We start from the raw sequence: 55,063 nt of genomic DNA on the forward strand, positions 1-55,063 counted from the left end.
ACAAAACCATGAGGCAAGTCTCGCCGCATGCCGCAGTCTTCGAGCCGTCCCGCTCTGCGGGCAAATCGATCCAGTGGATCGATTTGAGGAGAGAAGGCCATGAGAGCTACGCTCGAATGGCAAGGAACCCGCCCGGTCCACCCCCAGCGGCGCGTCCACTTGCCCATTTCTTGCCGGGATCGTCGTGCTAACCTGCGGTAAGCCCGCTCCGGGCGAGGGGCCCGTCGTCCATGCAACTCAAGAACAACGCCTATCGCCTCAACGAAACCCTCAAGGGCGTCGAGACGATGACGCGCTTTGCCCTGGCCGTGCTGGCCCTGGCGTCGGGCGTTTATACCTATCTGGGCGTGCGCGGCATCCTTGATGGCTCGGCCACCTTCGTGTTCTTCGCCGCCATCATCTATTCGGCCGCCGTCTCGGTCGCCATCTACGCGTTCTGGAGCTTCATGCTCCGCTTCGTGCCGCTGGTGACCTCTGGGGTGCAGCGCATCGGCCTCTTCGTCACCATGGCGATCGGCTGCATCATGATCATGGCCATGAGCTCCTGGCTCAACGCCGCGGCCCTGGCCGGCTCTGCCGCGCTTGAGCAACATATGGCGGTGACCCTGCAGGGCTATGCCGAAGACCTCGACGACGCCCATGCCAATGCGCTCGCTGCGCAGAGCCTGCTGCCAGACGTGCAGCGCGCCGCCGAGCGCTTCGAGACCCTGGCCGCCTCCGAGCGTGAATCGGGCGCGCTGACCGGCACCACCGGCTCAGGCAGCGTGGTGCAATTGCTGAGCCAGATGGGCTCGCAAATGACCCAGCTCGCCGCCACCATTACGGGTAGCCGCGAGGAGGTGGCCGGGCAGTTCGAACAGGGCTCGGCGCGCCTCGCCACCATGCGCGAACTGGTCTCCACCCCCGGCGCCATCGAGCCGCGAAGCGACCAGTTCCAGGCCGAAGCCGTCCAGCTCACCGCCGTCATCGCCGCCCTGCAACAGACCGGCGTCGCCGCCTCGGTCAAGCGGGCCTCCGCCGATCTCAGTGCCGGCTTCATCGCCCCGGTCGCCGATGGTGCTTCGGCCGATCTCGCCAGCCGGCAGGATCGGGTGATGGAAACCGTGCGCACCTCCGTCGCCGCCCAATCGGCGCAACTGACCGCCGCCGCCGACGAAATCCTCGCCACGCCCCTGATCGAGCAACGCCGCTTCGTGCCCCTGTCCAGCGCCGAGGCGGTGATCCGCTACTGGAGCGATTTCATCCCGAGCTGGGCTGGCGCCATCTCCATCGACATGCTGCCGGTTGTGCTGGTCCTGGTGCTGATGATCGTCAACGACGCCCTGCGCCGCGATGCCGACAGCCTGGAGGAGGCCGAAAATATCACGGCCGCTGAAATGCTGCGGGCCATGGCGCTGTATCGACGCATGCAGGAGACCGGTGTTCTCTCCGAACCAATCCCCATGCCCGTAACTCCCGAGGCCGAGCCGGTTCCGGACGAGCCGCTGGCCCCTGCAGCACAGGCACCACCCGACGATGCCACCGTCACCCCCATCGATACCGCCCAGCGCAAGCGCAATGAGGGCCCGGCCAGGCCATGAAAACCGACGCCAATGCGCGTGCCGACACAAAGGACGGCCCGTTCTACCGGCGGCTGATCGCCTTCCTCGCCGGCTTCGAGGACGGCGCCATCATGCGGGTGGCGTTTTTCGGCCTGCTCCTGGGCACTGTGTCGGTGCTGTATGTCGATTATCGCGAATTGAGCGCCGGCGAAGGCTCAGCTCTGGCCGTGCCCACACGGCCCATCCTGCCCCCCGCGACCGACCCGACCGGCCCGGCCCAGGGCCCCATGCCGCCCATTACCACCAGCCCCGACCTGCTCGACGATCCCGTGGTTATCGCGCTGGAGCCCGGAGGCGTGCTGACCCTGACCGGCACCATCGATATCGGCTCCGCCGAGCGGTTTGCCACCGAGATCGCGGCGCGCGGCGAATATGTCAAAACCATCGCACTCGATTCCCCGGGCGGTTCGGTCGAGGACGCGCTGACCATCGCTACATTGATCCACGACAAGGGGTTTGCCACCTCTGTGGCGGCCGGCGCGCTCTGTGCCTCGTCCTGCCCATTGGTGTTCGCCGCCGGCAAGGGGCGCCTCGCCACGCCGCAGTCGGCGATCGGCGTGCACCAGATCTATGCTGCCCAGCTTTCGGACGATCCGCAGGCAGCCTTGCGTGTTGCCGGCGCCGCCATGGCGGACGCACAAACCACAACTGCCCGAATCACCCGCTTTCTGGATATAGTGGGTGTTGATCCGTCCGTTTGGGTACATGCCCTCGAAACGCCACCGGATCGGCTCTACTACTTTACGCCTGAGGAACTGACGAAATACCGCCTGGTCACCGCGCTGGAAAATCAGCCAACGACCGGAACCTGAGGAGGGGTGCGGGCATTTTGTTCCAATGTGTCTATGGAGAGGAGGCCATGATGACTGACGTACATACCCTTACGCGCCACCGCGATATCCAGAACTGGGTCACGGACCGACGCGGTATTCCTGCCATCGCCCGGGTTCGCAACAGCTTCGGCGAAGTGCGGGCGCAACTGCGCCTGAGTTTCCAGCGGGCCAATGCTGCCAAGAACGATCCGGCCAGCCAGGATGACGGCATGAGCCCGTGCTCCTGGACCGCCTGGCTGGCCGAACTCGACCGCCAGCAACTGGCCCTCAAGGTTGATAGCACCAAGGCGGATAGTTTTGAGCTGGTCGAACGGCGCGGCGCCGTTAACTAGGCGATAAACTTGCCTGTAACGATGCGGCACGGGCGCAAACCCGTGCCGTTCTGCATTCGGACAATCCCTTACGCGGTGAACACGAGAGTTTTCATTAAAGTGGCATTCACCTTTCGGGCGACTATCCCGCACCTTCTTGAGTGGCTGCTTCATTGTGGCAAGACCATCTTAACGCCGTGCATGGCTCATGGGAGGTCACAATAAGGAAGCCCGCGTGCTCAATTCGGCCCGCAAATCAATGCCGACCCTCGACTACGTGTCGATAGTCCGCTCCGTCTATGGAGATAGGCGGGCGTTGTTGGCTGGCGCCTTCGCTTCCGCATCAGCGGCGGGCCTGACCGCCTACAAGGCCCATTCGATCCCCCTCGCGCTGGTCACCTGCGCGTTTTTGATCTTTGGCGCGGCGCGCTATTTCAACATGCAGGCCTTCTGGCGCGCCAATATCGATAGCGACGATGCCGATGCGGCCGAGCGCTGGGAATTGCGCGCTATGATCGGCGGCTCGGCAGTTGCGCTCACCTATGGGGTGTGGTGCCTCGTCACCATGGCATGGACCAGCGATCCCTATGCCGAACTGGTCAGCGCCTCGCTGTCCATTGCCGTCATGGTTGGGCTGATCGCCCGCAATTTCGGCCTCGATCGCTTGGTTGCCACCCAACTCCTGCTGGTCATCGTGCCGCTGGCGATCGGGCTGTTCCTGCATGGCGACGCCTATCACGCCATCCTCGCCGTGCTGCTGGTCGTCATGCTGTCCAGCTTCCGCCGGCTGGCCGGCGATATCCGCACCATCCTGCTGAGCGCCGTGCATGGACGGGTCGAGGCCTCGCGCCTGGCCGCCGAGCTCGATATGGCCATGTCCACCATGCAGCATGGCCTGTGCATGCTTGATGAAAGCGGCGTCGTCACCGTGGCCAACGAGCATGCGGTGCGCACCTTCTCGCTGATCAACATGACCAATTTGGTCGGGCAGTCATTTCAAAGCGTGCTTGAAAAGCTGGGCGAAAACGGCCGCCTGCCGCGCACCGCCGTCGACCGGTTGCTTGATATCGTGAGCCGGCGTGCCTCGGGCAAGGTGCTGCTCTGCCTGCCGCATGGCCGTTATTACGAAGTCACCGTCAGCTCGCGCCAGGAGCGCAGCGTGCTGCTGTTCGAGGATATCAGCGACCGCGTCGCCGCCGAGGAACGCATCAGCTTCATGGCCCGCCACGATGCGTTGACGAGCCTCCCCAACCGCACCTATTTCAGCGAGATCGTGACCGAAGACCTGGCCACCCGCGAGCGCAATGGCGAGCCGGCCCGCCCCGTGGCGCTGATGATCCTGGATATCGACGACTTCAAGCACGTCAACGACACGCTGGGCCATATCGTGGGCGACCGGTTGCTGACCGAAGTGGCGCAGCGCCTGCGCGGCTCGGTGGGCCCCGAGGCTGTGCTGGCGCGGCTGGGCGGCGACGAGTTCATCATCTATCGCGGCACGATCGGCGACCCCGCCGAGGCCGACGCCGAAGTCGCGGCCATTATCGCCGCCTTCGCCACGCCCTTCGCCATCGACGGCATGGCGCTATCGACCAATATCAGCGTCGGGCTGGTCACCAGCACCTCGCTCGACGACCACCTCGATGCGCTGATGACCAAGGCCGACCTGGCGCTCTATATGGCCAAGGGTGACGGCAAGGGCCGCAGCCAGATTTTCCATGCCCAGATGGATATCGACTATCATTACCGCCAGCGGCTTAAGACCGACCTGCGCACCGCCGTGCGCACCGGCGGCCTGATGCTGGCGTTCCAGCCGCAACTGGATATCGCCTCGCGCAAGGTGGTGGCCTGCGAGGCGCTGGCGCGTTGGGATCATCCCGAACTGGGCAGTATTCCGCCCTCCACCTTCATTCCCCTTGCCGAGGAAATGGGCCTGATCTCCGAAATCACCGCCTGGGTGCTGCAGGCGGCGACCCTGCAGTGCCAGAGCTGGCCGGGCGATATCGGCGTTGCCGTCAACATATCGGCGCACGATTTCCGCGGCGGCGATATCGGCGCCATGGTGGCGCGGGCGCTGGAGCTGTCCGGCCTGCCGCCCGCCCGGCTGGAGGTGGAAGTCACCGAAACCGTGCTCATCGAGGAGCGCGATATCGCGCTCAAAGTGCTCAATGCCCTGGCGGCGCAAGGCATTTCCATTGCGCTGGATGATTTCGGCACCGGCTATTCGTCGCTGAGCTATCTGAGCGCGCTGCCCTTCACCAAGCTCAAGATCGACCGCAGCTTCGTGGTCGATATCGCCACCGACCAGCGCTCGCTCAAGCTCCTGGCCAATGTGGCCCGGCTGGGCCGCGATCTGGGCTTGACGGTAACCGCCGAAGGGGTGGAAACCGAAGAGCAGCTCAATGCCATGCTGGCCAAGACCCGCATTGAGCAGGTGCAGGGCTATTTCTTCAGCCGGCCGCTGCCGCCCCGCGATATTGCCGAGCTGATCAGTCGTCTGAACGCCAACCCCGCCCAGGCCGCGCTAATCCGCAAGCATGGTTAACCCCCGTTAAGCATTTGTACGAACTGGCGAAATGGAGGTCGCTTGGGCTTTCGGTCGAACGCAGCCATTATTTCTCGTGTTTGCTATGGCTAACAAAAGATTAACATAACCCCAGTCGTTTGGGGATTGGGCATGAGTGCGGCAACCGATTCAACCGGCAGCGCAGCGTCGCGCTTTGCCGTTACACTGATTGATCTGCTCGATCGCGTGCAATACCGGCGGGTCTCGGTCGACGAACAGTTCGACCCTGTCTATGCCTTGCGCTACGCCGCTTATCGGCGCGAAGACTTCGTGCCCGTCAATTCCCAGGAGATGACCCGGGACGATTATGACGACGCGGCCAACTGCTACAGCTTCGGCGTCTATATCGACGACGTCCTGGTCAGCTCGATCCGTTTTCACGTGGTGACGCCCGACAATCCGACCTCGCCCAGCCGCACCATCTGGCCCGAAATCCTCGAGCCCGTGCTGGAGCGCGGCGACAGCTATATCGACCCCAGCCGCTTCACCGCCGACCACGATGCCTCGCTGGACATTCCCGCCCTGCCCTACCTGACGCTGCGCATCGTCGCCATGGCCTGTGAGCATTTCGCCGTGCGCTACTGCATTTCCTCAGTACGCTCGGAGCATTCGGCATTTTACCGCCGCGTCTTCGGCTCCCAGCAACTGGGCGACGAGCGCAATTGGGGCGAACTGAGATTCCCGGTCTGCCTCTATGCCGCAGATGTGCCGGTGATCCGCGATCGCGTCGCCGACCGCTTCCCGTTCTTCATGTCGACCCCCGAAGAGCGCGCCAAGCTGTTCGATGGCCTGGGCAAACCGGTGCAGGCGATCGCCCCCACCGCCCGCATGGCCCATCGCCTGCGGATGATCGAGATGGGCGCCGCCTAGTTCAGCGGCATGACGAAAGTGAAGCGTGTTTCCGCGTCCGACGAGGTGACTTCGAGCGTGCCCCCGTGGGCCGCGGCGATCTGCGAGGCGATGTAGAGGCCCAGCCCCAATCCCTGCTGGCTGGCCTGGACATGGCCGCGATAAAACGGCTGGAACAATCGGCCCAGCGTCGCGGGATCGATCGGTTCGCCCGCATTGGCGACCCATAGCTCGAACGCTCCATTGCGCGTGCTGGCGCCGACCCGCACCGCCTGGTCGGGCGCCCCATGGGTCAGTGCATTGCCCAAAAGGTTGGAGAACAATTGGGCGATCCGCACCCGGTCGCAGACCACCTGGCGGTCCAGCGCAAATTCGGTCTGGATGGCGCGGTCGGGCCAACTGGCGCGCAGTTCGGCAATCACCTGGCTCAGCAAAGGCTCGATCTCGGCTGACTCGTCGCGCAGCGCCAGCCCATTGCCCAGGCGGCCACGGGCGAAATCCAGCACATTCTCGATCAGTTCGCCCATGCGCGACACGCTGCTCTGCATCAGCTTGACTATAGTGATCGCCTTGTCGTCGAGCGGCCGCTTCAGCAAAAGATTGGTGCCGGCCTGGATCGAGGCCAGCGGATTGCGCAGGTCATGCCCCAAAACGGCGATGAACTGCTCGCGCAATTCGGACGTCTGCCGCTCGGTCAGCAAATGGGCCTCGCTGGAATTGAGCTTTTCGGCCGCCTCCAGATGATAGCCGATCAGCTCGGCGAACAGCTTGAACATGCCGATCACCTCAGGCGTCTGCAGCCGCGCCGGGCGCGGATCGATGGCGCAGAGCGTGCCGAAGAAGCGCCCACCGGGCAGCGTGATCGGCATCGAGATATAGCTCTGAAAGCCATATTGCAGCGGCGTATGGTGGTTGCGGAAGGCGGGGTCGTTGTCGACATGGTCGATGACCACCGCGTCCCCGGTCTGGCGGATTTCGTGGCAGATCGTCGTCTCGACCCGCAATTCGCCGCCAGACTTGAGGCCAAAATCGATATTGTCGAGCACCTGGCAGGCGATCCAGCGATCCTCGGTCACGCGCGCGACCGCAGCAAAGCCCATGCCGGTCGTACGGCACACGACTTCGAGGATGGTGGGAACGGCTTCAATGCCTTTAACGGCATCGATATCGTGCTGAAAGTCTGCGCTCACGCTTGGTCGCTCTTGGCCTGTCGCTGAAATGGGGTTTTGGCGCGACGCATTCGCCTCAACACGCCAATCAGTGCACTCGATCTTGCCGGGCGGCAAGCAGATCGGAGCACAATCGTTCCAGACGATCGAATGAACGCCGATTTGTACGTCTCGTACCAACCGGCTGACGCTCAGTCCAGATCGGGCACATCACCTTCTTGATAGAGCACCACCGGCGGCCCGAACTCGCCGAGCAGCAGATCGGCCGAGCGCGACCAGGCGATCACCCCGACATGACGCCGCGCCATTTCCCTGGCGGTGCGGATCGCCGTGCCCTCGTCGCGCATCTCGCGCGGCTCGAACGCCGGCAACAGTTCGCCATCCTCCGAGCGATCGAAGGCCAGCAGAACGATCAGCTTGGTGGGTTTGGGCTCGGCATCGCTCATCGGCGGTCACTATCGGGATTGTGGAGGCAATCGCCCAACCGGGAGAAGTGGTGCCGCTTAGGTGACTCGAACACCTGACCCCATCATTACGAATGATGTGCTCTACCAACTGAGCTAAAGCGGCTTGATCGGTGGGCCGATCGATGGGCGTCTTTTACTGAGGGTTTCCGGCCTGTGCAAGAGGCAACACCGCAGGATGCTGTTGCACCATCGGCAAAGCCGCCTCAGCGGTGGCCGGACGCACGCTCGCAACCACCGGCACCTTCCACTCGAACGCATCGAGCCGCCCGGTAATCGGGGAGATCGGCTCCCATTCGTCGCTGGTCAGGCCATCGGCGGTCCAGGCCGGATCGCGCGGCGCCCGCACGGCGCGGGCCAGCCATTCGCGCGCCTTGCCCTGGTCGCCCGATTGGCCTTCCTCGATTTCGGCCATCAGGCTGGCAATGCCCTGCGTGGCGTCCGTGCCGACAAACGGCGCCAGCGCGTCTCGCGCCCTGCTCCAGTCATAGGCATCGATGGCGGAGCGGGCCAGCACCAGCGCGGCAGCCCGATGCGGCGGCGGCATTTCGACCAACTCGCCCATGCGCTTGAGCCGATCCACCGCCGAAGCGCCCGGCTGGGCATGGGCATAAAGCAGCGCCACGTCAGGATGCCCAGTGGCGCGCCAGATTCGCCGCAAGAGGCTCATGGCCTTGCGGGTCTCGCCGCGATTGATGTGGATGCGCGCCGCAATCAATGCCGCGGGTACGAAATCGGGCAGCAGCTTCAGCGCCGTCAGCGCATGGTCGAGGGCCGGCAGCGGTGCGCTGGTCTCGGTCTCTCGAGCACGTGCCGTCTCGATCACCGCCTGACGGCGGCGCTTGTGGGCCCGCTGCTCACGCGAATTAGTAGCTTCGACATTGACCATGGCGACCGCCTCGGCCCATTGACCGCGCCGCACCAAATCCTCGAAAACTGCGGTTGCCGCCCAGCCGGCCTGTGGGGCCAACGCTTGCGCCTTGCGGGCAAAGGTCAACGCAGCTTCGGGGCGGGCCTGGGTGCGCGCCTGCTCGTAAAGTCCGGCCAGAGCCGCCAGCGCCGTGCGCTCGTCAGCGATCAGGGCGCGATAATGCTCGCGCGCCGCTGCCATATCGCCCACTGCCAGATCGGCGCGAGCCTCCAGTAGCCGCGCCGCCTGATTGGTCGGCAGCCGCGCCTGCGCTTCGCGCGCCAAGAGGCGTGCCCGCACTGGATCGCCGGCTTGCAGCGCAATGATCGCATCGCTCAGGGCCTCGACGCCCTGCTCCTTGCGCCGCTCACGATTGCGCCGTGCCATGGAGCGCGGTGCCGAAATGATGCGCCGCAGCACGGCCCAGACAACGATGACCACGATAGCCACCAGCAGGAACAGGAAAATCGCCACGCCCAGCCGCGGCTGCATGCGATAGCCCGCCGCTTCCAGCGCCAGCGTGCCATCGAGCGAGATCAGCCAAGCCGCCAGCGCGGTGATGAACAGGCTGCCGACAATCCAAGAGGCCAGCCGGATCATGAAGCGCTCCCGTTCAGCGCCTGCGTCCGCAAGGCTTCTAGGAATTTGCCGGCCTCGGCCTGCGCATGGATCAAGGCAGGGACGTCACCCGCCGCGGCCCGCATTGGCTCGGGCAAGCTACCCATCAGTGTTTCCGCCGCCTGGTAATCCCGCCGCGCAATCGCCGCTTCCAGTCGCGAGACCACAGCCTCGGGATCATCGCCGGGCAATTCCCCGGTCGGCCGCAGCGCAATGGCCGAGCGCAGCCAATCGAGCGCGCCATCCTGCCAGCCGGCCTCGGGATTGGCCGGACGACCCGCCAGCATGGCTGGCAGCACGGTAGCAAACTTGCTGGCGATGACGTCGGGCCGTGTCAGGCCGGTGGTGGCGCCATTGGCGATATCGGTGGGAATGCTGGCAGTAGGTACTGCCGCGCGCAAGGCCGCCAACTCGGTTTGATAGGGCCTTCCGGTGGCGAACGCCGATTCGAACCCGGACAGCACCAGCGGCAATTGCAGTACCGCGCCGACATCGGCCGGCTGCTCGGCCAAGGCGGCCGTGGTGGCGGTGACGCTGGTCTCCAGCGTCCGCACACCGGCTTCTGTGGTGCCCATACGCGCCCCAAGCTCGTCCAGTCGCGTGCCGAAACCGGTCAGGCTGGTCTTGAGCGCCTCGATATCCGCCGGCGCGACCGCGTTAGCTGGCGCCGCCCCAAGTGCCTCGACCCGTGCCGTGAGCGCCGCGATATCGGCCTGGATGCCGCCCAGATCGACCGCCGGGGCGCTGGCCGCAGTAGCACCACCAGCCTTTTCGAGGCCAGCCACGCGAGCATTGAGGGCCGAAAGTTCAGACTGCGTGGTTTGCGTCACGGTCTGCAATTCGGGAATGGCGCTGCCAAGCTGGGCCAGTCGCGGATCGGCCTGCACCACCGGCGCTGGTGCGCTCGGCCAATAACCCAGCAGAGCCAGCCCGTAGGCCGCCGCCAGTCCCAGCACGGCGCCGGCAATTGCCGCGCCAAAGGCGAACTCGCGCTCAGGCTCGACCGGCATCGGCGTTTTGGGCGGCGTCGGCTTTGGGGCCGCATCCTTTGGCTCGGCCGGCTTGGCGGCTTCGGCCTTCGCTGATTCGTTCTCCGGCTTGGTTTCCCGCGCCTTCAAATCCAGCACGGGCGGCTTGACCGGGCCGCTCTTGGTCTCGGTGGGCTTGGGATCGTCTCGTTTAGGATCAACCATGGGACGGCTCCATCTTGCTGGCCCGCATCATGGCCGGTTTTGTTCGCGCGTAACAGCCAAAGCCAGTGCCATCATGGCCTCGTCGCTGGGATAGTCGGCTAGGCTGATGCGATTGAAATGCGCCGCCATTAAGGGCTCCGCCACCGCTTCGGACAGGCATAACATGGCAATGCGCGAACGCTGCGTCCGATCCAATTGCCCGTCCAACGCCTTGACCAAAAGTTCGGCCGTGCGCCGCGAATAAAGCAGCACCCCGCCGATATCGCCACTCGCCAGTCCCGACACGATGACATCGGGCAGGGCCTCGACCGGCACCATGTCGTAGACGCGCGCCGTTACGACCATCACCCCAAACGGCGCCAGCGCCTTGGCCAGATCACCCGACAAATGCTTGCCCGCCGGATAAAAGACCGGCCCCGTCAGACGCGCCCGCGCCATCAGGTTGACTAGGTCCGCCAGCGTTCCTGCCGCCGCAAAAGCTTCGGCAAAGCCCATACTGCGGGCCTCAAGCGCCGTGCGTTCGCCCACAGCGAACACTGGCAATTGCGCGAATTGCGCCACCACGCCGCGATCGGCCAAGGCGCGCAATCCGTTGGTGCTGGTCAGCGCCAGTGCGGCAAACCCCGCCGCCCGCGGCAGGCTGGTGTCCAGCGTCCACCGGCTCATCAGGGGAGCTGCCACGGCCTCGATAGCCAGGGCCGCCAGCTTTTGTACCGTGGCCTGCGCATCGGGCTCCGGCCGCGTCACCAGCATGCGCATCAACTCTGCGCCCATTGCGCGAGGAAGTCGGTACCCGCCAAATCGAGCAGTTTTTGTCCCAGCGCCGCCCCCAGCGCTTCGGCCTGCGCGGCGGGACCGGTCACACTATCGGCAAAGGTGGCTTGCCCATCGAGGCTGATGATCTCGCCCTTCAGCACCAGCGTTTCGCCATCCAGGGTCGATAACACCCCCACCGGCGTGCGGCAGGAGCCATCCAGCACGCGCAATATGGCGCGTTCGGCAGTAATACCGCGATGAGTCTGGTGATGATCAAGCGGCGCCACGATACCGGCAAAGCGCTCATCGCCACTGCGCACCGCAATGCCGATGGCACCCTGCGCCGGCGCTGGCATGAACTGCTCTGGATCGAGAAAAGCGGTGATACGGTCGCCCTTGCCCAGCCGGTTCAACCCAGCCACGGCCAGCATGGTGGCATCCGCCACACCATCGGCCAGCTTTTGCAGCCGCGTATCCACATTGCCGCGGAACGGGACGATCATCAGATCCGGCCGCAACCGCCGCACCTGCGCTGACCGCCGGATCGAGGACGTGCCGAATTTGGCACCCTGCGGCAAGTCTTCGATGCTCTTGGCCGTCACCGACATGAAGGCATCGCGCACATCCTCGCGTTCGAGGAACGCCGCCAGCATGATCCCCGCTGGCAGAACGGTCGCCACGTCCTTTGAGGAATGCACGCCGATATCGACCACACCATTGAGCAGCGCCTGGTCGATTTCCTTGGTGAACAGGCCCTTGCCGCCAATTTCGGTCAGGCTGGCATTGCTCTGTTGCGAACGATCGCCGCCGGTGGAAATCACCTGGATCTCAATACGCTCGGGATCGACCTGATGCGCCGCTGCCAACAGGCTCCGCACCAGCCGCGCCTGCACCAGGGCGAGCGGCGAGCCGCGAGTTCCGATCCGGGCGAAGGGCGGTTGCGATTGCAATGTCTTGGTGTCCTATAGTAGGCAACAGGCTCATGTCAGGGAGTAGACCAGTTCGTCATGACCGGGCAAGCTTCGACCATTGTTTTGGGCATCGAGACCAGTTGCGACGAGACCGCGGCCTCCATTGTCATGCGCGACGCAGCGGGCAACGGTACCATCGTCTCCAATGTGGTGCGATCCCAGCTGGATGAACATGCGGCATTCGGCGGCGTTGTCCCCGAACTGGCCGCCCGTGCCCACGTGACTTATCTCGATCATATAATCGCCCAGGCCTGCCGCGAGGCGGGGATTGCACTGGAGGAGGTCGACGCCATCGCCGCCACCGCGGGCCCCGGCCTGATCGGCGGCGTGCTGGTCGGGCTGACCACCGCCAAGGCGCTGGCCGCCGCGCTGGACAAGCCGCTGCTCGCCATCAACCATCTCGAAGCCCACGCCCTGACCGCGCGGCTGACCAATGGCGTGCAGTTTCCCTATCTGATGCTGCTCGTGTCGGGCGGGCACACCCAGTTCGTGCTGGTGCGCGGCGTGGGCGATTACGAGCGCTGGGGCACTACGATCGACGACGCGCTGGGCGAGGCCTTCGACAAGGTGGCCAAGCTCCTCAGCCTCGGTCATCCCGGTGGTCCGGCCGTCGAAGCCATTGCCAAAACCGGCGATGCCACCCGCTTCAAGTTCCCCCGCCCGCTGCTGCGCGAGGAGCGGCTGGACTTTTCGTTCTCCGGCCTCAAGACCGCGGTGCGGCTCAAGGCCGAATCCCTGGCGCCGTTGAGCAATCAGGACCTCGCCGATATTGCCGCCAGCTTCCAGGCCACGGTAGCCGATATTGTCGCCTTCCGCGCCAGCCAGGCACTGGCGCGGTTCAGCACCGAGTGTGCGGGCCAAGAACTCAATCTCGTCGTCGCCGGAGGCGTTGCCGCCAACCTCGCGATCGCCGCCGCATTACAGACAGTCTGCACGAAACATGGTGCCACCCTGACCGTGCCGCCCATCGCCCTCTGTACCGACAATGGCGCCATGGTGGCCTGGGCCGGAGCCGAGCGCTTCGCGCTGGGTGCCACCAACGCTCTCGACACTGTCGCCCGACCCCGCTGGCCGCTCGACCTGCCGGACATGAAGGTGGTGCCCCATGCCGCTTGAAACTGTCAGCGTCATTGGCGGAGGTGCCTGGGGCACGGCTTTGGCACAGGCTGCCGCGATGGCGGGCCGCTCGGTAACCCTCGTTGTCCGTCACGGCTCACAGGCCGACGAAATCAACGAGCACCACACCAATACGCGCTTCCTGGACGCGCAGGCCTTGCACGCCTCGATCAGCGCAACAATCGACATACAGCCTGCAGATATCGTCGTATTGGCCGTGCCGGCACAATCAACCCGCATGATGCTCAGCGAAATCGATCCGAATTACCTGGCCGGCCGGCCTGTCATCGTATCAGCCAAGGGGCTGGAAACCGGCACACTAGAACGCCAGAGCCAGATCGTGCTGGACATGGCGCCCGATGCCATTCCCTACGTCCTGTCCGGCCCCAGCTTCGCCGCCGATGTCGCCGCTGGCCGGCCCACCGCCGTGACCCTGGCCGGTGACGATGCAAGCGCTACCTCGTCGCTGGCTGCGGCCCTGGCCGGTCCCAGCTTCCGCCCCTATGCGGCCGACGACCGCATCGGCGTCGAGATCGCTGGTGCGTTGAAAAACATCTACGCGCTGGCCTGCGGCGCCGTCGAAGGCGCCAATCTGGGCGCGTCGGCCCGAGCGGCGCTGCTGGCTCGGGGCTATTCCGAAATGGCCCGCATGGTGGTCGCCATGGGCGGCTCCGCCAGCACGCTGACGGGCCTCGCGGGCCTCGGCGATCTCACCTTAACCTGCACCTCCACCCAATCGCGGAATTACCAGTTCGGCATCGCTCTGGGCCAGGGTCGGACGGTCGAGGCCATCATCGCCGCCGGCGCTAAGCTCGCCGAAGGCGTCAGCACTACACCAGTGGCCGCCGAACTGGCGCGCAGCCTCGATGTCGACGTCCCCCTGATCGATGCCGTCAACGCGGTGCTCACTGGCCGCGGCACCATTCAAACCATCGTGGCTGGGCTGATGTCCCGCCCGCTCAAACGCGAGGACTGACCAATGCTGTTTGTCATGATCGTCAAGGACAAGCCCGGAATGGCCGAGAAGCGCCTGGCTGTCCGGCCAGTGCATCTGGAACACCTCAAGGCGCTCGGCGAAAAACTGGTCATGGGCGGCGCGCTGATGGGTGCCGATGGCAACGCCGAAGGCTCCTTGCTGGTGCTCGAAGCCGACACCCTTGAGGCGGCCACGACGAGCTTCATGCAGGACCCGTTCTTTGCCGAAGGCATTTTCGGCGCGCCCGACATCAAGCCCTGGCGCGTGGCATTCAATCACACCGGCCGCGAGGTCTGACCATGGCCTATTGGCTGATGAAATCGGAGCCGGACGTGTTCTCGTTTGCGGACATGACGGCCAAGACGGCGCGCGGCGAACCCGAATCCTGGCATGGCGTGCGCAACTACGCCGCCCGCAACAACATGAAGGCCATGAAGCTTGGCGACGAGGCCTTCTTCTACCATTCCAATATCGGCAAAGAGATCGTCGGCATCATCCGCGTCATTGCCCTGGCCCACCCCGATGACACCGCCGAACTCGGCAAGGACGGCAAGGTGATGTGGGAATGCGTTGACGTGGAAGCCGTCAAACCGCTGCCCAAGCCAGTGACGCTGGCCACCATCAAGGCAACCCCGGCACTCGCCGAAATCGCTTTGGTCAAGCTGTCGCGCCTGTCCGTCTCGCCGGTGCGCGACGATGAATGGAAACTGATCTGCCAGATGGGCGGGCTTTAGCAGCCTAGCTCTCGACCACAATCGGGGGCACATGCGGCGGCTCGGCCGGCGGCGCGTATTTGGTCAGCGTCGGGAGTTGCAGCACTGAGAACAGCACGGTCAGCGGCATCACGCCCCAGACCTTGAACGATACCCAGACATCGCCCGCCGCCTTGGTGTCATTGGGGAAATACGCATTGGCGCCGCGCCACACCACTTCATTGGCAATCGCCAGCACCAGGAAGAACAGACCCCAGCGCAGGGTCAGCAGAAACCAGCCGCGCGGCAGCAGCTTGTAGACATCGCCAAACACGTATTTGAGCAGCGATTGCTTGAACAACAAGCCACCCAGCAACGTGCCGCTAAACAGCAGGTTGGTGATGGTCGGCTTGATCTTGATAAAAGTATCGTCCTGCAGCCACAGCGTCAGGCCGCCAAACACCATCACCACGATACCGGTCACCAGCGGCATGACCGCGACCTTTTTCAGCACCAACCAGGCCACCAGCAGCGAAATCGCCATCGCCGCCATAAACACCGCCGTGGCGAAGATGATAGCATGACCGGCGAACCAACCGCTCAGTGTCGGATTGGCCGCCAAAATGTCCTCGCCCTTGGCATTGGCTAGAAAAAACACCACCAGCGGCCCTAGCTCGAGCACCAGCTTGATGATCTGCGGACGCATCTCGTCCCAGTTCAATTGGGGTTCGGCGGCTTCGGCCTTGTTATCGCTCATGGCTCAGATGCTTTCAGGTTTCGTCTAATGTGGTCCGCTATGCGGCGAGACGCAAGCAGCCGATACTGCTCAAGCATGGTGCAAATGCGGCTAAGCGATTGGGGCGCCGGCGATCGCCTGGGCGAAATCAGCGGCCTGGAACGGCTCCAGATCATCGACGCCTTCGCCAACGCCGATGAAATGCACCGGCATGCCGAACTTGCGCGCGATCGCCACGAGGATGCCGCCCCGCGCAGTGCCATCGAGCTTGGTCATCACCAGCCCCGTCACTCCGGCCCGCTGGCCGAAGATTTCCACCTGCCGCAGCGCGTTCTGCCCCGTCGTCGCATCCAGTGTCAGCAAGGTGGCATGCGGCGCGGTCGGATCGACCTTCTTGATCACGCGGATGATCTTTTCCAGCTCGCTCATCAATTCGTCGCGGTTCTGCAACCGGCCGGCCGTGTCGATGATCAACACATCGCGACCTTCGTCCTTGGCGCGCGTCATCGCATCGAACGCGAGACCCGACGCGTCGGCCCCGGCCGGACCGCTGACCACCGGCGTATTGGTGCGCTGACCCCAAATCTGCAGCTGCTCGATCGCCGCGGCGCGAAACGTATCGCCCGCTGCCAGCAGTACCGATTTGCCTTCGGCGGCAAATTTCTGGCTCAACTTGCCAATCGTCGTGGTCTTGCCCGAGCCATTGACCCCGATCATCAGGATGACGAACGGTTTTTTGGAACTGTCGATTACTAGCGGCTGCGCCACTGGTCCCAGCACCTTCTCGACCTCGGCCGCCAAGACCGCCCGCACATCCTCGCCGCTGACATCGCGGTCAAAGCGGTCGCGCCGCAGGGTCTCGGTGATCGCGGTCGCTGTTTCCATGCCCAGATCGGCCTGGATCAGCACCTCTTCCAGCTCTTCCAGCGTCGCCGCGTCGAGCTTCTTCTTGGTGAACACATTAGCGATCGAGCCGGTGAGCTGATCCGATGATCGCTTGAGCCCGGTGCTTAGCCGAGCGAACCAGCCCAGGCGCGGCGCTTCGGGCACCGGCGAAACCTCTGCCACCGTCGGCACCGCGCTGAACGCTTCCGGCTGGGTTTCGGGCGGCCCCGGCGAGGGCACTTCTTCGGGTTCTGACTGTGGAACTTCCGGCTCGGGTGCCGGCGGCGTCGGCTCGACCGGCTGCGGCGGCGCAGGCGGCTCCGGATTGATCGGCAATGGCACATTCGGCACTGGCTCTGGCGCAGGCGTCTCGCCGCCGAACAGCCGCTTGAAGAATCCGGGCTTCTTTTCAGTCATCGCCATACTTTCAAACGCCCATCAGGCCGCGTCACGAACCGACTCGCCGACAAGGCCATCGGCACCGGCCCCGATCACGCGCACGGCCAGCAGCTCGCCCGGCTGTGTACCAGCAACGGCCACCGGCAGGAATTGTTCAGTGCGGCCCAACCCGTCGCGCTCGATCAGCACGTTTTCGACCATGCCGATGCGGCTGGCCTGCAACTTGGCGACCTGCCGCTCGCCCGCTGCGCGCAGCATCGCGGCCCGGCGCTTGGCCACGCCCTTATCCACCTGCGGCATCCGCGCCGCCGGGGTGCCTTCGCGCGGAGAATAGGGGAAGACGTGCAGATAGGTCAGCTCGGCCTCTTCCACGATCCGCAAGGTATTGTCGAACATCGCATCATCCTCGGTGGGAAAGCCGGCGATGATATCGGCGCCGAACACCATGTCCGGCCGCAAGGAGCGCAGCTTGGCGACAATCGCCAGCGCATCGTCCCGAGAATGCCGGCGCTTCATGCGCTTGAGGATCATGTCGTCGCCCGATTGCAGCGACAGATGCAGATGCGGCATCAGCCGGCGATCGCTGGCCACCGCGTCATACAACGCCTCATCGGCCTCGATGGAATCGATCGAGGAAATCCGCAGGCGCGGCAGGCCGGGCACATGGCGTAGGATGGATTGGGTCAGCTTGCCCAGGCTCGGCAGCCCCGGCAGATCGCCCCCATATGAGGTGATATCCACTCCGGTCAGCACCACTTCGCCATAGCCGTTGTCCACCAGCCGCTTGATCTGATCGACGACAACACCCATCGGCACCGAGCGCGACGGGCCACGACCAAACGGGATGATGCAGAAAGTGCAGCGGTGATCGCAGCCGTTCTGGACCTGCACGAAGGCGCGAGCCCGGCCGTCCATGCCCTCGATCAGATGGCCGGCGGTCTCCCGCACGCTCATGATGTCGTTGACCTGGACCTTGTCGTTGAGCGGCGTGCCGAACACCATCGGCGCATAGGCGGCGGCGCTCATTTTGTCATTGTTGCCAATGACCAGGTCGACTTCCGCCATATCGCCGAACGAACGCGCCTCAGTCTGCGCCGCGCAGCCGGTGACGATGATCTTGGCGTCCGGATTGTCGCGGCGCGCCTTGCGCACGGCCTGCTTGGCCTGCCGCACGGCCTCGGCCGTCACCGCGCAGGTATTGATGATGATGGCATTGTCCAGCCCGGCCTTGAGGGCTTCGGCCTTCATCACTTCGGATTCATAGGCGTTGAGGCGGCAGCCGAATGTGAGGGTTTCGATCCCCATCAGGCGGCTTCCTCGTTCCGCGACCAGACGCCGGTGACCGGATCCACCACGCCGGCAAATTCCAGCTCGGCCGGACCGGTCAGGATCACATGATCATTCTCGCGCCACTCAATCAGCAAGTCGCCACCCGGCAGCGTCACCGTGGCCTTGCGGCCGGTGCGCTTGGTACGCACGGCGTTGACCAGCGCCGCACAGGCGGCAGTACCGCAGGCCTTGGTCAGGCCGGCGCCACGTTCCCAGGTGCGCAGGATGATGTGATCATCGCTTAAAACCTGTGCGATGGAGATATTGGCCCGCTCCGGAAAGATCGGGTGGTTTTCCAGCAGCGGCCCGAAGCGGTCGAGCGCATAGTTCCACACATCGTCCTTGACCCAGAACGTGGCGTGCGGATTGCCCATCGAAACCACCGACGGCGTATGCAGGATCGGCGCATCGATCGGCCCGATCTGCAGCTCGATCCCAGTGGTATCGATGAATTCTTCGGCCAGTGGGATGTCCTGCCAGCCGAAATGCGGCTTGCCCATATCCACCGCGATCAGCCCATCATCATGCTCGTCGCCGGTCAGGATGCCCGCTAGCGTCTCGAACACGAAGCTCTTCTGGCCGGTCTCGGCTGCCAGCGCCTGCACCACGCAGCGCATGCCATTGCCGCAGGCCTGCGCCCGCGTGCCATCGGAGTTGATGATCTCGATATAGCCGAAGGTGCCCGAGGTGCGCGGATCGTGGATCGCCATGATCTGGTCGAACTTGGTGTCGGACGCACCATTGATGGCGATCGCCGCCGCCGCCGTTACCCGGTCGGTGCGTCCGCGCATATCGGCCACGATGATCTCGTTGCCCAAACCGTTCATCTTGAGAAACGGCACGCCGCTCACGTCAGGCCTCATGGGAGGGGGAAATGGTTGTTGGCGTCTATATGGCGCAAAGGCTGCCCGATTGCCAGTGTTTGGGGAAATGCGGGCCCTGTGCTTGACGCATTATTGAGGCTTAGGGCGGCCAATAGCGCTTCATTCCCGCTTAACCAGGCAACGAGGTGAGACGGGCGTCTCCGCGAAATCCCGCGTATTGTAATAAGCATCAAAGTCGCAATCAAAACTCGGCCGCCAACCGCGCCGCAGCCGATCTGGGGCCAATCAAGTGCAATCACGCTGGTATCGGTTCACGGCACAGCCGGCTGACATCTGGTCAGGGTCAGTTTTGAACTGCACCTTCCGCGTTTCTGTTGGTAAATTTTGTGTTGCTGCGGCTACGAATTCTATCGCGGAGCGCAATAATGCCCGATAGCGCCACGCTCACCATGGCCGCGCCTCGCAACCGGCCGGCCAGCGCCACGACATTTATGCCCGCCCAAAAACTCGACATTGCCGCCGTCCCGCGTGGTGCCTGGGAGGCGCTGTGCGCGGCCGCCATCGAACCCAACGTGTTCTTCGATCCCGGCTTCGCCACGCCGGCCGCGACCCTCGCCGCAGGCGGCAAGGGGGCTGACGCACTGGTCGCCTACGACACCGCCAATCGCGGGAAAATGCTCGGCCTGCTGCCGGTTATCAGCGCCTGGCAGGCCTATAAGCTGCCCATTCCGGCACTGGTGGCCCTACAGCCCTATTCGCCGCTCTCCACCCCCCTGCTCAATGCCGACCACGCCATCGAGGCCGCTGGCGCCCTAATCGATGGCGCGGCTTCCGCCGGCGCACATCTGATAGTGCTGCCCGATATGGTTCTGGACGGCCCCGCCGCCTTGGCGTTTTCTGCGGCATTGGCCGAGCGCGGCCTTGTCGCTTTGACCGACAACGCCCATCAGCGCGCTGCCTTCGACGCCACCACCATGGATGTGGACGACTATTTCCGCGCCGGCATGGGCGCCAAGCGCCTCAAGGAACTGCGGCGGCTGCGCAATCGGCTGGCCGATGATGGCGAGATTGCCCTGACTGTCGCGGCCACGCCGCTCGCCATCGCCCCGGCGCTGCAGCGCTTCCTCGCCCTCGAGGCACGCGGGTGGAAGGGTGAACGCGGCACCGGCCTTGGCCAGACCGAATGCGACACCGCCTTCATCACCGCAGCTGCCAGGGATCTAGGCGCGCGTGGCGCTTTCCAAGTGGCCGAACTGACCCTGAACGGCGCCACCATCGCCGCCGGGCTGGTGCTGCGCCAGGGTGAGCGCGCCTTCTTCTTCAAGATTGCCTATGACGAGGAACTCGCCCGCTTTTCGCCCGGCGTGCAATTGACCCTCGAACTGACCAAGCGTTTAGCCGCCAACACCGCCATAGCGCTGGTCGATTCCACTGCAGCCGCCGGCCATCCCATGATCGACCATGTCTGGCGCGAGCGCCTGTCGGTTGGCGACCTGCTGATCCCCACGCGCCCACACGATCCCGCCGGCCCCGCTTTGGGCAAACTCATCATGGCTCGCCGCCACGCGCGCGAAGAAGCCAAGCGCCTCGTCCGCTTTGTCAAATCCATCCGGGAGAAAAAATCGTGAGCACACTGCTGACCGCCGATGCCTCCGCCTTCGAAGCCAAGTTTCCGCTGCTGCCGTTCCGCATCAACCATGGACTCGTCGGCGATCCGCGCCTGACGCTCCCTGCGATTCTGGAGCTGGTCAAGGAGATGCCGCGCGACCGCATCGAATACAATTCCGGCAAGGCCGCCGTCAGCCAGGACCCTACCACGACCCCGCTGGTCGATCTCGACCCGGAAGACGTGATCCAGAAAATCGAGACCGCCGGCGCCTGGATGGTGCTCAAGCGCGTCGAAATCCACCCCACCTACAAGGCGTTGCTCGACGAGGCACTGATGTCGGTTGCCACCGCCCAAGGCTTCAAAAGCCTCGATGAAGCCGGCTTCTCGGACGTGCAGGGCTTCATGTTCGTCTCGTCCCCCGGCTCGACCACCCCGTTCCATCTCGACAGCGAGGACAATTTCTTCGTCCAGGTGCACGGCGACAAGATTTTCAACGTCTATGACAATCAGGACAAATCGATCGCCACCGACGACCAGATCGAGCACTGCATCACCAAACACCGCAACCTGAAGTTCGACGAAAAGTACGTCGCCAAGGAAATGCACAACGATCTCAAGCCCGGCGAAGGCGTGTTCGTGCCCTATCTGTGGCCGCACTGGGTGCGCACCAAGGACACCTATTCGATCTCGGTCGCCATCACCTGGAAGACCAAGGCCGTGAGCCGCCGCAACGACCTCTACGTCGCCAACTCCATGCTGCGCGACCGCGGTTTTCCGCAAAAGGGTCCGGGGATCAACCCGGCCTGGGACGGTCTGAAGGTTGCCGCCATGCAGATCGGCAAGGGCCTTGCCGCCCCGCTACGCCAGAGCGAGGGCCTGCGCCGCCTGATCCGCTCGGTGGTGTTGGGCAAGGACGCGAATTACTACTACAAGGCGCAGAAGGCCAAGGAAGCGCAGGCTAAGGTCGGGATGTAAGGGTTAGATACAGGATGAATGTGGAGCGGGCGGCCGGCGGGTCGCCCGTTTTCTTTTTGGCGTGGGCAGGTTCCTCCTCACCCGGCCGCCGCTTCGCTCGGCCACCCTCTCCCCGATGGGGAGAGGAATCCTGAGGGCTCGATGTTTCTTATTCTTCTCCCCATTGGGGAGAAGGTGGCCCGAAGGGCCGGATGAGGGGGATTCGGGCCGAACGCTCAGCGCTTAAGCCTACCCAAAAAATCATACCGCAGTTTCTGCGCCCTCCGCGCCAGCGCCCAAAGCCGTGGATTCTGCTTGATTGCCCGCTTGGTGCCCACCATCAAATCCAGCACCGGCAGCGCCGCACGGCCCAGCGCGCTCACCGCCACCGCACTATCGAACACCGTCTCCGGCTTGCTCCAGTCGGCTTTGTACGCGAAATCGCCGGTGCCCATGTCGAAGCCGGTGATGCCCGAGGCGATCAGGTCGTCCAGCATGTCGACCATCAGGATGCCCATCAGGCTGTATTTGCTGGCCGGGCCGGCGCTGGTCGAGTTGATATACTGGCTATAGTGGTTGCCCGCCGCCGCCCCGAACGAGGTGGCGAGGATCTCGTCGCCCGCATAGAGCGCATGCGCCATGAAGGCCGGACGATCCTGTCCCATGGCGCTTTCGCACAGCGAGCGGAAAAAGCCCACCATGCCAGGGGTCGCAAACAGGTTCTCGATGCCCATCTGGGCAAAGCGCTCACCGCGTTGCGCCAGGAACGCCGCGTGCACCGGGCTCAGCGCCTCGGCATCGACGATGCGCCGCACGCTGACCGGCCCGAACTGCTCTTCCAGCCGCGCGCGACCGCGCCGCAGGTTGGCGCGCAGCTTGCTGGTAATGCCATGATCGATGAACGGCCGAGGGACGGCCCCGATCTCGACGACATAAAGATTGTTGGGCGCCGGCTGGTGCCGGAACGCCAGCAGCGGATTGGCCACACCATGCCATTGCGCCGGCAACTGGCTGAACCGCACGATATCGATGCCACCGGCCTGGCGGGCGATCTCGGCGAGAAAATTCTGCAGCACCGGCAAGCTCAGGCGGCCCACCGCCTGGGGATCGAACACCAGCCAGTCGCTATTGCCGTAATCGCTGCCCACCAGCCGCGCCTGTCGCACGCCCCGGCGCCAGGCGATGACCAGCGGCAGGATGGCGATGGGTTCCTCGACCGGCCCCAGCACCGCAATTACCAATCGCCCGTGATCGAGGCCATTGGCATGCATCGCCGCCATCCAGTCGTAGCGCTGATAGGGCGTCTGCACCGCCCGGGCTTCCAGATTAAGCCAGGGCGCGCGCGCCGCCTCAAAACTGTCCAACACGGTGACCTGGGCCAGCGCCGGCGACACTGCGGCCGCGTCCAGCGGCTCTGCTCCAGCCATTGTGTCCAGCCGCTCGCTCAAACTCATGCGTCCCCCGCTGCCCCCGCCTCCACTTGCGCGCGGATGACCAGGCCTATGCCAGCAATCTTCAGCAATACAGGACGCCGGTTAAGACGAGTTTAGCTCGAAACCCGCATTCGCTCGGATCGGGCGGCCAGCAAACTCTGGCTTTTCTTGACTCCGCTGCCCAACCGGCTTATGCAGCGGCCATTCATCAGGCCCAGCCCTGACCAGCCGACCGGGACCCTAAGGGTATAAATCGATCCCGGAGGCCAACATCCGCCAGCGCGTTGCGCCCGCGGGTGGGTTTTGCGTTTGGCTCGATGAAGCCCATATCTCGTCGGATACCCCGAAGAGACAAGGACCAAAAATATGTTCGAGAGCCTTTCCGACCGGCTTGGCAAAATTTTCGATGGTCTACGTGGCCGCGGCGCGCTGAGCGAAGCCGACGTCGATGCGGCGCTGCGCGAAATTCGCCGCGCGCTGATCGAAGCGGACGTTTCTCTCGAAGTAGCGCGCGCTTTCATTGAGCAGGTGCGCGACCGCGCCATCGGCGTCGAGGTCACCCGTTCGGTCACCCCGGGCCAGCAGGTCGTCAAGATCGTCCACGACGAACTGGTCGCCGTGCTGGGCGAAGCGGCCGTGCCGATCAGCCTCAATGCCGTGGCGCCCGTCACCATTCTGATGGTGGGCCTGCAGGGCTCGGGCAAGACCACCACCACCGCCAAGATCGCCAAGCGCTTCAAGGACAAGCAGAACAAGAAGGTTCTGCTGGCCTCCCTCGATACCCGCCGCCCGGCCGCCATGGAACAGCTGCGCGTGCTGGGCGAGCAGGTCGGCGTCGCCACGCTGCCGATCGTTGCCGGTGAAAACCCGGTGCAGATCGCCCGCCGCGCCGCGCGCGAAGGCAAGCTGGGCGGCTTCGATATCCTCATCCTGGATACCGCCGGCCGCACACATATCGACGAAGAGCTGATGGCCGAAACGGCCGAGATCAAGGCCGTCTCCAATCCGCACGAAGTGCTGCTGGTGGTCGATGCGCTGACTGGCCAAGACGCGGTGAACCTCGCGCGTTCGTTCGACGCGCGCGTCGACATCACCGGCATCGTCATGACCCGGGTAGACGGCGATGGCCGTGGTGGCGCAGCCCTGTCGATGCGTGCCGCGACCGGCAAGCCGATCAAGCTGATCGGTACTGGCGAAAAAATGGATGCGCTGGAGGATTTCCATCCCTCGCGCATCGCCGACCGAATTCTCGGCATGGGCGACATTGTCTCGCTGGTCGAGCGCGCCGCCGAGCACGTTTCGGCCGAAGACGCCCAGAAGATGGCCAAGAAGCTCAAGAAGGGCTCGTTCGACCTCGACGATCTGCGCGGGCAGCTGCAGCAGATGAAGAAAATGGGCGGCATGAATGGCCTGATGGCCATGATGCCCGGCGTCGGCCAGATGAAAAAGGCCATGGCCAATTCCAACATCGACGAAAAGGTGTTCGATCGCCAGATCGCCATCATCGGCTCGATGACCAAGAAGGAACGCGCCGAACCGGACGTTCTCAATGCCAGCCGCCGCAAGCGCATTGCCTCGGGTGCCGGTGTCGAAGTTTCCGAGATCAACAAGCTCATCAAGCAGCACCGCCAGATGGCGGACATGATGAAGAAGGTCAGCAAAGGCGGCATGGGCTCGCTGGCCGGCATGTTCGGCGGCAAGATGGGTGGGATGATGGGCGGCATGCCCGATCTCTCCAAGATGGACCCCAAGCAGCTCGAAGCCATGGCCCGCCAGGCCGGCATCGATCCAAAACAGCTCCAGCAGGGCATGGGCGCTCCCGCCCAGCCTCAGCTCGCCGACAAACTGCCGACCGATGTCGGCGCCCTGTTCAAATCCGCCCCCGGCCTGCCCGGCCTTGGTGGCGCTCCCCGTTTCCCCGGCCTTCCCGGCCTGGGCAAGAAAAAGTAACCCCCAAAACTCCATCTAAAGGACCAAAAATATGTCTCTCAAGATTCGTCTGGCCCGTGGCGGCACCAAGAAGCGCCCATTCTACCACATCGTCGTTGCCGACGCCCGCTCGCCCCGCGATGGCCGCTTCATCGAAAAGCTGGGCACGTTCAACCCGCTGCTCGCCAAGGACAATGAAATCCGCGTCGTGCTGAACACCGATCGCGCCAAGCATTGGCTCGAAGTCGGCGCCCAGCCGACCGACCGCGTGCTGCGTTTCCTCGATACCGCGGGCCTCTTGAAGCGCGAAGCCCGCAACAACCCGGAAAAGGCTATCCCCGGCGCTAAGGCAACCGAGCGCGCTGAAGCCCGCGTTGCGGCTGCCGCTGCTGCCGAAGCCGCCAAGAATGCCCCCAAGGAAGTCCCGGCCGAAGAAGCTCCGGCTGAGTAAGACCCTCTGGGGTTTTGATGCAGGGCCTCGATACCTCGTATCGGGGCCCTTTTCGTCTTGACGGCAGGGACCTCTCGACATCCTCTGGCCGTCAGTGGTGGGGCAAGCCAATGGTGATCGCATGACCAATTCCAATCGCCTGCTGATGGGCATTATCGGGGGCGCCCATGGCATCAAGGGCGAGGTGCGCATCACGCCCTATACCCAGGATCCCGAGGCCATTGCCGGCTACGGGCCGCTGGAAACCGACCGGGCGGGACTGACCGTCACCATCACCAATCTGCGGGTGCAGAAAACCGTGGTTGTCGCCCGCCTCAAGGGCGTGGATGACCGTAACGCCGCCGAATTGCTCAATGGCGTCTCGCTGTTCGTCGACCGCTCGCGCCTACCTGATACCGAGGATGAGGACGACTTTTACCATGCCGACCTGTTGGGTCTGCAAGCTCGGCTCGAGGACGGCACGGTGATCGGCATCGTCACCGCCATCCCCAATTTCAACGCTGGCGACCTGATCGAAATCCGCAATACCCAGTCGGGCGACACCTATCTCTACCCCTTCACCAAGGCCGTCGTGCCCGCCATCCATATCGACCAGGGCTTTTTGACCATCGTCGCCCCCACCGAGACCGAATGGGGCGAGGAAGAAGAGCCCAATTGAGCTTTTCAGCCTCGATCATCACGCTGTTCCCCGACCTGTTCCCCGGCCCCCTGGGCGCTTCGGTGATCGGCCGTGGCATGGCCGACGGCCTGTGGTCGCTGGAAACGACGCAGTTGCGCGAGTTCGCCACCGACCGCCACCGCACGGTTGACGACACGCCCTCGGGCGGCGGCGCCGGCATGGTGCTGAAACCCGATATCCTGGCCGCCGCCATCGATTCTGTGGCCCCGGCTGGCGACCCGCGCCCGCGCATCCTGATGTCGCCACGCGGCAAGCCGCTGACCCAAGCCCGCGTCCGCGAACTGGCCGCCGGCCCCGGCGCCGTCATCGTCTGCGGCCGCTTCGAGGGTGTCGACCAGCGCGTCATTGATGCCCGCCAGCTCGAGGAAATCTCGATTGGCGACTATGTGCTCGCCGGGGGCGAAGTCGCCGCCATGGTGCTGCTGGAAGCGATTGTGCGGCTGATCCCGGGGGTCCTCGGCGCTGCCGAAAGCCATGCCGACGAGAGTTTCGAAAACGGAATGCTCGAATACCCGCATTACACGCGGCCGCAGAGTTTTGAGGGCGTTGAGATACCCGCTGTGCTGACTTCCGGCGATCACGGGAAAATTGCTAAGTGGCGGCAGCAACAGAGCCTGACGCTGACGCAGGCGCGGCGCCCGGATTTACTCGAGAAGTAAGCCCCGACAGTCACAAATCGGCCAAAACCCCATAGACTCCGGCCCTTTTTTCCCCTATAGCGCCGCTACTATCGCGCGCATGGGCTATTCGGACCCGTCGTGCACAAAACAAAAAGACGAAAAAACCTCCGTTGTAACCAAGACCGGGCAGTCGGGATCAGTTTCCCGAACAATGCTCCATTGAAAAGATCAGGACGGATCACATGAATATCATTCAGCAGATCAACGCCGAACAAGTCGAGGCGCTGGCCGCCAAGCGCACCCTTCCCGAATTCACCCACGGCGATACCGTCAAGGTGTGGGTCAAGATTCGCGAAGGCGAAAAAGAACGCCTGCAGGCCTATGAGGGCATCGTGATTGCCCGCACCGGCGGCGGCATCACCGAAAGCTTCACCGTGCGCAAGATTTCGTACGGCGAAGGCGTTGAGCGCGTGTTCCCGCTCTACTCCCCGAACGTAGCTTCGGTGGAAGTTCTCAAGCGCGGCAAGGTGCGTCGCGCCAAGCTGTACTACCTGCGCGATCGTCGCGGTAAATCCGCCCGTATTTTCGAATCGACCAATTCGCGTACCAAGAAGATCGAGGCCGTCGAGCGCACTGCAGCTCTCGAAGCCAAGAACGCCCGCGAGCAGGAAAAGATTGCCGCTGCCGAGGCGTTCGCCGCTGAAGCTGCAGCCAAGGACGCCGAAGCCGCAGCCGCTGCTGCTGCCGCCGCACAGGCCGCTGCTGCAGAAGCCGCCGCTGCCGAGCCCAAGGCCGAGTAATCTCGCCTTCGATAAGAGTTTGAAAAACCCGGTCGCAAGGCCGGGTTTTTTGTTACTTGGGACCCCAAACTCCGCCTTCCCGCAGGAAGATCGGGATGGGGCGAGGTCGGAGCAATATGACGGCTCATGACACCCCTTGGCAGTAGCCCCGCCATTTCCGGCTTTACCCCTTGTCAGGCTGCGGCCATAAAGAAGTCCCGCGTCTGAAAGTCCCAAAAGCATGTCCGTTGCCGTCGTCACCTGGAACATCAATTCGGTTCGTCTGCGCCTGCCCATGGTGCTGAATTTTCTGCAGAAGTATCAGCCCGACGTGCTGATGCTGCAGGAAATCAAATGCACCAATGACCAGTTTCCGACCAATGCCCTCACCGAGGCCGGCTATCCCCACCAGGCAGTGCATGGGCAAAAGGGCTATCACGGCGTCGCCATCGTTTCGAAGTTCCCGCTGACTGACGTATCGAGCCGCGTGTTCTGCGAAATCCCCGAATCGCGCCACGTCTCGGCGCTGACCGACCTTGGCCACGGTCCGCTGACGCTGCACAATTTCTACATTCCCGCCGGCGGAGATGAGCCCGATCCCGAGATCAATCCCAAGTTCAAGCACAAGCTCGGCTTCCTCAACGAGCTGACGAGCTGGTTTGCCGAGCCGATCTTCCAGCGCGGCCACCTGATCGCCGGCGATTTCAACATCGCCCCGCATGAAAACGACGTCTGGAGCCATAAGCAGCTCCTCAAGATCGTCAGCCACACGCCCGTTGAAACCGAGGCGCTCAACGCCATCCTCAATGGCGGCCACACCTGGGTCGACCTGGTGCGCAAGCACGTCCCCTATGACCAGAAGCTCTATTCCTGGTGGAGCTATCGCAGCGCCGATTGGGAAAACGCCAACAAGGGTCGTCGGCTCGACCACATCTGGTCAACGGGCGACGTCGCCGAACACAGCATCGGCGCCGAAATCATCAAGGCATTCCGCGGCTATGCTCCGCAGCCAAGCGACCATGTGCCGGTCATTGCACGGTTTGCGGGGCTTTAGAGCCGGAGCTTACCGCAATCTCGATCTTCCCACGGGCTTGACCCGTGGGTCACTGACCAAGCGCGCATAAGCTCGTGTTTGCGGCGGAAGGCCGGCCGGTCAAGCCCGCAGGAAGATGTTGCCGCGACACGATGCGCACCAGGGCCTTGCTCAAGGAGTGCGCGAGGTCGGCTCCTACTTCCCGTCCCGCATCTTGGCGCCCATCGGCTCCAGCGCCCCCAGATACGCCCCAAGATCGCTCTGGATGCGCTCCACGGCGCGTTGCGCCAGGTCCGGCGACTGCTCCAGCAATTTCAGAAACGCCTGCCGCGGCACGAACAGGGTTTCGCAGTCGATCACGGCCGTAATGGTCACGGGGCGAGGCTTGGGCAGGATCAGCGCCATGGCGGAAACCACGCTGCCGGGCTCGCTGATGGCGTAGGGCTTGCCCAGCGCGCCCTGCCCCTCGGGCTTGACCTTAAGCGTGCCCGACGCCAGCACATGGGCGCCGCCCGGCACGTCGCCGGCCTTGTAGATGACTTCGTCCGGGGCAAAGCTGCGCCGTTCGCTGGCAAAGGCCAGCAGACGTCGCTGCTCGTCGTCGCAAATATCGAAGAATTCGGCCTGCGCAAGAACGCCGGCCGCATTGTCAAATCGCATACGCCCCTAGCCCGGATGAGCACAATCGCCCGCTGACCTGGAAATCAGCCGACGCTGTTCATCCTATAGGGCATTTCTTTCCCGGCTCTGAACGGAAATTTTACCTAAAGCCTAAGGAACGAGGCGATATCCACCCTCTTCGGTCACCAGCAGGCGTGCATTGGAGGGATCGCGCTCGATCTTCTGGCGCAAGCGATAGATATGTGTCTCCAGCGTGTGGGTGGTGACGCGGTTATTATACCCCCACACTTCCTTGAGCAGCACGTCGCGTGTGATGGTCTTGGGACCCTGGCGATAGAGATACTTCAGGATCGAGGTTTCCTTATCGGTGAGGCGAACCTTGCCGCCGTCATTGGCCTCCAGCATCTTGGCTGCCGGCTGGAAACTGTATTGGCCGATGGTGAAAACCACGTCCTCGCTCTGGTCGTGTTGGCGCAGTGCCGCATTGATACGCGCCAACAGCACCGGGAAGCGGAACGGCTTGGTCAGATAGTCATTGGCGCCCGATTCCAGGCCCAGGATCTGGTCGGCGTCGCTGTCGTGGCCGGTCAGCATCAGAATCGGGCTTTTGAACCCCTCGGTGCGCAGCACTTTGACCGCCTCGCGTCCGTCCATGTCGGGCAGTCCGACGTCCAGGATCATCAGGTCAATATTGTTTTCGCGCGTGACTTTGAGCGCATCATTAGCGCTACCGGCTTCAAGAATGTCGAATTCCCGGTGCTGGGCCAGTTGGTCCACAATAGTCTGGCGCAAATCCGCATCGTCATCTACCAGCAGAATGCGTCGCTTATTCATTGTTTTCTCCGGACAATTTCGATCAGACTTGCCATCGGTCACACTATTGCGACCTGTTTTGGACCGGCCAATCACATCGGCGTTACATTTCAGCAACGGCACGGAGCAACAAGAGTTGCAGGCGGCATCAAGTTTTTAGGCGATATCCGAACAATGCCGAGCCGACCCGCACATGGGTGGCGCCCATGGCGATGGCGGTCTCGAAATCCCCGCTCATCCCCATCGACAGCTTTTGCACCCCAGCAGCCGCGCCCAGCACCGCCAGATGCGCGAAATAAGGTCCGGTCGGCAGTCCATCGGGCGGAATGCACATCAGCCCAACCACATCGAGTCCATGCACCGTCCGGCAACGCGCCACGAACGCAGCGACCTCGGCGGGCGCGATGCCGCTCTTTTGCGTTTCGCCGCCGATATTGACCTGCACGAAGCAGGGCATTCTCTTGCCCGCGCGCTCCATCTCGGCCTTCAACACCACGGCCAATTTGTCGCGGTCCAGCGTCTGGATACAGTCGAACAGCGCCACCGCTTCGCGCGCCTTGTTGGTCTGCAATGGCCCGATCAAGTGCAGCTCGACGTCGCCGTAGCGCTCGCGCAGCCCCGGCCATTTGTCCGCGGCCTCCTGCACCCGGTTTTCACCGAACACGCGCTGCCCAGCCAGCAGAAACGGCTCGATCTCATGCGCCTCGAAGGTCTTTGACACGGCGACAAGCGCCACGCTCGCCGTTGGCGGGCCAAAGCGCTGCTGCGCATGCTCGATCCGCGCGCGGATTTCGCTGAGTCGATCCTGAGCGTCGCTTACTGCCTGCTCCACGCTTTCGCCCTGTTTGTGTTGACCTTGGGGGGGAATTCTGATGATGGTCCGGTAACCAAAATCCCCAGCAAACGCAAGCCGCGCCGACTTTTCCTGGCGCTGCTGTCGACCCTTCAAGGACTAAAAAGTGAGCGGCGAACGCTACAATCCGCGCGAAATGGAACCCCGTTGGCAAAAAGTGTGGGACGAGGCCAAGAGCTTCGTCGTGCGCGACGATGATGCCCGTGAAAAGTACTACGTCCTCGAGATGTTCCCCTATCCGTCGGGCCGCATCCATATGGGCCACGTGCGCAACTATTCCATGGGCGACGTGGTGGCGCGCTATCACCGCGCCCGCGGCAAGAATGTGCTGCACCCCATGGGCTGGGACGCCTTCGGCATGCCCGCCGAAAACGCCGCCATGGAGCGCAAGGTGCATCCGGGCGCCTGGACCCGCCAGAATATCTCGGCGATGCGGGAGCAACTCAGATCCATGGGCCTGTCGATCGACTGGACCCGTGAAATCGCCACCTGCGAGCCGGAATATTACCAGCACCAGCAGGCCCTGTTCATCGATTTCCTCGAGGCGGGCCTCGTCACGCGCAAAAAGTCCAAGGTCAATTGGGACCCCGTGGACATGACCGTGCTGGCCAATGAGCAGGTCATCGACGGCCGCGGCTGGCGCTCCGGCGCTTTGGTCGAGCAGCGCGAGCTGACGCAGTGGTTCTTCAAGATTTCCGATTTCGCCGAGGACCTGCTGGCAGGGCTCGATACCCTGACCGACTGGCCCGAAAAGGTGCGCGTCATGCAGCGCAACTGGATCGGCAAGTCGGAAGGGCTGCGCCTGCAGTTCGAGGTCGTGCCGAACGACAAGGCCGATGCCAGCAGCATTGAGGTCTTCACCACGCGCCCCGATACCATTTTCGGCGCGTCCTTCATTGCGCTGTCGCCAGACCACCCGCTGACCGCCCAATTGGCCACCAATGACCCGGCTCTCGCCGAGTTCGTCGCCGAATGCCGCCGCCAGGGCACCGCGACCGAAGCGATCGAAAAGGCCGAGAAGAAGGGCTATTTCACCCAGATTCACGTGAAACACCCGGTGAAGCCGGGCGCCACCCTGCCCGTCTACGTCGCCAATTTCGTGCTGATGGAATACGGCAGCGGCGCCATTTTCGGGTGCCCAGCGCATGACCAGCGCGATCTGGATTTCGCCCGAAAATACGACCTGGCGGTGATCCCGGTGGTGTTGCCGCCCGACGCCGATGCAGCCAACTTCGCCGTGGGCAACGAGGCTTATGTTGACGCTGGCAACATCTTCAATTCCGGGTTCCTCGATGGCCTCTCCATCGACGAGGCCAAGAAGACCGCTGCGGCCCACTTCGCTGCGCTGACCATTGACGGCAAGCCGCAGGGCACGGTCGAGGTCAACTATCGCCTGCGCGACTGGGGCATTTCGCGCCAGCGCTATTGGGGCGCACCGATCCCGATCATCCATTGCGAAGTCTGCGGCACCATTCCCGTGCCCAAGAAGGACCTGCCGGTCGTGCTGCCCGAGGACGTCACATTCGACCAGCCCGGCAACCCGCTCGATCGTCACCCCACCTGGAAGCACGTGCATTGCCCGCAATGCGGCGGAGCGGCGCGACGCGAAACCGACACCATGGACACTTTCGTAGACAGTTCCTGGTACTTTGCCCGCTTCACCGCGCCGGAGGCCGCGACGCCGACCATTCCGGGCGTGGCCAATGCCTGGCTGCCGGTCGATCAGTATATCGGCGGCGTCGAACACGCGATCCTGCACCTGCTCTATTCGCGCTTCTTCACCCGCGCCATGAAGGCCACCGGCCACGTCGGCATCGATGAGCCGTTCAAGGGCCTGTTCACCCAAGGCATGGTGACCCACGAGACCTACAAATCGCCTGCCGGCGAATGGGTCGCGCCTGCCGAGGTGATCATCGAAACGCTGGGCGAGGACCGCAAGGCCCTGCACCTGCATTCGGGCGAGGCGATCACCATCGGCTCGATCGAAAAGATGAGCAAATCCAAGAAGAACGTGGTCGATCCCGACGAGATCGTCGGCAGCTACGGCGCCGATACCGCCCGCTGGTTCATGCTCTCGGATTCGCCTCCCGAACGCGATGTGCAATGGACCGAGGCCGGTGTCGAAGGCGCCAGCCGTTTCCAGCAACGCATCTGGCGGCTGGTCAGCGAAACCATCGAGATCACGAAACAGTCCGCGCACTCTGTTCGTGAATCAGATGACAATGAAGCAAAGGCCTTGCGCAAAGCCGCCCATCGCGCTGTCCACAATGTCAGCCAGGACATCGAGGGCCTGCGATTCAACCGCGCCGTGGCCCAGATTTACGAGCTGACCAATGCGTTGGTACGCGCCTCCGGCATCGCCGCCGTAGCCCCCTCCTCGCGCCTTGCGGCACTGGAAGATGGCGTCGCCCGACTGATCCAGCTGCTGGCCCCGATGATGCCGCACCTGGCCGAAACCTGCTGGGAGGCCCTGGGCAAATCGGGCCTCGTTGCCGACGCGCTATGGCCGGACGTCGATCCGGCCCTGCTGGTCGATGATTCCGTGACCATGCCGATCCAGATCAATGGCAAGCGCCGGGCCGAAATCGTCGTCGCCAAAGGCACCGCCAGCGCCGATGTCGAGGCCCTGGTCTTGTCTCTGGACGAAATTGTCCGCATTCTGGATGGCAACGCGCCTAAAAAGATCGTCGTCGTACCAGACAGGATCGTCAATGTTGTGGTCTAAACGCCTGCAAATCCTGAGCTTTTCGGCCATCGCACTGGTTGGCACACCATTGCTTGCCGCCTGCACGCTGACGCCCGTCTATAGCGGGCGTCTCGCCGAAAACCCCAATCTCGAATTGGCCTTTGCTGCACCGACCAGCCGCCTCGACCAGGTTGTCATTCAGGAATTGGCCCTACGCTTCGGCAAATCGCCGACGGCGCCTGTGGCAACCGTATCGACCAGCGCGAGCGGGACAACCCTAGTCGACACCGTCACCGCCAACCCCAACAAGACCTATGAAGTCACGGTGACGGCGACACTGACCATCGAGCAAAACAACGATCCCAAGGCCAAGCCCCTGGTGCTGACGCGTAGAGCGACAGCGAACTACCAGACCGGCGCGCAAATCCTGAACGATCAGTCGGCCTATACCGAAGCCTCCGAACGCGCCGCCAAATCCGCGGCCGAATCGCTCCGGCTGGCGATCCTGGCGACGCTGACGCGCTGATGACGGCGCTCAAGGCCCACGAGGTGGCGCGCTACCTGGCGCGCCCCGACCTGAGCGAGGGAATCTTCCTCGTCTACGGTCCTGATGCCGGCCTGGTTCGGGAAACCGCGCAAAAACTGGTGCGTTACTTCTCCGGCGACGATCCGCAATCGGCCAGCCTGGTGGTTCTCGACGGCAGCGAAGTCGATGCCGACCCGTCGATCCTGGCCATGGAGGCCAAATCGGTCTCGCTTTTCGGCGGCAAGCGCATCATCCGCGTGCGCGGCGCCACCAAATCTATGGTCATGACCCTGACCGAGCTGCGCGACGATCCGGCCGGCGCCGTCATCGTGCTGGAGGCGGGTAATCTGCTGCCCAAGGACGCCCTGCGGGCCCTCGTGGAGGCCGCCAGCCTTGGCCGGGCCCTGCCCTGCTACCCCGACAGCGACGAGACCCTGATCACCCTGATACGCGACACTTTTGCCAAGGAGGCAATCCGCGTCGATAATGATGTGGTGCCCGTGCTGCGCGAAATCCTCGGCAATGATCGCGAGATCACCCGGCGCGAGCTGGAAAAGCTCTGCCTCTATGCCGCCACGACCAAAACGCTGACCGCCGACGACGTCTTGCTGCTCTGCGCCGACAATGGCGCGCTGGTGATCGATACGATCCTGGATTCCACCGGCTCGGGCCATGCCGAAAAGCTGGAATTGGCCCTCAACCGGGCCTTGGCCTCGGCCGTGGACCCACAGCGCCTGCTCCGCTCCGCCGATCTGCATTTTGCCGCGCTCCGGCGCTGGCGGAGCGAGGTCGATGCCGGCAAAAGCGCGCGCGACGCGGTCAACAATGCCCGCCCCAAGCCGCATTTTTCGCGCACCGGCACCCTGGAACAGCAGGTCCGGCTCTGGTCCGACCACGCGCTGGCCACCGCCTCCGAGCGCCTGCTCCAGGCCACCGCCGACAGTCGCCGCCGGCCTTCTTTAGCAGAAGCCACCATGCGCCGGGTCCTGCTGTCGCTCTGCATGACCGCCGCGACGCACTGACGCGCGCGCCGCATAAGATATTGCCGTGTAAGGATTTTCACGGAAACCACAGTCGACGCCCTCGCCCTTGTGGGAGAAATCAAGAGTGGGGGTTCTGTGAAACGTCGCGTTTCACGTGAAACGCAGTTAGTTCGTGCCAGTCAGCCTGAGGCAAATCCCGTCGAGCTGCTCCAGCGTCTTGTAGCGGATTTCCAGCTTGCCGCCGCGCTCGCCATGCGCCAGCGACACCGATAGACCAAGCGCATCCGACAGCCGGCGCTCCAGCGCCACCGTATCGGTGTCGCGATCATCCTTGTTCGGCTTGGCCCGCGCCGGCACGTCGCGCTGCTGGCTCAGGGCCTCCGCATCGCGGACGGAAAGCCCGCCACGCACGATCTGCTGCGCCAGCGCCGCTGGATCGTCAGCCGTAATCAGCGTCCGCGCGTGCCCTGCCGTCAGCGTACCGCTCGCCACCATTTCCCGCACATCCTCGGGCAGTCGCAGCAAACGCAAAGTGTTGGCGACGTGCGAACGGCTCTTGCCGATCACCTGTGCCAAATCCTGCTGCGTATATTCGAACTGTTCGATCAGCTGCCCGTAACCCATTGCTTCTTCAAGCGGATTTAGATCGGCGCGTTGCACGTTCTCAATAATGGCGAGTTCGAGCGCTTCCTTGTCGCCCACATCCCGCACAATAACCGGTACGTCATGCAGGCCGGCGCGCTGCGCTGCGCGCCAGCGCCGTTCCCCAGCGATAATCTCGAAAATATTGGGATCTTCGCTCGGCCGCACCAGCAGCGGCTGCATGATGCCTTTCTCACGGATCGAATTGGTTAGCTCTTCAAGCTGGTCCGCATTGAATGTCCGCCGTGGATTGGCACGGTTGGCAATGATGACGTCCACTGGCAGCCGCTTCACGCCGCCCTGCCCGTCGGTAACGCGGCCGCCTTCTAGCACCGCCATATCGCCAATCAGGGCGGCAAGGCCGCGGCCCAAACGTGTCGGTTTGTCGTTCATGCTCGCTTGTCCTTATGCCGCGTTCAACTGCCGCTCGCGGCGGATCACTTCGGTCGCCAGCCGCAGATAGGCCTGACTGCCGGCACTTTTCAAGTCATAGAGCAGCGCCGGCTTGCCATAGGATGGCGCCTCCGCCAACCGCACATTGCGCGGAATGACCGTCTCGTACACCAGATCGCCCATCTCGCTGCGCACGTCCTGCAACACCTGCTCGCTGAGGCTATTCCGCTTGTCGAACATGGTCATCACCACGCCCTGGATCGACAGCTTTGGGTTCAGCGTCGAACGAATTTGCTCAATGGTTTGAAGCAGTTGGCTCAAGCCTTCGAGCGCAAAAAACTCGCATTGCAGCGGCACCAGCACCGCATCGGCGGCCACCAGCGAGTTCACAGTCAGCAGGTTCAGCGACGGCGGGCAGTCGATCAGCACATAGCTCACCGGCTTGCCAGTAATCGTCAACTCATGCAGACCCTTGAAAGCATTGCGCAATTTGAAAGCACGGTCGCCCTGCCCGGCAATGGTCAGCTCGACGCCGAGCAAGTCCATCGTCGATGGCACGATCGCCACATGCGGCACGCTGGTCATGATCGCGGCCTGCGCAACCGTGGCTTCGCCGACCATCAGGTCATACGCCGAAACCTCGCGGTCATTGCGCGAAATCCCCAAGCCCGTCGAGGCATTGCCCTGCGGATCGAGGTCGACAATCAACACCCGCTCGCCAACCGCCGCGAGAGCAGTCGCAAGATTGATCGCAGTCGTGGTTTTACCAACGCCGCCCTTCTGGTTCGCCAAAGTCAAAATACGAGGCGCCAAGGTACTCTCCAGGAGATTGCCGCTAACTACCTGTTTTTCAAGCTTAAATTGGAAAGCTCGAGCAAAACGCCGTTCGGATCGGTGTCGCTGGGCAGTATTACCACGTCGTGGTCCCAGACCAAACGCGATTCGGCCAACTCTTCGAGATGTTCACGACCTTTATGGAAAATGGCCCTGGTCTGCGGCCCAAACAGCGGTCGTGCCATGGCGCAAAGCTCATTCAACGACGCCAAGGCACGGGCGGTGATCACGTCGACCGCGCCAGTTTCACGTGAATCAAGTTCATTGCTGCGCCGCGACTCAACCGTGACCGCGAGTCCAAGCTCCCGTGCCACCGTCCGCAGAAAGCTGACTTTGCGGCCGTTTGGCTCAACCAGCACGAACTTGACTAGGACACCTTTCAGCGCAATTGCCAGCGGCAGCGCCGGAAAACCGCCCCCACTACCCATATCCACGATCAGCCGATCGGTCGGGCGCAGCAGCTTTAGAACCTGCAGGCTGTCGGCAAAGTGCCGTGTCCATACGGCGTCCAATGTTTCACGTGAAACAAGATTCTGAACCTTCTGCCACTTCCGCAAAAGCCGGGCATAAGATTCCAGATCGGCCGCGACCTCATAAACTGGCCGCGACAGGTACTCGGCATAGGCGGAAATCGCCTGCTCGTGCTCTTGCATCAGCTCGCCTTGCGCAGCGAGCCGCGGCGAATGATCGACAGCATCAAGGTAATCGCCGCCGGTGTCATCCCGTCAATCGCCTGCGCCTGCGCGATGGTCTGCGGACGCTGCGTCGCCAGCTTCTGCTGCAACTCGGCCGAAAGGCCTGGAATATCGGCATAGTTCAGCTGATCGGGGATCGCCCGTTGCTCATCGCCCCGCACCGCCTCGATATCCGCACGCTGCCGATCGAGATAGACCGCATACTGCGCGTCCACCACGAGCTGATCCATGATCATCGGCGCAATTGCCGCAACTTCCGGCCAAAGTCGGGCGACGTCTGCCGGCTCAACACTCGGATAGGACAGCAGTTCGAAGGCGGTTCGCGCCTTGCCGTCCTCATTGACGTCGATACCAGCCTTGCGAGCAGCATTCGGCGTCGTGGAAAGGCCCTTGAGCTGCTTGCGACCACTCTCCAGGGCGATAGCCTTGGCCTCGTAATGCGCAGCGCGTTCCTCACCCACCAGCCCGGTAGCCAGGCCCAGCGACGTCAGCCGCTGATCGGCATTGTCGGCTCGCAAATGCAGCCGGAACTCGGCCCGCGAGGTGAACATACGATAAGGTTCGCTGACACCGCGCGTCACCAGGTCGTCCACCATGACGCCGAGGTAGCTTTCGGTCCGCGACAGCGTCAGGGCCTCACGTCCGGCTGCCGCCAGTGCCGCATTGGCGCCAGCCAGCAGGCCTTGGGCGCCGGCCTCTTCATAGCCGGTGGTGCCATTGATCTGGCCTGCGAGGTAAAGACCCGGCTGGCGCTTTACCTCGAGCGTCAGCTTCAGCTCGCGCGGATCGACATGGTCATATTCGATCGCATAGCCGGGCCGGATGATGGTGACGTTTTCCAGCCCCGGCATGGAGCGCAGAAACTGCTCCTGCACATCCGCCGGCAGCGAAGTCGACAACCCGTTCGGATAGACGGTCGGATCGTCAAGCCCCTCAGGCTCCAGGAAAATCTGATGGCTGTCGCGATCGGCGAAGCGAACCACCTTGTCCTCGATCGACGGGCAATACCGCGGTCCTCGACTTTGGATTCGCCCTGAATACATTGCGGAGCGATGAATATTATCGCTGATGATCCGGTGCGTTTCAGTCGTGGTCCGCGTAATATGGCAGGAGACCTGCGGCGTGGTGATCGCGGCGGTAAACGCCGAGAACGGCTCGGGCGGCGTATCGCCCGGCTGGCTTTCCAGCACCGAATAATCAATCGTGCGACCATCAAGTCGTGCCGGCGTGCCGGTCTTGAGGCGGCCCAACTGCAGGCCCAGTTCCTCCAGCCGCGTCGACAGGCCGAGAACCGGCTTTTCGCCAAGGCGGCCGGCCGGCGTCGTTTCCTCGCCACGATGGATCAGGCCGCGCAGGAAGGTGCCGGTGGTCAGCACCGCCGCCTTGGTGCCAAAGCGGCGACCGTCCAGCAGCACAACGCCGGACACGACGCCGTCCGTCACCTCGATGTCGTCGACTTCACCCTCAATCACGTCGAGATCGGGCTGTGCCGTAATAGCCGCCTGCATGGCCTGCCTATAGAGCTTTCGATCGGCCTGGGCGCGCGGACCCCGCACGGCAGGGCCCTTGCGGCGGTTCAACACCCGGAACTGAATGCCAGCGGCGTCGGCGACGCGGCCCATCAGGCCATCGAGCGCGTCGATCTCGCGCACCAGATGGCCCTTGCCAAGACCGCCAATGGCGGGGTTGCAGCTCATTTCGCCAATGGTGCTGAACTTATGGGTGATGAGTGCCGTCGGGACACCGAGACGTGCCGAGGCCGCAGCGGCCTCGCAGCCGGCATGGCCTCCCCCAACAACGATGACGGCATAGTCGCTCATGGTGCAGATCTCCGAGCGCGCTCAATAGTCCAATGTTTCACGTGAATCAATTCGCGCGTCTAATAAGCAGCCATGTGAGCGCGTCTCACATCGGGCTTCTGGTGTTTCACGTGAATCATTTCCCGATGCAGAAGCTGGCAAACAGCCGGTCCAGCACGCGCTCCGCATCGATCCGCCCAACCAGGCGCTCAAGGGATTGCGATGCAATCCGCAGCGACTCCGCAGCCAACTCCGGGTCGCCGAGCGCCAGCTTGGCCCTCGACAAGGCGGTCCCGGCCTCATCCAGCGCGGCCCGATCGCGCTCGCGACTGACCAGTATCGGTTCGCCCGATCCGGACTGTTCCGACGCAAACGCGGTCAGCCGCGCAAGCAAGTCATCAAGACCATCCTTCGACTGCGTCGACAGGGCCAGATCAACATAGTCGGCCGAGCGGCCCAGATCGGACTTGGTGCCGATGCGCCAGACCGGTGCGCCGAAGGGGGCAATGAAGTCGACATCGGCCACGTCAGGCGCCACCAGCCAAAGTACCAGGTTCGCCTGTTCGATTTCGGCCTGAGCGCGGCGAACACCCTCGGCTTCTGCCTTGCTCGCGGTCTCTCGCAAGCCGGCCAGATCGAGGAAGATCACCAACTGGCTGCCAATATCGATGGGGACCTCACGCACATCGCGCGTGGTGCCGGGCTCATCGGTGACGATGGCGATATCCGACTTGGCCAGGGCATTGAGCAGGCTGGATTTCCCCACGTTCGGCGCGCCGGCCAAAGCCACGCGCAGGCCCTCACGGACGATGCGGCCACGCTCAACCGTGCCCAGCGCCGCGCCGATGGACTGCGCCAGCGCGTCGAGGTTCTGCGCAAAGCTCGCTGGCAGTTCACCGACATCGCCTTCATCGGAAAAATCCAGACGCGCCTCGATTTCCGCGCGCAAATCCAGCAATTGGTCGCGCCAGTGATCGACTTGAGCGGTCAGCCCGCCCTCCAGCCGCGCAATGGCCTGGCGCCGCTGGTTTTCGGTCTCGGCATCGAGCAGATCGCCCAAGCCCTCGATTTCAACCAGATCCAGCTTACCGTTCTCAAACGCGCGCCGGGTGAACTCCCCGGCTTCCGCCAACCGCGCGCCCAGGCTGGTACACAGCCTCAGGATGGCCCGCACGCCCGCGGGTGAGCCATGCACCTGCAATTCGGCGCAATCCTCGCCGGTGAAGCTATGCGGTGCAGCAAAGTACGCGACGAGGCCGCGATCCAGCGCCGTATCGGTACCTATTGGCCGCAACGTCAAACGGCGGGGTTTTGGGACCCCGCCGGCTATCGCGTTGAGAATATTGGGAACATCGGGCCCCGAGAGCCGGATCACCGCCACGCCCGCGGGGACGGCCCCCGAAGACAGCGCGACGATGGTATCGCCGTCGCGCATGTCTTAGTGCCGCAAGGCTTGGTGCGAAAAACCGGTTACCACTTTTTCGCGCCTTGCTCTGTTAGGTGTTCATCGAGTCGAAGAAATCGGAATTCGTCTTGGTCTGGCGGATCTTGTCCATCAGGAATTCCATCGCGTCGATCGTGCCCATCGGGGTCAGGATACGGCGCAGAACGTACATCTTCTTGAGGATATCGGGCTCGACCAGCAGTTCTTCCTTACGCGTGCCCGACTTGGTGATGTCGAGCGCTGGGAAGACGCGCTTGTCCGCAACCTTGCGATCGAGGATGATTTCCGAGTTACCCGTGCCCTTGAATTCTTCAAAGATCACTTCGTCCATGCGCGAGCCGGTATCGATCAGCGCGGTCGAGATGATGGTCAGCGAACCACCATCCTCGATATTACGCGCCGCGCCGAAAAAACGCTTCGGGCGCTGCAAGGCATTGGCATCGACGCCGCCAGTCAGAACCTTGCCGGACGATGGGACAACGGTGTTGTAGGCGCGGCCGAGGCGGGTGATCGAATCGAGCAGGATGACCACGTCGCGCTTGTGTTCGACGAGGCGCTTGGCCTTTTCGATCACCATTTCGGCGACCTGGACGTGGCGCGATGCCGGCTCGTCGAAGGTGGAGGAGATAACCTCGCCCTTCACCGAGCGCTGCATATCGGTGACTTCCTCGGGCCGCTCGTCGATCAGCAACACGATGAGGTAGCATTCGGGATGATTGGTGGCGATCGACTGTGCAATATTCTGCAACAGTACGGTTTTACCGGTACGTGGCGGCGCAACAATCAGCGCGCGCTGACCCTTGCCGAGTGGCGCCACCAGATCAAGGATTCGCGCCGAGCGATCCTTGAGCGTGGGATCCGGCAGTTCCATACGAAGCCGTTCCTCGGGATAAAGCGGCGTCAGATTGTCGAAGTTGACCTTGTGGCGAACCGCCTCGGGGTCTTCGAAATTGATGGTCGAAACCTTGAGCAGCGCAAAATAGCGCTCACCTTCCTTGGGAGAGCGAATCTCGCCCTCGACCGTATCGCCGGTGCGCAGGCCGAACCGGCGGATCTGACTGGGGCTGACATAGATATCGTCGGGACCCGGCAGGTAATTGGCATCGGGGGAGCGCAGGAAGCCAAACCCATCGGGGAGGACTTCGACGACGCCTTCGCCAGTGATATCGATATCCTTAGCGGCGAGTTCCTTGAGGATGGCAAACATTAATTCCTGTTTGCGCATGGTCGAAGCGTTTTCGACCTCGTGTTCTTCGGCGAACACCAGCAGCTCGGCCGGGGATTTGGCTTTGAGCTCACTGAGCTTCATATTCTGCATGTGGTGGATGACCCTTTAGGGAAATCGGAATGAGTCGAAAATTTGGGATGGGTAGGCACCACACAGCGGCCGGGGAGGCCGAGACAATCTTGATGCGTTGACCAGCATGTAGCGTGATCCGGCGTCACTTTCAAGATTGAAACAACACCGCAGCACGGATTCACGTGAAACGCCGGCCGATTGATCCGCGTCCCTCTGCGGTCAACTCAGAACGGCTTAACGATGACCATGATGACGATGATGATCATCGCCACGGTCGGAACCTCGTTGATCATGCGGAAAAACTTGGCCGGCCGTTCATTTTTATCGGCGGCAAATTCCTTGTAACAGCGCGCCAGAAAACCGTGAAAGCCGGCCAGCGCCAGTACGAACGCCGCCTTGACCCAGGGCCAACCCTGCGACCAGTCAACGACACCCGAACTCACCAGCCCAATGCCGAACAGAAACGTTGCGATCATCGCCGGGGTCATGATGCCGCGCAGCAGGCGGCGCTCCATCACCTTGAAGGTTTCCGACTGCACCGAGCCCTTTTCGGCGCTGGCGTGATAGACGAACAGCCGCGGCAGATAGAGCATGCCCGCCATCCAAGCGATCACCGAAATGACATGCAGCGCCTTGATCCATTCGATCATGACGATTTCCCCTTAACCAGATCGACCAGTTTTGCCACATGCTCAATCGGCGTTTCCGGCACGATACCATGGCCCAGATTGAAAATATGCGGCCGATCGGCAAAGGCCGCAATGATCTCCCGGGCGCGATTTTCCATCTGCGCGCCGCCTGCTACCAGCCGCAGCGGATCCAGATTCCCCTGGACCGGCACACCAGCTGGAACATGATCGGCCGCAAATTTCAGCGGCGTCGCGTAATCGAGGCCAACCGCATTAACCCCGGTAGCTTTGACATAGGCTGCGATATTGCCCGCCGCACCGCGCGGGAAGCCGATGATCGGCGCATTGGGCACGCGGGCCCGCACGCCTTCGACGATCCGCAGATTGGGCGCGATGACCTGGCTGGCAAACGCCACCTCGTCGAGATTGAGCGCCCAACTCTCGAACAATTGCACCACATCGGCGCCCGCCTCGAACTGCGCCACCAGATAATCAATGCTCGCCGCCACCAGAATATCGATCAGCGTGGCGAAGGCGTCGGGATGGCGCAAGGCGAACAGCCGCGCCGCCGCCTGGTCAGGCGATCCCTTGCCACCGATCATGTAGGTCGCCACGGTCCAGGGCGACCCGCAGAAGCCGATCAGGGTCTTTTGGGGCTCCAGTGCCGCCCGCAGGCGCCGCAAGGTCTCCAGCACCGGTGCCACATGCTCCAGCACGCGCTCGGGTCTTAATGTCCCAAGCGTCTCTGCGGTGATGGGGTCCAGCACCGGGCCTTCTCCGACCTCGAAGCGAACCGATTGTCCCAGCGCATCGGGAATGACCAAAATATCGGAAAACATGATCGCTGCATCAAGATCGAACCGGCGCAGCGGCTGCAGGCTGACCTCGACCGCCAGGTCCGGCGTGTAGCACAGGTCCAAAAATCCCTTGGAGCGCGCGCGCACCTCCCGGTACTCCGGCAGATAACGTCCCGCCTGGCGCATGATCCAGATTGGTGGCCGCTCTTGGCGGTTTCCCAGCACTGCAGCGAGCAGCGGCTTATGGACAGGAGCGCTCACGCGCCCTTCCCTTCCAAAGCCCTAAAGAGAAGTCTTAGACTTAGTATTTGTATTATCATGGCGGTGTTTTGCATCAATTCATTGCCGTCCACAATCGCCCCTCCGGCGACAGATGGGCGCAGCAGTTTGGTTAACGGGGTGTGAATAGCTTGTGGGCCTGGGACGATCCAAGGCGCGCCGCCACAAGAGTTAACGCTTCATTAATTCGGGACTCGCCGGAGTCCAGCGGAGTCTTGGCCTGTGTAAAAGCGCTTGGCGCCAGGATCGCGCCGTTGCGGAGTTTTCCCCACTCTTGTCCCCAGCCCGGTTTCGCCGGGGGCCGAGTCCAAATGTTAATGTTTTGATAACCAAGTCGAACAAGTCGGGCCCAAGGCCAAAACCATGAGTCATTATCACAGGTGGGCCTTGAGCTGGGGATGACAGTGTGGAAAACCTAGTCCCATGTTGATCCTCGCTTCTGCCAGCGCCGCCAGAAAAACCCTGCTGACTCAAGCCGGTCTGGTGTTTTCGACTATGCCCGCCGACATCGATGAACGCGCGCTGGAAAGCGCCGCCCACGAGGCAGGCGCCGATGGTCGCGACAACGCCCTGCTGCTCGCCAAAGCCAAGGCGGCCGCTGTCGCCAAAACCCATCCCGGCGCCTTTGTGATCGGCGCCGATCAAACCCTGGCCCTCGGCACTGAGCTCTTGCACAAGCCCGTCAATCGCGCCGATGCGGCGCTCCAGCTCGACCGGCTCAAGGGCAAGACCCACCGCCTGCATGCCGCCGTCACCCTGGTGCAGGACGATGTGCTGCTATGGTCCGATATCCAGACGGCCGAGCTGACGATGCGCGAGTTTTCCGACGCCGACCGCGATGACGTGCTGGCCCGCGAGGGCGAAGGCATTCTGTCCTCGGTGGGTGGCTATCGCCTAGAAGGACCCTCGATCCGCCTGTTCGAGGCCATTAGCGGCGACTATTTCACGATTCTGGGCCTGCCCTTGCTGCCGCTGCTGGCCGCCTTGCGCGAATTTGCCCCCGAAGTGCTCAAGGACCAGACGGCGTGACCACCAAAGCCTTTGTCATCGGCCACCCGATCAACCATTCGCGCTCGCCGCTGATCCATGGCACTTGGCTCACCGAACACGGCATCGACGGCAGCTACGAGGCCATCGATGTGGCGCCCGCCGAGCTGCTGGCGTTTTTCGAGCGCCTGCGTGGCGGTGAATTTGCCGGCGGCAATGTCACCATTCCCCATAAGGAAGCGGTTTTTGCGCTCTGCGACAGCGTTGATCCGCTGGCCAAGACCATCGGCGCGGTCAATACGCTGGTGGTGCGCGACGGCAAGGTTCATGGCACCAATACGGATTATCTCGGCTTTTTGGGCAATCTCGATGCCGGCGCGCCTGGCTGGGCGGATAGCCTCGATGAGGCCATTGTGCTGGGCGCCGGCGGCGCGGCCCGCGCCGTGCTCGTCGCCCTGCGCAGCCGCGGGGTCAGACAGGTCCATATCCTCAACCGCACCGTCGCCAATGCGGCACAACTGGCATCCCATATCGACGGGCCGTTCAGCGCCCATGGCTATGAGGCCTTCGCCGAACTGGGGCCGAAGGCGGGCCTTGTGGTCAATACCAGCTCGATCGGAATGCACGGCACGCGCTTTGAAGGACTCGATCTGGGGCTGCTGCCGAAGACGGCGCTGGTGACCGATATTGTCTACACCCCGCAGGTCACGCCGCTGCTGGCCGACGCCAAGGCGCTTGCCCTGCGGACCGTCGATGGCTTGGGCATGTTGTTGCATCAGGCCGTGCCCGGTTTCGAGGCCTGGTTCGGCACGCGCCCCCTCGTCACGCCCGCCCTGCGGGCTCGCATCGAAGCCACGTTGGAACATTGAGCATGTGGCGCATCGGCATTACCGGCTCGATCGCCACGGGAAAATCTACCGTGCTCGAGGCCTTCAAAACCTTCGGTGTCCCGGTCTATTCAGCCGACATCGCCGTGGCCGAGCTTTATGCTGGTGACGCCGTGGCACCCGTCGAAGCGCTGTTCCCTGGCGTCGCGGTCAATGGCGTCATCGACAAAGCCCTGTTGTCACAGCGTCTCGCCGCCGACCCATCTGGCTTCCAGCGCCTCGAGAGCGTGGTCCATCCCCTCGTGCGCGCCCGCATTGCCCGTTTCATGGACAACGCGCAAAAATCCGGCGCAGCCTTGGCCGTCGTTGAAGTGCCGCTGCTGTTCGAGAGCGGTTATGATTATGGCTTCGATGCCATCGGCGTCACCCATGTGGCCGAGCCCATCCAGCGCGAGCGTGCTCTGGCGCGTCCCGGCATGACCGTGGAAAAGCTCGACACCATCCTTGCCCGCCAGCTCCCGCAGGCACAAAAGAGGGCACGCGCCACCTATGCGTTCGACACGGGTGGCAGCATCAAGCAAACGACCGACATGGTCAAAGCGCTGGTCGCCGCCATCCAGGCGCGCCAGGCGCAACAGTAAAAGACGTTAGGGGAGACGCCGTGACACGCCAGGTCGTGCTCGATACCGAAACCACCGGCCTTTCTCCCGCCACGGGGGACCGCCTGGTCGAAATCGGCTGCGTCGAGCTGGTCAATCACCTGCCTTCGGGCCGGACCTTCCACGTCTATCTCAATCCGCAGCGCTCGATGCCCGAAGAGGCGTTCCGGGTGCATGGCCTGTCCGACGACTTCCTCGCCGACAAGCCGCTATTCTCCGCTGCGGCCGCCGATTTCCGCGCCTTCATCGAAGATGCCACGCTGATCATCCACAATGCTCCCTTCGATATGGGCTTCCTCAATGCCGAGCTGACCAATCTGGGCCAGCCCAAGCTAACCAATGACGTCATCGATACGGTCATGCTGGCCCGCGAGCGCCATCCGGGCGCCCGAGTGAGCCTTGACGCCCTCTGCAAGCATTATGGCATCGACACCTCGCGCCGCACCCTGCATGGCGCTCTGCTCGATAGCGAAATCCTGGCCGAGGTCTATCTGGAACTGATTGGCGGCCGCCAGGCGGGCCTGGCCCTGGTGGCGGAAAACCGCATCTCGGGCGCCGAAGGCATTGCCTCCATGGTCGCCGCCATCCGCCGCCCCGTGCCGCTGCCCTCGCGCGTATCGGCTGAGGCTGCGGTTGCCCACGCTGCGCTGATCGCCACCATGGGCGCCGATGCGCTCTGGAATGAGTACGCGCAAGCGTCCTAAACAAAAAGGCCCCGGACTAAATGTCCGAGGCCTTCAAATTCCAAAACCCAAAAATTAGTTCGGCTTGGTCGTATCCGCATCCGCCACGGCCGGCGCACCGTTCTGCTTGGCGGCCAGGTTCGCCAGGTTCTGGCGATAGATGGTGGCAAAATCAACCGGCTCCATCATCAGCGGCGGGAAGCCGCCCTGCTGGGTGACGCTGGCCAGAACCTGCCGCGCGAACGGGAAGATCAAGCGCGGGCACTCGATCATCAACAGCTGGCTGAGCTGCGCGTCGACGATATTGCGCAGGCGGAACACGCCGCCATAGACCAGTTCGACATTGAACAGCACGGTGGCTTCGCGATTGGCCTTGGCCGTCAGCGTCAGCTCCACCGCATAAAGATCGTCGGCCTGCTTCTTGACGCCGACGCTGATCGAGACGTTGAACGCCGGAGCCCCCGAGCCCAGCATGATCGAGGCCGGAGCACCCGGATTTTCGAACGACAGGTCGCGGATATACTGGCCCACCAGGTTCATCATCGGGGCGGTATTTGCCTGCGGCGCGGCAGCGCCCTGATTATCGTCAGCCATTTTGGGGTTCCTCGACACCATTTATTGGCGGGCTGGCTAGCATCTTTGCGCCAACCGGACAAGGAGGACCAGCCGTCTCGCTTAACGCGGCCGATAGTCCTCGTCGTCGAGATCGATCACCCCCGGCCCCTTGATGCGGCCATCTTCGGGACTGGGTTGCGCGCGAAAGCCGGTGGTCTGCACCACGGTAAAATTGCCCGCAAGCGTCTTGTAGATCCAGCGTCGGATCGGCGGCACCAGCAAGCTCAGTCCCACCACGTCGCTCAAAAAACCCGGCAGGATCAGCAGCACCGCCGCCACCCCGATCAGCGCCGCATCCGCAATGGTCTGTCCGGGCAGCTTGCCGGCCGCGACATTGCCGCGCAGTTGCATCAGCACGGCCAGCCCCTGCTGGCGCAGCAGCGCCCCGCCCAACAGCGCCGCGCCGATCACCAGAGCCAACGTCGGCCACAGCCCGATCGTCTGCCCCACCTTGATGAACAGGGCAATTTCCACGATGGGCAGGGCCAGCAGGCCAAGCAGGAAAAATCGAGCCAACCGGGTCATTCCTCTCTTGCCGAAACCGGGATCGAGCCTCAAAAGAGAACTCGCCCCATCGTGAACTGGTTTCGGGGTGAACTTTTCCTATATATAGGTCAGTTTGGGCGCGCTGCGAGCGCTCGCGTCGCATCCGGATGCGATTTTGCCGACGTGTTTTGCAATAGGTGTTTGTCCATGGCCGAATTTCTCGATCTGCCTACCCTCATCGTTATCGGTCTTGCGATCGTCATCCTGTTCCGCCTGCGCTCGGTTCTGGGGACACGCACCGGCAATGAGCGGCCTCCGGTCGAACGCCGGGTCAAGTCCGATGCCAAAAGCGTCAAACCCGCCACCGAAGACACTATCGTGCCGATCCGCCCGCGTGGCGCCGGCAATCCCGATCTCGATGAGGACCGCCGCGCCCGCAAGACCGAGGCCGAAATCGAGCAGTTCTCCAAGGGCAATGCGGGTCTGGCCGAGGGCCTCAAGGCCGTGGCTGAGGCCGATCCGAGCTTTACCCCGAAATCCTTCATGGATGGCGCCAAGCAGGCCTATGAGATGATCGTCACCGCGTTTGCCGCCGGCGATCGCAACACCCTCAAGAACTTGTTGGAAAAAGACGTGTTCGACGGCTTCCAGCGCGCCATCGCCGATCGCGAGGCCGCCGGTCAGAAGGTGGATTTCACCTTTGTTGGCCTGCCCAAGGTCGAATTCTCCGACGCCGAATTCGACAAGAAGAACGTCAACGTCACCATCCGCTTCCACGCCGAAGTGGTGTCGGCCACCCGCGACAAGGACGGCACGCTGGTCGATGGCAATGCCGATCAGGTGCAGACCATAGCCGATGAATGGACCTTTGCGCGCAACCCAAAGTCGCGCGATCCGAACTGGAAAGTGGTCACCACCAGCCAGCTCGACTAACCGGCGCGGCGGGCGGGTCTTTGCCTTCATGTCCAAGCGTGATCCAAAACGCCTGCCACACGACTTCCACCTGTGGACGGCCGTTGCCGCCACCATCGATCCGCTGCGCCGCAAGCGTCTGCTGAAGATGGCCAACGGCCCGCTGCCCCTGCCTGAGCCGGCGGCCGAAAAGCCGCCCGCTCCGCCGCCTCCCGAAAAGCCACGCCGCCGCTTCCAGGTGCCGTCCTACCAGGCGCCGATGCCCCCGCATGGCAAAATCCCCGACCGGGCGCTCGAGCCCTCCATCAAGAAGAAGGTCGTGCGCGGTCGTATCGAGATCGATGGCACCATCGACCTGCATGGCCTGCGCCAGGACGAAGCCCGGGCCGCGCTCTATCGTTTCATCCAGGCTCGGGCCGCGCGGGGCGACCGCACCATCTTGGTCATCACCGGCAAGGGCATCAAGACCATCGACGACTACACCCTCGCCATGACCGAGCGCGGCGTGCTGCGCACCATGCTGCCGGTCTGGCTTAGCGAGCCGTCGCTGTCGCCGCTCGTGTCCGGCTGGACCGTGGCCGCCCGTGGCCATGGTGGGGAGGGCGCCTGGTATGTGCGCCTGCGCCGGCCATGACGCCCTTGGGCGCAAAAATGCGGGCCCTGCGCGAGGAACGCGGCGTCTCGCTGAAGGAGATGGCGGCGGCGCTCAACGTCTCGAGCGCCTATCTGTCCGCCCTCGAACACGGCCGCCGCGGCAAGCCCACCGGCTTCCTGCTGCATCGCATCATCGCCTATTTCAACGTCATCTGGGACGAGGCCGAAGAGCTGCAGCGCCTCGCCGAACTCTCCGATCCCAAGATCACCATCGATACCGGGGGCCTTGCCCCCGAGGCCACCGAACTGACCAACCGCCTCGCCGCCGCCATCGGCAAGCTCAATACCGAAGACCTCATCGCCCTCCGCACCGAATTGCAGCGCCGGGCCAACAAGCCGCGGCCATAAAAAAGCCGCCAGGCGAACCTGGCGGCTGTCTTTGAATTCCCAGCTCCTCGTCCCCTCCCCCTGAGGGGAGGGCCAGGGTGGGGGGAACGAGCCGCAAACCGGATTTCGTCTGGCTTGGCGCCACTCCCGTTGCAGCCTCCCACCCTCAGTCCCTCCCCTCAAGGGGGAGGCAGGGCAACCATCGAGTTCTTACAACACGAACTTGCTCAAATCCGTATCCGCCGCCAACACACCCACCTTCTCGGCCACAAACGCCGCGTCGATGCGGATGGTCTCGCCCTGCTTGTCCGGCGCGGTGAAGGAAATATCCTCCACCAGCCGCTCCATCACCGTCTGCAACCGGCGCGCGCCGATATTCTCGACCGAGTTGTTGACCTTGACCGCCGCGTCGGCAATCGCCGCGATGGCGTCCTGGGTAATGTCCAGCGTCAGCCCTTCGGTGGCCATCAGCGCCACATACTGCTTGATCAGGCTAGCCTCGGTATCGTTGAGGATGGCAATGAAATCCTCGCGGGTCAGCGCCTTGAGCTCCACCCGGATCGGCAGGCGGCCCTGCAATTCCGGCAGCAGATCACTGGGCTTGCTCACATGGAACGCGCCCGATGCGATGAACAGGATATGGTCGGTCTTGACCGGACCATACTTGGTCGACACCGTCGTGCCCTCGATCAGCGGCAGCAGGTCGCGCTGCACGCCCTCGCGCGATGGACCACCCGAGACGCCGCCATCGCGCGCCGCCACCTTGTCGATTTCGTCGATGAAGACGATGCCGTGGTTTTCCACCAGCTCGATGGCTTCGCTCTTGAGCTGGTCCTGGTCGAGCAGCTTGTCGGCCTCCTCGGCGATCAGCGGTTCATAGGCGTCCTTCACCTTGAACTTCCGCTTGGTGCCCTTGCCGCCCATCTTGGCGAACATGTCCTGCAGGTTGATCATGCCGACCCCGCCCTGCATGCCGGGAATCTCAAACCCGCCGGCCCCGGCCGATGGCGTCAGCTCGATCTCGATTTCCTTGTCGTCCAGCTCATTGCCCCGCAGCTTCTTGCGGAACGAGTCTCGCGTCGACGGCAGCGCCGAAGTGCCCACCAACGCATCGAGCACCCGCTCTTCGGCATTGTGATGCGCCTGCGCTTGCACGTCGGCGCGCTTCTTGTCGCGCAGTACCGCGATGCCGGCCTCGACCAAATCGCGAATGATCTGCTCGACGTCGCGGCCCACATAGCCCACCTCGGTGAATTTGGTCGCTTCCACCTTGATGAACGGCGCCTGCGCCAGCCGCGCCAGGCGTCGCGCGATCTCGGTCTTGCCGACGCCGGTCGGCCCGATCATCAGGATATTCTTGGGCGTCACTTCGCGCCGCAATTCGGGGGTCAGCTGCTGCCGGCGCCACCGATTGCGCAAAGCCACGGCGACGGCGCGTTTGGCGTCATGCTGGCCCACGATGTGCCGGTCGAGTTCGGATACGATCTCGCGCGGGGAAAAATTGGTCTCACTCATTTTCTGTCTTTCCTGGTGCCTCATCGAAGAAGCGCACCATCATGTGTTCGTCGATATATCGACCGTTCACCAAAAGGCAGCGGGGGTCGGTGCCATAGGTTTTGAACCCCGCCTTTTCGTAGAGCCCGATAGCCGGCGTGTTATGCGCACCCACCATCAGGTGCAGTTGGATCACCCGGCTGCGGGCATGCGCCACCGCTGTCTCGATCAGCGCCAGGCTCGCGCCGGTGCCGCGTAAACGCTGCTGCACATAGACCTGATAGAGCCAGCCCCGATGCTGTTCGCGCTCGCCCTTGGTCTGGCCGAAGGCCACGATGCCGCCCAGAGTGCCTTCGGCGAAGACGCCGAAAAATGCCATCTGACCCAGCAGCGCCGCCAGATCGTCATCGCCGCGGGCAGCAAAGCTTTCCGCCGAACTCGCATAGGCATCGGGATGATTGACCAAGGCCTCATGGCGCAGCGCCCGATAGGCGGCGACGTCAGCAGCGGTCAGCATCCGGATCGAGTAATCCAATTGCTAGAACTCGATCGTTTCAAGGGTGACGTTGGAATTGGTATAGACGCAGACCTGCTCGGCGATCTTCATCGCCCGGCGGGCGATTTCCTCGGCGTCCAGCTCGGTCGCGTCGGCCAGCGCCAGCGCTGCGCTCAGCGCGTAATTGCCGCCCGAGCCGATGGCCGTCACGCCATAGTCCGGCGTCAGCACGTCGCCCGTGCCGGTCAGCACCAGCGTCTCCTTGGCGTCGGCGACGATCATCATCGCCTCCAGCCGCCGCAGATAGCGATCGGTGCGCCAGTCCTTGGCCAGCTCGACCGAGGCGCGCATCAACTGATTGGGATACTGGATCAGCTTGGCCTCGAGCCGCTCGAACAGCGTGAAGGCGTCCGCCGTCGCGCCGGCAAAGCCGCCGATCACGTTGCCATCGCCCAGCCGCCGAACCTTGCGCGCGCCGTGCTTCATCACGGTCTGGCCCATGGTCACCTGGCCGTCGCCGGCCACCACCACCTTGTTGCCCTTGCGCACGGCGACAATCGTCGTCCCGTGCCAGCCGGGGAAATTATTGCTCTCACTCATTGGGAAGAAACTCCAGAACTGTTGAGTGATATTTAGGGCACGCTTGGGCGATTGCAATGTGGCGCGCGCTACATGCCTGCGGCGACCGCCTCGGCGAGGGAAACGGCCTCGTCCCTGGCTAAGCCGAAGGTCTGGACGGTTACCGTATCGTCCTTGTTGATGAAGCTGATGCTATAGGCCTTCGATGGGTTCTCGGCCGGATCCACGATGAAGCCTGCCTGCCAAGGCCCCTCCAGCGGGGCAAGGTTTTCGGCACCGACATTGCTTGCCATGCCGGCCTGCGACTGCTCGAAATATTGCAGCGGCGTGCCGCCGGTGATGTTCTGGCTGGCGGCGGTGATGGACGTGACTTTGGCATAGAGCCCGTCCCCGCCCTGCCAATTGCAAAACGACACGCCGTCCTGCTCGCTCTGCTCGATGATCGTGGCAAGCCCGCCGAAACTGTCCTCCAGCACCCCGGGCGAGACCATGTCGCAGGCGGTTCGGCTCGATTGCGCCATGGCGGGCGACACTGTCAGCAAGGCGGCCAGGACAAGCAGGGGCAGGAAACGCATTGGCCAACTCCGTGAGGTCAAACGCGCAGTTCGTCAGCCGATTATGGCACAATAGCGAATGGCGCCCTCTAACGTGATCTTCACGCGTCCGTGCCTATCTGCTAGTCAGCCGCCTATTCTGGAGACAAACCCATGCGCACCGCCGAGATTGCCCGCAAGACCAACGAGACCGAAATCACCGTCTCGCTCAACCTCGACGGCACCGGCACCCATTCCATGGCGACCGGCATCGGCTTTTTCGATCACATGCTCGACCAGCTTTCGCGCCACTCGCTGATCGACATGACCGTCGCCGCCAAGGGCGACCTGCACATCGATTTTCACCACACGGCGGAAGACGTCGGCATCGCTCTCGGTCAGGCTTTCCTCAAAGCCCTTGGCGACAAGAAGGGCATCCGCCGCTATGCCAGTTCCGACCTGCCGATGGATGGCACGCTGACCCGCGCCGCCGTCGACGTCTCCGGCCGCCCGTTCCTCGTCTTCCGCGCCTCCTTCTCTGCCCCAAAAATCGGCGAAATGGATACCGAGCTGTTCCGCGAATTCTTCCAGGCTTTTGCCATGAATGCTGGCATCACGCTGCACCTCGAGAACTTCTACTTCGACAACAACCACCATCTGGCCGAGTCCATGTTCAAGGCCGTCGCCCGCGCCCTGCGCGACGCCGTCGAGATCGATCCCCGCCAGGCCGATCGCATCCCCTCCACCAAGGGCACGTTGTAAAAGGCATTGTCACCCCACCAACCTTCCTTCCCGCGGACTTGATCCGCGGGCCCCTCCCCACGACCACCGCGTCCGGCTTGGGCTGCGGTAGGCTCACGGGGTCGGACGGCGGGTGGCTGCACGTGAGGGGTCTTCCGCTCGTCGTCCTTTTGCCCTAAATCACCCACAACCACGATGTCACCCCGGCGCAGGCCGGGACCCATCCTGAGATCTCGAGATGGGTGCCGGCCTTCGCCGGTATGACACCGAGTGTGCGGGATGGTCATTGCCTCGGAGCCGCCATGACCCTCTTCGCCATTTTCGAGCCCAAGCTCGGTATCACTTCTACCCCAGCCGCCATCCCGGAAAAATTCTCCTGGTTGGCCTTCCTGCTGCCGCCCGTCTTCGCGCTCGTCCACGGCCTCTGGCTGCCCCTGATCGCCTACATCGTCGCCGTCATCGCGCTGGGCCTAGCCGCCGCGATCCTTGGTGGTGCCGCGGCCTTCTGGCTCTACGTCCTCTTCGCACTCTGGATCGGCTTCGCCGCCCCCGGCCTGCGCCGCCAGGCGCTGAGCCATCGCGGCTGGAGCCATCGTGGCGACCGCGTCGCCACCGCCCCCGATCTTGCGACCCTGTCCTGGCTGGAATCCAAATGAGCCTCGTTACCATCATCGATTACGGCTCGAGCAACCTCCGTTCCGCCGCCAACGCCTTCGAGCGCCAGGCCGCGCTCATGGACGATCCCTCCGAGATTCTCGTCACCGCCGATCCCGAAAAGGTCCGCGCCGCCAGCCGTATCGTGCTGCCCGGCGTCGGCGCCTTTGCCGATTGCGCCGCCGGCCTCAATGCCGTCCCCGGCATGCGCGACGTGCTCGAAGAACGCGTCATCGCTGGCGGCACGCCCTTCCTCGGCATCTGTGTCGGCATGCAATTGCTCGCCACCGAAGGCCGCGAAAAGGCCATCACCCCCGGCCTCGGCTGGATCGACGGCGCGGTGGTCCATCTGACCCCGTCCGACCCGACCCTCAAGATTCCGCACATGGGCTGGAACACGCTGCGCATCCAGAGGCCCCACACCCTCCTCGCCGGCATCC

General features: G+C 63.3%; 58 protein-coding genes and 1 tRNA gene (1 of these 59 cut by a window edge). 30 read left to right on the plus strand and 29 right to left on the minus strand.

Features of this window, described 5'->3' with window-relative positions; translation table 11 throughout:
* The first annotated feature begins 230 nt into the window (after window positions 1–230).
* From JWP26_RS09070 to JWP26_RS09090, 5 genes are all read left to right on the plus strand, one after another.
* Complete coding sequence (locus tag JWP26_RS09070; RefSeq protein WP_299726072.1) at window positions 231–1,580, plus strand: hypothetical protein; 1,350 nt, start codon at window positions 231–233, stop codon at window positions 1,578–1,580.
* A complete protein-coding gene (locus JWP26_RS09075; protein ID WP_299726075.1) occupies window positions 1,577–2,413 on the plus strand; it encodes an ATP-dependent Clp protease proteolytic subunit in 837 nt (278 codons plus the stop codon). Before JWP26_RS09070 ends, JWP26_RS09075 begins: the two co-directional genes overlap by 4 nt.
* 50 nt (window positions 2,414–2,463) lie before the next feature.
* On the plus strand, window positions 2,464–2,766 hold the full coding sequence (locus JWP26_RS09080; protein ID WP_299726078.1) for a hypothetical protein: 303 nt from the start codon (window positions 2,464–2,466) through the stop codon (window positions 2,764–2,766).
* A 214-nt stretch (window positions 2,767–2,980) separates the two neighbouring features.
* The gene (locus JWP26_RS09085) at window positions 2,981–5,287 is read left to right on the plus strand and encodes an EAL domain-containing protein (protein WP_299726081.1); all 2,307 of its coding nucleotides are present in this window, start codon (window positions 2,981–2,983) and stop codon (window positions 5,285–5,287) included.
* Window positions 5,288–5,419: 132 nt separating this feature from the next.
* Window positions 5,420–6,178 carry an acyl-homoserine-lactone synthase gene (locus tag JWP26_RS09090; RefSeq protein ID WP_299726084.1) on the plus strand — a complete coding sequence of 253 codons (759 nt, stop codon included), beginning with the start codon at window positions 5,420–5,422 and terminating at the stop codon, window positions 6,176–6,178.
* Here JWP26_RS09090 and JWP26_RS09095 read toward each other — a convergent pair.
* The 7 genes from JWP26_RS09095 to hemC form a co-directional block, all read right to left on the minus strand.
* A complete protein-coding gene (locus JWP26_RS09095) occupies window positions 6,175–7,347 on the minus strand; it encodes a GAF domain-containing sensor histidine kinase (protein WP_299726087.1) in 1,173 nt (390 codons plus the stop codon). The genes JWP26_RS09090 and JWP26_RS09095 overlap by 4 nt on opposite strands.
* A 170-nt stretch (window positions 7,348–7,517) precedes the next feature.
* A complete protein-coding gene (locus JWP26_RS09100; RefSeq protein ID WP_299726090.1) occupies window positions 7,518–7,772 on the minus strand; it encodes a hypothetical protein in 255 nt (84 codons plus the stop codon).
* A gap of 48 nt (window positions 7,773–7,820) precedes the next feature.
* Window positions 7,821–7,896, minus strand: a tRNA-Thr gene (locus tag JWP26_RS09105).
* Between the two features lie 30 nt (window positions 7,897–7,926).
* Entirely contained in the window at window positions 7,927–9,300 is a 1,374-nt protein-coding gene (locus tag JWP26_RS09110) for a heme biosynthesis HemY N-terminal domain-containing protein (protein WP_299726093.1), read from the minus strand.
* Complete coding sequence (locus JWP26_RS09115) at window positions 9,297–10,511, minus strand: hypothetical protein (protein WP_299726096.1); 1,215 nt, start codon at window positions 10,509–10,511, stop codon at window positions 9,297–9,299. The genes JWP26_RS09110 and JWP26_RS09115 overlap by 4 nt, the downstream gene beginning before the upstream one ends.
* A 27-nt stretch (window positions 10,512–10,538) precedes the next feature.
* A complete protein-coding gene (locus JWP26_RS09120; RefSeq protein WP_299726098.1) occupies window positions 10,539–11,285 on the minus strand; it encodes a uroporphyrinogen-III synthase in 747 nt (248 codons plus the stop codon).
* Complete coding sequence (hemC, locus tag JWP26_RS09125) at window positions 11,270–12,217, minus strand: hydroxymethylbilane synthase (RefSeq protein WP_299726101.1); 948 nt, start codon at window positions 12,215–12,217, stop codon at window positions 11,270–11,272. Before hemC ends, JWP26_RS09120 begins: the two co-directional genes overlap by 16 nt.
* A 57-nt stretch (window positions 12,218–12,274) precedes the next feature.
* On the opposite strand from hemC, the gene tsaD reads away from it, so the two are divergent.
* From tsaD to JWP26_RS09145, 4 genes are read left to right on the plus strand one after another with little or no spacing between them, the layout of a single operon-like run.
* Window positions 12,275–13,354 (plus strand): tRNA (adenosine(37)-N6)-threonylcarbamoyltransferase complex transferase subunit TsaD, encoded by a 1,080-nt coding sequence (tsaD, locus tag JWP26_RS09130; protein WP_299726104.1) that lies wholly within the window; start codon window positions 12,275–12,277, stop codon window positions 13,352–13,354.
* Window positions 13,344–14,330 (plus strand): NAD(P)H-dependent glycerol-3-phosphate dehydrogenase, encoded by a 987-nt coding sequence (locus JWP26_RS09135; RefSeq protein WP_299726107.1) that lies wholly within the window; start codon window positions 13,344–13,346, stop codon window positions 14,328–14,330. Before tsaD ends, JWP26_RS09135 begins: the two co-directional genes overlap by 11 nt.
* 3 nt (window positions 14,331–14,333) lie before the next feature.
* On the plus strand, window positions 14,334–14,627 hold the full coding sequence (locus tag JWP26_RS09140; RefSeq protein WP_299726110.1) for a YciI family protein: 294 nt from the start codon (window positions 14,334–14,336) through the stop codon (window positions 14,625–14,627).
* Window positions 14,628–14,629: 2 nt separating this feature from the next.
* Complete coding sequence (locus JWP26_RS09145; RefSeq protein WP_299726113.1) at window positions 14,630–15,064, plus strand: EVE domain-containing protein; 435 nt, start codon at window positions 14,630–14,632, stop codon at window positions 15,062–15,064.
* 4 nt (window positions 15,065–15,068) lie between these two features.
* Here the strand turns inward: JWP26_RS09145 and JWP26_RS09150 are convergent, their stop codons facing one another.
* The 4 genes from JWP26_RS09150 to dapF form a co-directional block, all read right to left on the minus strand.
* Complete coding sequence (locus tag JWP26_RS09150) at window positions 15,069–15,779, minus strand: septation protein A (RefSeq protein WP_299726115.1); 711 nt, start codon at window positions 15,777–15,779, stop codon at window positions 15,069–15,071.
* Window positions 15,780–15,869: 90 nt separating this feature from the next.
* Window positions 15,870–17,060 (minus strand): signal recognition particle-docking protein FtsY, encoded by a 1,191-nt coding sequence (gene ftsY, locus JWP26_RS09155; protein ID WP_299726118.1) that lies wholly within the window; start codon window positions 17,058–17,060, stop codon window positions 15,870–15,872.
* Between the two features lie 21 nt (window positions 17,061–17,081).
* Window positions 17,082–18,347, minus strand: coding sequence for a tRNA (N(6)-L-threonylcarbamoyladenosine(37)-C(2))-methylthiotransferase MtaB (gene mtaB / locus JWP26_RS09160; protein ID WP_299726121.1), 1,266 nt, complete (start codon window positions 18,345–18,347; stop codon window positions 17,082–17,084).
* Entirely contained in the window at window positions 18,347–19,234 is an 888-nt protein-coding gene (dapF, locus tag JWP26_RS09165) for a diaminopimelate epimerase (protein WP_299726124.1), read from the minus strand. The genes mtaB and dapF overlap by 1 nt, the downstream gene beginning before the upstream one ends.
* 386 nt (window positions 19,235–19,620) lie before the next feature.
* Between dapF and JWP26_RS09170 the strand changes: the two genes are divergently transcribed.
* Together JWP26_RS09170 and JWP26_RS09175 are read left to right on the plus strand one after the other, a co-directional pair.
* Window positions 19,621–20,823 (plus strand): GNAT family N-acetyltransferase, encoded by a 1,203-nt coding sequence (locus JWP26_RS09170; protein WP_299726127.1) that lies wholly within the window; start codon window positions 19,621–19,623, stop codon window positions 20,821–20,823.
* The gene (locus JWP26_RS09175; protein WP_299726130.1) at window positions 20,820–21,779 is read left to right on the plus strand and encodes a cupin-like domain-containing protein; all 960 of its coding nucleotides are present in this window, start codon (window positions 20,820–20,822) and stop codon (window positions 21,777–21,779) included. The genes JWP26_RS09170 and JWP26_RS09175 overlap by 4 nt, the downstream gene beginning before the upstream one ends.
* A gap of 215 nt (window positions 21,780–21,994) precedes the next feature.
* Here the strand turns inward: JWP26_RS09175 and JWP26_RS09180 are convergent, their stop codons facing one another.
* Window positions 21,995–23,185, minus strand: a complete 1,191-nt coding sequence (locus JWP26_RS09180) for a GNAT family N-acetyltransferase (RefSeq protein ID WP_299726133.1) — start codon at window positions 23,183–23,185, stop codon at window positions 21,995–21,997.
* Window positions 23,186–23,557: 372 nt separating this feature from the next.
* On the opposite strand from JWP26_RS09180, the gene ffh reads away from it, so the two are divergent.
* The 6 genes from ffh to JWP26_RS09210 all read left to right on the plus strand — a co-directional run bounded on the left by ffh (window position 23,558) and on the right by JWP26_RS09210 (window position 28,703).
* Entirely contained in the window at window positions 23,558–25,141 is a 1,584-nt protein-coding gene (gene ffh / locus JWP26_RS09185) for a signal recognition particle protein (protein WP_299726136.1), read from the plus strand.
* 31 nt (window positions 25,142–25,172) lie between these two features.
* Window positions 25,173–25,571 carry a 30S ribosomal protein S16 gene (gene rpsP / locus JWP26_RS09190; RefSeq protein WP_299726140.1) on the plus strand — a complete coding sequence of 133 codons (399 nt, stop codon included), beginning with the start codon at window positions 25,173–25,175 and terminating at the stop codon, window positions 25,569–25,571.
* A 121-nt stretch (window positions 25,572–25,692) separates the two neighbouring features.
* Entirely contained in the window at window positions 25,693–26,229 is a 537-nt protein-coding gene (gene rimM, locus JWP26_RS09195) for a ribosome maturation factor RimM (protein WP_299726143.1), read from the plus strand.
* The gene (gene trmD / locus JWP26_RS09200; RefSeq protein WP_299726146.1) at window positions 26,226–26,909 is read left to right on the plus strand and encodes a tRNA (guanosine(37)-N1)-methyltransferase TrmD; all 684 of its coding nucleotides are present in this window, start codon (window positions 26,226–26,228) and stop codon (window positions 26,907–26,909) included. Before rimM ends, trmD begins: the two co-directional genes overlap by 4 nt.
* A gap of 203 nt (window positions 26,910–27,112) precedes the next feature.
* A complete protein-coding gene (rplS, locus tag JWP26_RS09205; RefSeq protein WP_299726149.1) occupies window positions 27,113–27,670 on the plus strand; it encodes a 50S ribosomal protein L19 in 558 nt (185 codons plus the stop codon).
* Window positions 27,671–27,890: 220 nt separating this feature from the next.
* Complete coding sequence (locus tag JWP26_RS09210; protein WP_299726152.1) at window positions 27,891–28,703, plus strand: exodeoxyribonuclease III; 813 nt, start codon at window positions 27,891–27,893, stop codon at window positions 28,701–28,703.
* A gap of 174 nt (window positions 28,704–28,877) precedes the next feature.
* Here the strand turns inward: JWP26_RS09210 and JWP26_RS09215 are convergent, their stop codons facing one another.
* From JWP26_RS09215 to JWP26_RS09225, 3 genes are all read right to left on the minus strand, one after another.
* Window positions 28,878–29,342, minus strand: a complete 465-nt coding sequence (locus JWP26_RS09215) for a cyclic nucleotide-binding domain-containing protein (RefSeq protein WP_299726156.1) — start codon at window positions 29,340–29,342, stop codon at window positions 28,878–28,880.
* A 111-nt stretch (window positions 29,343–29,453) separates the two neighbouring features.
* On the minus strand, window positions 29,454–30,137 hold the full coding sequence (locus JWP26_RS09220) for a response regulator transcription factor (protein ID WP_299726159.1): 684 nt from the start codon (window positions 30,135–30,137) through the stop codon (window positions 29,454–29,456).
* 127 nt (window positions 30,138–30,264) lie between these two features.
* Window positions 30,265–30,948, minus strand: a complete 684-nt coding sequence (locus JWP26_RS09225) for a YggS family pyridoxal phosphate-dependent enzyme (RefSeq protein WP_299726162.1) — start codon at window positions 30,946–30,948, stop codon at window positions 30,265–30,267.
* Window positions 30,949–31,075: 127 nt separating this feature from the next.
* Here JWP26_RS09225 and leuS point away from each other — a divergent pair, with 127 nt between their 5' ends.
* Genes leuS through holA form a run of 3 tightly spaced genes read left to right on the plus strand, consistent with a single transcriptional unit; the run spans window position 31,076 to window position 35,203 of the window.
* Window positions 31,076–33,694 (plus strand): leucine--tRNA ligase, encoded by a 2,619-nt coding sequence (gene leuS, locus JWP26_RS09230; protein ID WP_299726165.1) that lies wholly within the window; start codon window positions 31,076–31,078, stop codon window positions 33,692–33,694.
* Window positions 33,681–34,181, plus strand: coding sequence for a hypothetical protein (locus JWP26_RS09235; RefSeq protein WP_299726167.1), 501 nt, complete (start codon window positions 33,681–33,683; stop codon window positions 34,179–34,181). The genes leuS and JWP26_RS09235 overlap by 14 nt, the downstream gene beginning before the upstream one ends.
* Entirely contained in the window at window positions 34,181–35,203 is a 1,023-nt protein-coding gene (gene holA, locus JWP26_RS09240; protein ID WP_299726169.1) for a DNA polymerase III subunit delta, read from the plus strand. Before JWP26_RS09235 ends, holA begins: the two co-directional genes overlap by 1 nt.
* A gap of 126 nt (window positions 35,204–35,329) precedes the next feature.
* Here holA and JWP26_RS09245 read toward each other — a convergent pair whose 3' ends face one another.
* The 8 genes from JWP26_RS09245 to hemE form a co-directional block, all read right to left on the minus strand.
* Window positions 35,330–36,199, minus strand: a complete 870-nt coding sequence (locus tag JWP26_RS09245) for a ParB/RepB/Spo0J family partition protein (RefSeq protein ID WP_299726171.1) — start codon at window positions 36,197–36,199, stop codon at window positions 35,330–35,332.
* Window positions 36,200–36,211: 12 nt separating this feature from the next.
* Window positions 36,212–37,012, minus strand: coding sequence for a ParA family protein (locus JWP26_RS09250; RefSeq protein ID WP_299726174.1), 801 nt, complete (start codon window positions 37,010–37,012; stop codon window positions 36,212–36,214).
* A gap of 26 nt (window positions 37,013–37,038) precedes the next feature.
* Window positions 37,039–37,686 (minus strand): 16S rRNA (guanine(527)-N(7))-methyltransferase RsmG, encoded by a 648-nt coding sequence (gene rsmG, locus JWP26_RS09255; protein WP_299726177.1) that lies wholly within the window; start codon window positions 37,684–37,686, stop codon window positions 37,039–37,041.
* A complete protein-coding gene (mnmG, locus tag JWP26_RS09260) occupies window positions 37,686–39,548 on the minus strand; it encodes a tRNA uridine-5-carboxymethylaminomethyl(34) synthesis enzyme MnmG (protein WP_299726179.1) in 1,863 nt (620 codons plus the stop codon). The genes rsmG and mnmG overlap by 1 nt, the downstream gene beginning before the upstream one ends.
* A 115-nt stretch (window positions 39,549–39,663) precedes the next feature.
* The gene (gene mnmE, locus JWP26_RS09265; RefSeq protein WP_299726181.1) at window positions 39,664–40,962 is read right to left on the minus strand and encodes a tRNA uridine-5-carboxymethylaminomethyl(34) synthesis GTPase MnmE; all 1,299 of its coding nucleotides are present in this window, start codon (window positions 40,960–40,962) and stop codon (window positions 39,664–39,666) included.
* Window positions 40,963–41,023: 61 nt separating this feature from the next.
* Window positions 41,024–42,289 (minus strand): transcription termination factor Rho, encoded by a 1,266-nt coding sequence (rho, locus tag JWP26_RS09270; protein WP_299726183.1) that lies wholly within the window; start codon window positions 42,287–42,289, stop codon window positions 41,024–41,026.
* A 206-nt stretch (window positions 42,290–42,495) separates the two neighbouring features.
* Window positions 42,496–42,921 (minus strand): protoporphyrinogen oxidase HemJ, encoded by a 426-nt coding sequence (gene hemJ, locus JWP26_RS09275; RefSeq protein WP_299726185.1) that lies wholly within the window; start codon window positions 42,919–42,921, stop codon window positions 42,496–42,498.
* On the minus strand, window positions 42,918–43,958 hold the full coding sequence (hemE, locus tag JWP26_RS09280; RefSeq protein WP_299726187.1) for a uroporphyrinogen decarboxylase: 1,041 nt from the start codon (window positions 43,956–43,958) through the stop codon (window positions 42,918–42,920). Before hemE ends, hemJ begins: the two co-directional genes overlap by 4 nt.
* Before the next feature lie 441 nt (window positions 43,959–44,399).
* On the opposite strand from hemE, the gene JWP26_RS09285 reads away from it, so the two are divergent.
* Genes JWP26_RS09285 through dnaQ form a run of 4 tightly spaced genes read left to right on the plus strand, consistent with a single transcriptional unit; the run spans window position 44,400 to window position 47,153 of the window.
* A complete protein-coding gene (locus JWP26_RS09285) occupies window positions 44,400–45,005 on the plus strand; it encodes a Maf family protein (RefSeq protein WP_299726189.1) in 606 nt (201 codons plus the stop codon).
* Window positions 45,002–45,832, plus strand: a complete 831-nt coding sequence (locus tag JWP26_RS09290; RefSeq protein ID WP_299726191.1) for a shikimate dehydrogenase — start codon at window positions 45,002–45,004, stop codon at window positions 45,830–45,832. Before JWP26_RS09285 ends, JWP26_RS09290 begins: the two co-directional genes overlap by 4 nt.
* A gap of 2 nt (window positions 45,833–45,834) precedes the next feature.
* On the plus strand, window positions 45,835–46,431 hold the full coding sequence (coaE, locus tag JWP26_RS09295) for a dephospho-CoA kinase (protein ID WP_299726193.1): 597 nt from the start codon (window positions 45,835–45,837) through the stop codon (window positions 46,429–46,431).
* A 20-nt stretch (window positions 46,432–46,451) separates the two neighbouring features.
* A complete protein-coding gene (gene dnaQ, locus JWP26_RS09300) occupies window positions 46,452–47,153 on the plus strand; it encodes a DNA polymerase III subunit epsilon (RefSeq protein WP_299726195.1) in 702 nt (233 codons plus the stop codon).
* A 54-nt stretch (window positions 47,154–47,207) separates the two neighbouring features.
* Here the strand turns inward: dnaQ and secB are convergent, their stop codons facing one another.
* Together secB and JWP26_RS09310 are read right to left on the minus strand one after the other, a co-directional pair.
* A complete protein-coding gene (gene secB, locus JWP26_RS09305; protein ID WP_299726197.1) occupies window positions 47,208–47,726 on the minus strand; it encodes a protein-export chaperone SecB in 519 nt (172 codons plus the stop codon).
* Between the two features lie 81 nt (window positions 47,727–47,807).
* A complete protein-coding gene (locus JWP26_RS09310) occupies window positions 47,808–48,272 on the minus strand; it encodes an FxsA family protein (RefSeq protein ID WP_299726199.1) in 465 nt (154 codons plus the stop codon).
* A gap of 168 nt (window positions 48,273–48,440) precedes the next feature.
* Here JWP26_RS09310 and JWP26_RS09315 point away from each other — a divergent pair, with 168 nt between their 5' ends.
* Genes JWP26_RS09315 through JWP26_RS09325 form a run of 3 tightly spaced genes read left to right on the plus strand, consistent with a single transcriptional unit; the run spans window position 48,441 to window position 50,147 of the window.
* Window positions 48,441–49,166: a Tim44/TimA family putative adaptor protein gene (locus tag JWP26_RS09315; protein ID WP_299726201.1), complete on the plus strand. Its 726-nt coding sequence runs from the start codon at window positions 48,441–48,443 to the stop codon at window positions 49,164–49,166.
* A 28-nt stretch (window positions 49,167–49,194) separates the two neighbouring features.
* Entirely contained in the window at window positions 49,195–49,779 is a 585-nt protein-coding gene (locus JWP26_RS09320) for a Smr/MutS family protein (protein WP_299726203.1), read from the plus strand.
* On the plus strand, window positions 49,776–50,147 hold the full coding sequence (locus JWP26_RS09325) for a helix-turn-helix transcriptional regulator (RefSeq protein WP_299726205.1): 372 nt from the start codon (window positions 49,776–49,778) through the stop codon (window positions 50,145–50,147). Before JWP26_RS09320 ends, JWP26_RS09325 begins: the two co-directional genes overlap by 4 nt.
* 189 nt (window positions 50,148–50,336) lie before the next feature.
* Here the strand turns inward: JWP26_RS09325 and hslU are convergent, their stop codons facing one another.
* The 4 genes from hslU to JWP26_RS09345 all read right to left on the minus strand — a co-directional run bounded on the left by hslU (window position 50,337) and on the right by JWP26_RS09345 (window position 53,270).
* On the minus strand, window positions 50,337–51,641 hold the full coding sequence (gene hslU, locus JWP26_RS09330) for an ATP-dependent protease ATPase subunit HslU (protein ID WP_299726207.1): 1,305 nt from the start codon (window positions 51,639–51,641) through the stop codon (window positions 50,337–50,339).
* On the minus strand, window positions 51,634–52,155 hold the full coding sequence (locus JWP26_RS09335; protein ID WP_299726209.1) for a GNAT family N-acetyltransferase: 522 nt from the start codon (window positions 52,153–52,155) through the stop codon (window positions 51,634–51,636). The genes hslU and JWP26_RS09335 overlap by 8 nt, the downstream gene beginning before the upstream one ends.
* A gap of 3 nt (window positions 52,156–52,158) precedes the next feature.
* A complete protein-coding gene (gene hslV / locus JWP26_RS09340; RefSeq protein ID WP_299726211.1) occupies window positions 52,159–52,716 on the minus strand; it encodes an ATP-dependent protease subunit HslV in 558 nt (185 codons plus the stop codon).
* A 68-nt stretch (window positions 52,717–52,784) separates the two neighbouring features.
* On the minus strand, window positions 52,785–53,270 hold the full coding sequence (locus tag JWP26_RS09345) for a hypothetical protein (protein ID WP_299726213.1): 486 nt from the start codon (window positions 53,268–53,270) through the stop codon (window positions 52,785–52,787).
* 132 nt (window positions 53,271–53,402) lie between these two features.
* On the opposite strand from JWP26_RS09345, the gene hisB reads away from it, so the two are divergent.
* From hisB to hisH, 3 genes are all read left to right on the plus strand, one after another.
* Window positions 53,403–53,990, plus strand: coding sequence for an imidazoleglycerol-phosphate dehydratase HisB (gene hisB, locus JWP26_RS09350; RefSeq protein ID WP_299726215.1), 588 nt, complete (start codon window positions 53,403–53,405; stop codon window positions 53,988–53,990).
* Between the two features lie 281 nt (window positions 53,991–54,271).
* The gene (locus JWP26_RS09355; protein WP_299726217.1) at window positions 54,272–54,625 is read left to right on the plus strand and encodes a DUF2628 domain-containing protein; all 354 of its coding nucleotides are present in this window, start codon (window positions 54,272–54,274) and stop codon (window positions 54,623–54,625) included.
* Window positions 54,622–55,063, plus strand: partial view of an imidazole glycerol phosphate synthase subunit HisH gene (hisH, locus tag JWP26_RS09360; protein WP_299726219.1) — the 5' portion only. Its footprint extends 203 nt past the window's final position; 442 of the gene's 645 nt are visible here — the first part of the coding sequence; its start codon is at window positions 54,622–54,624; its stop codon lies beyond the right edge, outside the window. Before JWP26_RS09355 ends, hisH begins: the two co-directional genes overlap by 4 nt.

Source organism: Devosia sp. (assembly GCF_028290435.1).
Taxonomy (GTDB): Bacteria; Pseudomonadota; Alphaproteobacteria; order Rhizobiales; family Devosiaceae; genus Devosia.

Excerpts from the sequence above, each read along its gene's own strand:
- JWP26_RS09285 (WP_299726189.1), top strand. The coding sequence starts at position 44,400 with ATGTTGATCCTCGCTTCTGCCAGCGCCGCCAGAAAAACCCTGCTGACT.
- rho (WP_299726183.1), bottom strand. The coding sequence starts at position 42,289 with ATGCAGAATATGAAGCTCAGTGAGCTCAAAGCCAAATCCCCGGCCGAG.
- mnmG (WP_299726179.1), bottom strand. The coding sequence starts at position 39,548 with ATGAGCGACTATGCCGTCATCGTTGTTGGGGGAGGCCATGCCGGCTGC.
- JWP26_RS09215 (WP_299726156.1), bottom strand. The coding sequence starts at position 29,342 with ATGCGATTTGACAATGCGGCCGGCGTTCTTGCGCAGGCCGAATTCTTC.
- JWP26_RS09120 (WP_299726098.1), bottom strand. The coding sequence starts at position 11,285 with ATGGGCGCAGAGTTGATGCGCATGCTGGTGACGCGGCCGGAGCCCGAT.
- JWP26_RS09070 (WP_299726072.1), top strand. The coding sequence starts at position 231 with ATGCAACTCAAGAACAACGCCTATCGCCTCAACGAAACCCTCAAGGGC.
- dapF (WP_299726124.1), bottom strand. The coding sequence starts at position 19,234 with ATGAGGCCTGACGTGAGCGGCGTGCCGTTTCTCAAGATGAACGGTTTG.
- coaE (WP_299726193.1), top strand. The coding sequence starts at position 45,835 with ATGTGGCGCATCGGCATTACCGGCTCGATCGCCACGGGAAAATCTACC.
- hemJ (WP_299726185.1), bottom strand. The coding sequence starts at position 42,921 with ATGATCGAATGGATCAAGGCGCTGCATGTCATTTCGGTGATCGCTTGG.
- rplS (WP_299726149.1), top strand. The coding sequence starts at position 27,113 with ATGAATATCATTCAGCAGATCAACGCCGAACAAGTCGAGGCGCTGGCC.
- rpsP (WP_299726140.1), top strand. The coding sequence starts at position 25,173 with ATGTCTCTCAAGATTCGTCTGGCCCGTGGCGGCACCAAGAAGCGCCCA.
- JWP26_RS09310 (WP_299726199.1), bottom strand. The coding sequence starts at position 48,272 with ATGACCCGGTTGGCTCGATTTTTCCTGCTTGGCCTGCTGGCCCTGCCC.
- tsaD (WP_299726104.1), top strand. The coding sequence starts at position 12,275 with ATGACCGGGCAAGCTTCGACCATTGTTTTGGGCATCGAGACCAGTTGC.
- JWP26_RS09150 (WP_299726115.1), bottom strand. The coding sequence starts at position 15,779 with ATGAGCGATAACAAGGCCGAAGCCGCCGAACCCCAATTGAACTGGGAC.
- hslU (WP_299726207.1), bottom strand. The coding sequence starts at position 51,641 with ATGAGTGAGACCAATTTTTCCCCGCGCGAGATCGTATCCGAACTCGAC.
- mnmE (WP_299726181.1), bottom strand. The coding sequence starts at position 40,962 with ATGCGCGACGGCGATACCATCGTCGCGCTGTCTTCGGGGGCCGTCCCC.
- JWP26_RS09115 (WP_299726096.1), bottom strand. The coding sequence starts at position 10,511 with ATGGTTGATCCTAAACGAGACGATCCCAAGCCCACCGAGACCAAGAGC.
- JWP26_RS09100 (WP_299726090.1), bottom strand. The coding sequence starts at position 7,772 with ATGAGCGATGCCGAGCCCAAACCCACCAAGCTGATCGTTCTGCTGGCC.
- JWP26_RS09135 (WP_299726107.1), top strand. The coding sequence starts at position 13,344 with ATGCCGCTTGAAACTGTCAGCGTCATTGGCGGAGGTGCCTGGGGCACG.
- JWP26_RS09245 (WP_299726171.1), bottom strand. The coding sequence starts at position 36,199 with ATGAACGACAAACCGACACGTTTGGGCCGCGGCCTTGCCGCCCTGATT.
- JWP26_RS09170 (WP_299726127.1), top strand. The coding sequence starts at position 19,621 with ATGCCCGATAGCGCCACGCTCACCATGGCCGCGCCTCGCAACCGGCCG.
- JWP26_RS09075 (WP_299726075.1), top strand. The coding sequence starts at position 1,577 with ATGAAAACCGACGCCAATGCGCGTGCCGACACAAAGGACGGCCCGTTC.
- hslV (WP_299726211.1), bottom strand. The coding sequence starts at position 52,716 with ATGAGTGAGAGCAATAATTTCCCCGGCTGGCACGGGACGACGATTGTC.
- JWP26_RS09355 (WP_299726217.1), top strand. The coding sequence starts at position 54,272 with ATGACCCTCTTCGCCATTTTCGAGCCCAAGCTCGGTATCACTTCTACC.
- JWP26_RS09220 (WP_299726159.1), bottom strand. The coding sequence starts at position 30,137 with ATGAATAAGCGACGCATTCTGCTGGTAGATGACGATGCGGATTTGCGC.
- JWP26_RS09345 (WP_299726213.1), bottom strand. The coding sequence starts at position 53,270 with ATGCGTTTCCTGCCCCTGCTTGTCCTGGCCGCCTTGCTGACAGTGTCG.
- JWP26_RS09110 (WP_299726093.1), bottom strand. The coding sequence starts at position 9,300 with ATGATCCGGCTGGCCTCTTGGATTGTCGGCAGCCTGTTCATCACCGCG.
- JWP26_RS09235 (WP_299726167.1), top strand. The coding sequence starts at position 33,681 with ATGTTGTGGTCTAAACGCCTGCAAATCCTGAGCTTTTCGGCCATCGCA.
- holA (WP_299726169.1), top strand. The coding sequence starts at position 34,181 with ATGACGGCGCTCAAGGCCCACGAGGTGGCGCGCTACCTGGCGCGCCCC.
- JWP26_RS09145 (WP_299726113.1), top strand. The coding sequence starts at position 14,630 with ATGGCCTATTGGCTGATGAAATCGGAGCCGGACGTGTTCTCGTTTGCG.
- JWP26_RS09210 (WP_299726152.1), top strand. The coding sequence starts at position 27,891 with ATGTCCGTTGCCGTCGTCACCTGGAACATCAATTCGGTTCGTCTGCGC.
- hisB (WP_299726215.1), top strand. The coding sequence starts at position 53,403 with ATGCGCACCGCCGAGATTGCCCGCAAGACCAACGAGACCGAAATCACC.
- JWP26_RS09180 (WP_299726133.1), bottom strand. The coding sequence starts at position 23,185 with ATGGCTGGAGCAGAGCCGCTGGACGCGGCCGCAGTGTCGCCGGCGCTG.
- ftsY (WP_299726118.1), bottom strand. The coding sequence starts at position 17,060 with ATGACTGAAAAGAAGCCCGGATTCTTCAAGCGGCTGTTCGGCGGCGAG.
- ffh (WP_299726136.1), top strand. The coding sequence starts at position 23,558 with ATGTTCGAGAGCCTTTCCGACCGGCTTGGCAAAATTTTCGATGGTCTA.
- rimM (WP_299726143.1), top strand. The coding sequence starts at position 25,693 with ATGACCAATTCCAATCGCCTGCTGATGGGCATTATCGGGGGCGCCCAT.
- JWP26_RS09080 (WP_299726078.1), top strand. The coding sequence starts at position 2,464 with ATGACTGACGTACATACCCTTACGCGCCACCGCGATATCCAGAACTGG.
- mtaB (WP_299726121.1), bottom strand. The coding sequence starts at position 18,347 with ATGGGGATCGAAACCCTCACATTCGGCTGCCGCCTCAACGCCTATGAA.
- JWP26_RS09325 (WP_299726205.1), top strand. The coding sequence starts at position 49,776 with ATGACGCCCTTGGGCGCAAAAATGCGGGCCCTGCGCGAGGAACGCGGC.
- JWP26_RS09315 (WP_299726201.1), top strand. The coding sequence starts at position 48,441 with ATGGCCGAATTTCTCGATCTGCCTACCCTCATCGTTATCGGTCTTGCG.
- JWP26_RS09090 (WP_299726084.1), top strand. The coding sequence starts at position 5,420 with ATGAGTGCGGCAACCGATTCAACCGGCAGCGCAGCGTCGCGCTTTGCC.
- secB (WP_299726197.1), bottom strand. The coding sequence starts at position 47,726 with ATGGCTGACGATAATCAGGGCGCTGCCGCGCCGCAGGCAAATACCGCC.
- rsmG (WP_299726177.1), bottom strand. The coding sequence starts at position 37,686 with ATGCAAGAGCACGAGCAGGCGATTTCCGCCTATGCCGAGTACCTGTCG.
- JWP26_RS09140 (WP_299726110.1), top strand. The coding sequence starts at position 14,334 with ATGCTGTTTGTCATGATCGTCAAGGACAAGCCCGGAATGGCCGAGAAG.
- JWP26_RS09320 (WP_299726203.1), top strand. The coding sequence starts at position 49,195 with ATGTCCAAGCGTGATCCAAAACGCCTGCCACACGACTTCCACCTGTGG.